This window comes from Paractinoplanes deccanensis (assembly GCF_016862115.1).
Taxonomy (GTDB): Bacteria; Actinomycetota; Actinomycetes; order Mycobacteriales; family Micromonosporaceae; genus Actinoplanes; species Actinoplanes deccanensis.
Genome location: NZ_BOMI01000176.1, coordinates 1 through 45,844 on the forward strand (window position 1 = coordinate 1; position 45,844 = coordinate 45,844).

Annotated in this window: 37 protein-coding genes; 20 read left to right on the forward strand and 17 right to left on the reverse strand. The window is 71.6% G+C overall.

All coding sequences use genetic code 11. From position 1 onward, the window contains the following. From Ade02nite_RS41790 to Ade02nite_RS41800, 3 genes are all read right to left on the reverse strand, one after another. Window positions 1-346, reverse strand: a 346-nt coding sequence (locus Ade02nite_RS41790) for a hypothetical protein (protein ID WP_203776188.1), incomplete at its 3' end; no start/stop codon positions are given. A 656-nt stretch (window positions 347-1,002) separates the two neighbouring features. Continuing rightward, the gene (locus tag Ade02nite_RS41795; RefSeq protein WP_203776190.1) at window positions 1,003-1,410 is read right to left on the reverse strand and encodes a RidA family protein; all 408 of its coding nucleotides are present in this window, start codon (window positions 1,408-1,410) and stop codon (window positions 1,003-1,005) included. After that, the gene (locus Ade02nite_RS41800; RefSeq protein WP_203776192.1) at window positions 1,407-2,954 is read right to left on the reverse strand and encodes an FAD-dependent monooxygenase; all 1,548 of its coding nucleotides are present in this window, start codon (window positions 2,952-2,954) and stop codon (window positions 1,407-1,409) included. The genes Ade02nite_RS41795 and Ade02nite_RS41800 overlap by 4 nt, the downstream gene beginning before the upstream one ends. Before the next feature lie 63 nt (window positions 2,955-3,017). Here Ade02nite_RS41800 and Ade02nite_RS41805 point away from each other — a divergent pair, with 63 nt between their 5' ends. Next, on the forward strand, window positions 3,018-3,671 hold the full coding sequence (locus tag Ade02nite_RS41805) for a TetR/AcrR family transcriptional regulator C-terminal domain-containing protein (RefSeq protein WP_239169434.1): 654 nt from the start codon (window positions 3,018-3,020) through the stop codon (window positions 3,669-3,671). A gap of 13 nt (window positions 3,672-3,684) precedes the next feature. Here Ade02nite_RS41805 and Ade02nite_RS41810 read toward each other — a convergent pair whose 3' ends face one another. The 5 genes from Ade02nite_RS41810 to Ade02nite_RS41830 are packed head-to-tail and all read right to left on the reverse strand — an operon-like array spanning window position 3,685 to window position 8,940. Then, entirely contained in the window at window positions 3,685-4,119 is a 435-nt protein-coding gene (locus Ade02nite_RS41810; RefSeq protein WP_203776194.1) for a VOC family protein, read from the reverse strand. A gap of 10 nt (window positions 4,120-4,129) precedes the next feature. Next, complete coding sequence (locus Ade02nite_RS41815) at window positions 4,130-5,191, reverse strand: aspartate aminotransferase family protein (RefSeq protein WP_203776196.1); 1,062 nt, start codon at window positions 5,189-5,191, stop codon at window positions 4,130-4,132. Further along, window positions 5,181-5,804: a sugar transferase gene (locus tag Ade02nite_RS41820; protein ID WP_203776258.1), complete on the reverse strand. Its 624-nt coding sequence runs from the start codon at window positions 5,802-5,804 to the stop codon at window positions 5,181-5,183. Before Ade02nite_RS41820 ends, Ade02nite_RS41815 begins: the two co-directional genes overlap by 11 nt. Beyond that, a complete protein-coding gene (locus Ade02nite_RS41825) occupies window positions 5,804-7,060 on the reverse strand; it encodes a nucleotide sugar dehydrogenase (protein ID WP_203776205.1) in 1,257 nt (418 codons plus the stop codon). Before Ade02nite_RS41825 ends, Ade02nite_RS41820 begins: the two co-directional genes overlap by 1 nt. Continuing rightward, complete coding sequence (locus tag Ade02nite_RS41830; RefSeq protein ID WP_203776207.1) at window positions 7,057-8,940, reverse strand: polysaccharide biosynthesis protein; 1,884 nt, start codon at window positions 8,938-8,940, stop codon at window positions 7,057-7,059. The genes Ade02nite_RS41825 and Ade02nite_RS41830 overlap by 4 nt, the downstream gene beginning before the upstream one ends. Window positions 8,941-9,238: 298 nt before the next feature. On the opposite strand from Ade02nite_RS41830, the gene Ade02nite_RS41835 reads away from it, so the two are divergent. Continuing rightward, the gene (locus tag Ade02nite_RS41835) at window positions 9,239-10,321 is read left to right on the forward strand and encodes a glycosyltransferase (protein ID WP_203776209.1); all 1,083 of its coding nucleotides are present in this window, start codon (window positions 9,239-9,241) and stop codon (window positions 10,319-10,321) included. Here the strand turns inward: Ade02nite_RS41835 and Ade02nite_RS41840 are convergent. Next, window positions 10,297-10,845: a VanZ family protein gene (locus tag Ade02nite_RS41840; RefSeq protein ID WP_239169435.1), complete on the reverse strand. Its 549-nt coding sequence runs from the start codon at window positions 10,843-10,845 to the stop codon at window positions 10,297-10,299. The two genes, Ade02nite_RS41835 and Ade02nite_RS41840, sit on opposite strands and share 25 nt — an antisense overlap. 22 nt (window positions 10,846-10,867) lie before the next feature. Continuing rightward, entirely contained in the window at window positions 10,868-11,473 is a 606-nt protein-coding gene (locus Ade02nite_RS41845) for a helix-turn-helix transcriptional regulator (RefSeq protein ID WP_203776213.1), read from the reverse strand. Window positions 11,474-11,763: 290 nt separating this feature from the next. Between Ade02nite_RS41845 and Ade02nite_RS41850 the strand changes: the two genes are divergently transcribed. Together Ade02nite_RS41850 and Ade02nite_RS41855 are read left to right on the forward strand one after the other, a co-directional pair. Next, window positions 11,764-12,405, forward strand: a complete 642-nt coding sequence (locus tag Ade02nite_RS41850) for a hypothetical protein (protein WP_239169436.1) — start codon at window positions 11,764-11,766, stop codon at window positions 12,403-12,405. Beyond that, window positions 12,402-13,916, forward strand: coding sequence for a glycosyltransferase family 2 protein (locus tag Ade02nite_RS41855; RefSeq protein ID WP_203776215.1), 1,515 nt, complete (start codon window positions 12,402-12,404; stop codon window positions 13,914-13,916). Before Ade02nite_RS41850 ends, Ade02nite_RS41855 begins: the two co-directional genes overlap by 4 nt. A gap of 68 nt (window positions 13,917-13,984) precedes the next feature. On the opposite strand, the gene Ade02nite_RS41860 is transcribed toward Ade02nite_RS41855, so the two are convergent. Further along, the gene (locus Ade02nite_RS41860; protein WP_203776217.1) at window positions 13,985-14,254 is read right to left on the reverse strand and encodes a hypothetical protein; all 270 of its coding nucleotides are present in this window, start codon (window positions 14,252-14,254) and stop codon (window positions 13,985-13,987) included. 330 nt (window positions 14,255-14,584) lie between these two features. After that, window positions 14,585-15,634 (reverse strand): LacI family DNA-binding transcriptional regulator, encoded by a 1,050-nt coding sequence (locus tag Ade02nite_RS41865; RefSeq protein WP_203776219.1) that lies wholly within the window; start codon window positions 15,632-15,634, stop codon window positions 14,585-14,587. 217 nt (window positions 15,635-15,851) lie between these two features. Here Ade02nite_RS41865 and Ade02nite_RS41870 point away from each other — a divergent pair, with 217 nt between their 5' ends. The 5 genes from Ade02nite_RS41870 to pulA all read left to right on the forward strand — a co-directional run bounded on the left by Ade02nite_RS41870 (window position 15,852) and on the right by pulA (window position 26,662). Next, window positions 15,852-17,087: a sugar ABC transporter substrate-binding protein gene (locus Ade02nite_RS41870; RefSeq protein ID WP_203776221.1), complete on the forward strand. Its 1,236-nt coding sequence runs from the start codon at window positions 15,852-15,854 to the stop codon at window positions 17,085-17,087. Beyond that, complete coding sequence (locus tag Ade02nite_RS41875; protein ID WP_203776223.1) at window positions 17,088-18,668, forward strand: ABC transporter permease subunit; 1,581 nt, start codon at window positions 17,088-17,090, stop codon at window positions 18,666-18,668. A 47-nt stretch (window positions 18,669-18,715) separates the two neighbouring features. Next, the gene (locus tag Ade02nite_RS41880; protein ID WP_203776262.1) at window positions 18,716-19,510 is read left to right on the forward strand and encodes a sugar ABC transporter permease; all 795 of its coding nucleotides are present in this window, start codon (window positions 18,716-18,718) and stop codon (window positions 19,508-19,510) included. Next, window positions 19,507-21,255 (forward strand): glycoside hydrolase family 13 protein, encoded by a 1,749-nt coding sequence (locus Ade02nite_RS41885; RefSeq protein WP_203776225.1) that lies wholly within the window; start codon window positions 19,507-19,509, stop codon window positions 21,253-21,255. The genes Ade02nite_RS41880 and Ade02nite_RS41885 overlap by 4 nt, the downstream gene beginning before the upstream one ends. A gap of 106 nt (window positions 21,256-21,361) precedes the next feature. Beyond that, window positions 21,362-26,662, forward strand: coding sequence for a pullulanase-type alpha-1,6-glucosidase (gene pulA, locus Ade02nite_RS41890; RefSeq protein ID WP_239169440.1), 5,301 nt, complete (start codon window positions 21,362-21,364; stop codon window positions 26,660-26,662). Between the two features lie 795 nt (window positions 26,663-27,457). Here pulA and Ade02nite_RS41895 read toward each other — a convergent pair. Continuing rightward, window positions 27,458-28,348: a sulfite exporter TauE/SafE family protein gene (locus tag Ade02nite_RS41895; RefSeq protein WP_203776230.1), complete on the reverse strand. Its 891-nt coding sequence runs from the start codon at window positions 28,346-28,348 to the stop codon at window positions 27,458-27,460. Window positions 28,349-28,672: 324 nt separating this feature from the next. Between Ade02nite_RS41895 and Ade02nite_RS41900 the strand changes: the two genes are divergently transcribed. From Ade02nite_RS41900 to Ade02nite_RS41925, 6 genes are all read left to right on the forward strand, one after another. Continuing rightward, window positions 28,673-29,389, forward strand: a complete 717-nt coding sequence (locus tag Ade02nite_RS41900) for a histidine phosphatase family protein (RefSeq protein WP_203776233.1) — start codon at window positions 28,673-28,675, stop codon at window positions 29,387-29,389. Next, window positions 29,373-30,194, forward strand: coding sequence for an NAD(P)H-hydrate dehydratase (locus Ade02nite_RS41905; RefSeq protein WP_203776235.1), 822 nt, complete (start codon window positions 29,373-29,375; stop codon window positions 30,192-30,194). The genes Ade02nite_RS41900 and Ade02nite_RS41905 overlap by 17 nt, the downstream gene beginning before the upstream one ends. 48 nt (window positions 30,195-30,242) lie before the next feature. Next, window positions 30,243-30,656, forward strand: a complete 414-nt coding sequence (locus Ade02nite_RS41910) for a CBS domain-containing protein (RefSeq protein ID WP_203776237.1) — start codon at window positions 30,243-30,245, stop codon at window positions 30,654-30,656. 242 nt (window positions 30,657-30,898) lie between these two features. Further along, window positions 30,899-31,366, forward strand: coding sequence for a PadR family transcriptional regulator (locus tag Ade02nite_RS51005; protein WP_203776239.1), 468 nt, complete (start codon window positions 30,899-30,901; stop codon window positions 31,364-31,366). 74 nt (window positions 31,367-31,440) lie between these two features. Further along, a complete protein-coding gene (locus tag Ade02nite_RS41920; protein ID WP_203776241.1) occupies window positions 31,441-32,421 on the forward strand; it encodes a permease prefix domain 1-containing protein in 981 nt (326 codons plus the stop codon). A 59-nt stretch (window positions 32,422-32,480) separates the two neighbouring features. After that, window positions 32,481-34,094: a RecQ family ATP-dependent DNA helicase gene (locus Ade02nite_RS41925; RefSeq protein WP_203776243.1), complete on the forward strand. Its 1,614-nt coding sequence runs from the start codon at window positions 32,481-32,483 to the stop codon at window positions 34,092-34,094. A gap of 320 nt (window positions 34,095-34,414) precedes the next feature. Here the strand turns inward: Ade02nite_RS41925 and Ade02nite_RS41930 are convergent, their stop codons facing one another. From Ade02nite_RS41930 to Ade02nite_RS41940, 3 genes are all read right to left on the reverse strand, one after another. Then, a complete protein-coding gene (locus tag Ade02nite_RS41930; RefSeq protein WP_203776245.1) occupies window positions 34,415-35,911 on the reverse strand; it encodes an MFS transporter in 1,497 nt (498 codons plus the stop codon). Window positions 35,912-36,026: 115 nt separating this feature from the next. Next, entirely contained in the window at window positions 36,027-36,620 is a 594-nt protein-coding gene (locus tag Ade02nite_RS41935) for a TetR/AcrR family transcriptional regulator (protein ID WP_239169437.1), read from the reverse strand. A 111-nt stretch (window positions 36,621-36,731) separates the two neighbouring features. Further along, window positions 36,732-38,135, reverse strand: coding sequence for an MFS transporter (locus Ade02nite_RS41940; protein WP_239169438.1), 1,404 nt, complete (start codon window positions 38,133-38,135; stop codon window positions 36,732-36,734). A 103-nt stretch (window positions 38,136-38,238) separates the two neighbouring features. On the opposite strand from Ade02nite_RS41940, the gene Ade02nite_RS41945 reads away from it, so the two are divergent. Next, on the forward strand, window positions 38,239-40,086 hold the full coding sequence (locus tag Ade02nite_RS41945; RefSeq protein ID WP_203776249.1) for a hybrid sensor histidine kinase/response regulator: 1,848 nt from the start codon (window positions 38,239-38,241) through the stop codon (window positions 40,084-40,086). Window positions 40,087-40,089: 3 nt separating this feature from the next. On the opposite strand, the gene Ade02nite_RS41950 is transcribed toward Ade02nite_RS41945, so the two are convergent. Next, window positions 40,090-41,565, reverse strand: a complete 1,476-nt coding sequence (locus Ade02nite_RS41950; protein WP_203776251.1) for a PucR family transcriptional regulator — start codon at window positions 41,563-41,565, stop codon at window positions 40,090-40,092. A 130-nt stretch (window positions 41,566-41,695) separates the two neighbouring features. Between Ade02nite_RS41950 and Ade02nite_RS41955 the strand changes: the two genes are divergently transcribed. The 4 genes from Ade02nite_RS41955 to Ade02nite_RS41970 are packed head-to-tail and all read left to right on the forward strand — an operon-like array spanning window position 41,696 to window position 45,575. Next, the gene (locus Ade02nite_RS41955) at window positions 41,696-42,736 is read left to right on the forward strand and encodes an ABC transporter ATP-binding protein (RefSeq protein ID WP_203776253.1); all 1,041 of its coding nucleotides are present in this window, start codon (window positions 41,696-41,698) and stop codon (window positions 42,734-42,736) included. After that, complete coding sequence (locus Ade02nite_RS41960; RefSeq protein ID WP_203776255.1) at window positions 42,720-43,922, forward strand: ABC transporter substrate-binding protein; 1,203 nt, start codon at window positions 42,720-42,722, stop codon at window positions 43,920-43,922. Before Ade02nite_RS41955 ends, Ade02nite_RS41960 begins: the two co-directional genes overlap by 17 nt. Before the next feature lies 1 nt (window position 43,923). After that, window positions 43,924-44,763, forward strand: a complete 840-nt coding sequence (locus Ade02nite_RS41965; RefSeq protein ID WP_239169439.1) for an ABC transporter permease — start codon at window positions 43,924-43,926, stop codon at window positions 44,761-44,763. Continuing rightward, entirely contained in the window at window positions 44,760-45,575 is an 816-nt protein-coding gene (locus Ade02nite_RS41970) for an ABC transporter permease (RefSeq protein ID WP_203776256.1), read from the forward strand. Before Ade02nite_RS41965 ends, Ade02nite_RS41970 begins: the two co-directional genes overlap by 4 nt. The last annotated feature ends 269 nt before the right edge of the window (window positions 45,576-45,844 follow it).

Genomic DNA, 45,844 nt, shown 5'->3' on the forward strand with positions numbered 1-45,844 from the left:
CCTGGCCGGTCGTCCCGCCCTGGCCGGTCGTCCCGCCTTGGTCGGTTCCGTTGTGCTGGTCGGTCAGATCACCCGGGTCGTGTAGGTCGCTCTGGTCGGTCAGGTCGCTCTGGTCGGTCAGGTCGTCCCGGTCAGTCGGGCCGCGCTGATCCGTCGGTCGCTTGCCGCCGTCGGGTGGGACGCGAGCGGCTGGTGTCTCGCGGCCTCGCGCCGGCGGTGTCGAGTGGGGCGACTGGCCGCGGTCGGCCGGCGCCGCGCTCGCGCCCGCCGAAGGCGCTGGGCGCTCGACGCGCGTGACGTCGTCGTCCCAGATCAGCGGCGGCACACGCTCGACCGGGTCGTGCAACCCCACCGCCCCGCACTGGCGCGAGCAACCCCGCGCCCGGCATAACTTCTCAGCGTGGCGCCGCGCGAGCCCCCACCGTCGCCGCCGCGCATGATCGCGCCGAAATGCCTCCCGATCCGCCGAATAACGACGCGACCTCGTGCGGTCACGCATAGCGGCAATCTGCAACCTGGAGAAAAACCCGAGCTGTGTCATAAACCATTATCTCGTGCCGCGGAGATCGCATGCCAAGCTTCGATCATGCCAATCTTGAAAACGACAATTGCGGCGCGGTGTGAATATGTTGTGGATAAGTGAGAAGGAGCCGAATCAGGCTGGGACGACACGGTGGAGCGCCGGCCGCGGCGGCACGACGATCACGGTGCGGCAGCTGCTCGGGCACACGAGCGCGATGCCCGACGACGCCCTCCTCCGATGCGGCCAGATGGCACGCCGGCCGCCACGGTCATCATCGCGAGTTCCCTCGGCTTTGGGCAGGACTCGACCGCTCAGGCGAAGACCCCGCCCGCCCTGATCAACCACGCCGGCGGCGATGAAGGCGGCCGGCGCCGGCAAGAAGCGGCAAGCGGCGGATGAAGGCGACCAGCGCAGGCAAGACGCGGCAAGCGGCGATGGAGGCGACCAGCGCAGGCAAGACGCGGCAAGCGGCGGATGGATCAGAGGGCCGCCGAGTCCACGGCCGCGACGATGTCGACCTCGACGAGGAACTCCGGCGCGAAGAGCGCCGCCACACCGACGAACGTGCCGGCCGGCGGCGGCTGGGCGCCGTCGCGGAGCGCGCCGAGGATCGGTTGCAGCAGGTCCGGGGTGTAGCCCACCACGAAGACGGTCTCTTTGACGATGTTCGCGCGGGTGGCACCGACGGCAGCCAGAGCGGTGTCGATGTTGCGGGCGATCCGTGCGGCCTGTCCCGCGTGGTCGCCGGCCGCGACGGGCCTGCCGTGCTCGTCCCAGGCGACCTGACCCGAGAGGTGGATCAGGGTCCGGCCGGTGACGGTGACTACCTGGCTGATCAGCCCGGCGGCGGCGGGCAGGCCGGGCGGGTCGAGGCGGGTGATGCTCATGCGAGGGCTTCCTTGGCGTGGCGGAGGGTGTCGGCTTCGTCAGTGGCCCAGGCGATGTACCCGTCGGGCCGGATCAGGACAGCGGTGGCCGCGGCGAAGGATCCAGGCGCCGTGGCGAGAGATCGGGGCGCTGCGGTGGCCGCGGCGAGGGATGGGTGCGCCGTGGTGGCCGCGGCGAGGGATGGGGTCGCCGTGGCGAGGGATGGGGGCGCCGTGGTGGCCGCGGCGAAGGATGAGGGCGCCGCGATGTGGACGCGCAGGTGTGGCCCCGCCAGCGCGGACAGCTCGGCGGCGCGCCCGGCCAGCAGGTAGGAATCGGCGCGGGACAGCCTCAGCAGCTCCGGGTCACCGGCGCGCATCCCGATGAGCGGGTGGGTGTCGCCGCCGGGCGGCGGCGGGTAGGCCACGTCGAGGCCGCTGACCCGCTCGGCGAGGCGGTCGTTGAGGTCCGGCAGGGTGGCGATCAGCTCGCCGAGCAGGCCGCGCAGGCTCAGGCCCTCGGGGCTGAACGCGGTCATGAGGGCGACCTGGGCGCGGCTGGTCTCGGTGAGGCCGGCGCCGACCGGGTGGCGTTCGCCGTGGTACGTGTCGAGCAGGCCGTCGGTGGCCCAGCCGCGCAGCGTGGCGGCGAGCTTCCAGCCGAGGTTGGCCGCGTCCTGGATGCCGACGTTCATGCCGACGCCGCCGGCGGGGAAGTGCTGGTGGGCGGCGTCGCCGGCGAGCAGGACCCGGCCCTTGCGGTACGACGTGGCCAGCCGGGTGGCGTTGCCGTAGCGCGACAGCCAGACCGGGTCGCGCATGCCGAAGTCGTCGCCGGTCATCGCGGCCGTCTTCGCGCGCAGCTCGGCGAGCGTGAGATCGCCCGGCCACTCGGTGGTGACGTCGCCGGGGGTGATGCCGGCGAGGCGGTGGATGCCGCCGGGCATCGGCACCACCATGAGGGTGCCGTGCGGGCCGAAGTAGCTGTGGCCGGGCGCGGGCGGCCGGTCCAGCACGACGTCGCCGAGCCAGCCGAGCACCGTCGACGGGGTTCCCGGAAAGTCGATGCCCGCAGCGGTCCGCACGACGCTGCGGGCGCCGTCGCAGCCGACGACGTAGGCGGCCTCGATCTCGTACGGGCCGCCGGGTCCGTCGACCGCCACGGTCACGCAGGTGGGGTGCTCGGTGAGGCCGGTGACGCGGTGGCCGCGCAGGATCCGCGCGCCGGCGTTGACGGCGTGCGTTTCGAGCAGTTCCTCGGTGCGGGCCTGGGGCAGGGCGAGGGTGTACGGGTACGCGCCGGCGAGCCGCCGGAAGTCGAGCCGTGGGTCCAGGACGCCGAAGTGGCCCCCGGGCAGCGGCACGCCCTCGTCGAGGAACGGCTGCTGGATCTGGCGGGAGGCCAGCACCTCCAGGGTGCGCGGGTGCACGGTCAGGGCCCGGGAGCGCTCGTCGCGTTCGGTGCGCTGTTCGAGCACCGTGGCCCGCACCCCGGCGAGGTGCAGCTCGGCGGCGAGCCAGAGGCCGACCGGCCCGGCGCCGGCAATGACGACATGGTCGTTCATCGGATCGTCCTTCCGATTGCTATTGGTCAGTGACCAATGAGTGAGGACAAGTAGACTTGGTCAGTGACCAAAAGACAAGAGGGTGAGAGGCTCAGCACTCAGGCGGTCGTGCGCGCCGCTGTCGAGGTGCTCGACGAAGGTGGCCTGGAGGCCCTGTCCACCCGGGCCGTCGCCGACCGTCTGGGCGTGCGGATGAACACGGTGCTGTGGCACGTGAAGACCAAGGCCCGCATGGTCGAGCTGATGGCCGACGCCATCACGGGGGAGGTCTCGCTCGACCGGCTTCCGGACGAGCCCGCCGATCGCGTACGGGAGATCGGCCGTCGCCTGCGCGGCGCGCTCCTCGCCCACCGTGACGGCGCCGCGCTCGTGACCGGCACCTATCCGGCGGAGCCACACACCCTGCGCCTGGCCGAGACGCTGGTCGGCGCGTGCTCCGCCGCGGGCCTGCCGGACCGGGACGCGGCCTGGACGGCGTGGACGCTGATCTACTTCGTGCTAGGGCTCACCCAGGAGCAGCAGGCCGCCCCGAGCCCCGACGAGCATCGCCTGACCGCGGCCGTGGACGCCGTCACCTACCCCGCGCTGCACCGCGTCCTGCCGCACCTGGACGCCGAGGCGTTCACCGAGCGCTTCGAGTTCGGCCTCGACACCGTCCTGAGCCGCCTGCCGAGAGGCGAGGGAAGAAGGGGAAAGGGGGAGAGGGCGCCGCGATAAGGGGAGGGCGCGGTCAGTCGAGGCAGAACTCGTTGCCCTCGATGTCCTGCATGTTCTGGCAGGACTCGTTCTCCTCGTCGGCGAGCAGGAGCTGACCCCGCTTGGCGCCCAGGGCCTCCAACCGGGTGCACTCCGCCTCGAGGGCGGCCAGGCGCTCCTCGCCCACCAGGCCGGTGCCGACGCGGACGTCCAGGTGGACGCGGTTCTTGACCACCTTGCCCTCGGGGACGCGCTGGAAGTAGAGGCGCGGGCCCACGCCCGTGGGGTCGACGGCCACCGCGGCCGATCCCTGGTCCTCGGGCGGCAACGAGCCGTTGTAGTCGTCCCATGTGGCGAAGCCCTCGGGGGCCGGCGGCTCGACGTAGCCGAGGACCTCGCACCAGAAGCGGGCGACCCGCACGGGCTCCGCGCAGTCGAAGGTGACCTGGAACTGTTTGACCGACGCCATGAGCCCCACCCTAGAGACGGTCCCGCCCGGCAACCGCGGCGGGGACCGGCAGGGCGGCGGCGAGACGCCGGACGTCGGACGGGGTGCAGCGGTGGTCGGCCGGGAGGGTCAGCATGCGGGCGGCCAGGGCGGCGGCCTCCTCGTCGCCGCTCCAGAACGCGGTGCGGTCCTGCCGCCAGTGGACGGACGCGAAGATCCGCTGCCGGGCCAGCCGTTGCTGGAGGGCGTCCCGGATCTGTTCGGAACGGCACAGCAGTTGTACGCGAAAGAGCGCCGCGCCGTGCGCCAGCACCCGCCAGTCGGGGGTCTCGGCGGGCAGCAGGGCGGTCAGGTCGCGGGCGCGCCGGATGCTCCGTTCCCGCAGGCCCTCGGCGTCCATCAGCGTCAGGGCCGCCCCGGTCAGGGCGGACGGTGGGCCGGCGCCGCAGATGAGGGCCTGCTCGCCCCGCTGCTGCAGCGCGCGGAAGGTGTCGTGGGGCACCGGGTGGCCGTCGAGCCACGCCGCCTTGAGGAGCATGGCGGCCAGCTTGAGGTCGCTGCCGGGGCTGGGCGTGCCCTCGGGGTCGGGAAGCCGGCGGCCCAGGGGCGACCAGAGCAGGCCGCCGTCGGGCAGGGGCAGGGTCTTGCGCAGGGACGCCACCGCGTAGGCGGCGGTGCTGCGCCGCGCCCAGTCGCTGAACGGGTCGTGGGAGTGGTCCTCGACGACGATGACGCCGGGGTGAGCCTCGATCCAGGGGCGCCACGGCTCGCCGGTCTCACGGCCGAACAGGTTCTGGGCCAGCACGACGTCGCCGTTGCGCGCCCGCAGCGTGTCCAGGCGCGGGCCCTCGCCGTCGGGGAGGTGCCGGTACCAGCCGATGGGGACGTCCTCGGCGAGGGCGGCGGCCACTCCGGTGCAGAAGTACGAGGGGAAGAAGAGCCTGCCGCGCGGGCGGAGCAGGCGCACCAGCGCGTGCATCGCCCCGCAGGCCGTGGCGAACAGGGCACGACGGGGCGGCAGCCAGGACGGCAGCCCGGCGCCGTGCAGGGCGGCGGGGTCCCAGTGGAACTCGGAGCCGATCTCAGGCCGCACGGTCGATCCGCGCCCGTTCGATGTTGAGCTCGTCGACGTGCACCGGCGGTTCGCCGCGCCGCAGCGACGTGAAGGTGCGCCAGATGATGCGCAGGTCGAGCAGCGGCGACCGGTTGTCGACGTACCAGCGGTCGAGGACGAAGCGTTGCGGCCAGTCGATGTCGTCGCGGCCGTTGACCTGGGCCCAGCCGGTGATGCCGGGCTTGACCTCGAGGCGGCGGGCGTCCAGCGGCGAGTAGTGGGCCACCTGCGGGAGCACGTCGGGGCGCGGGCCGACCAGCAGCATGTCGCCGCGGACGACGTTCCACAGCTGGGGCAGCTCGTCGAGGCTGGTGCGGCGCAGGAAGCGGCCGCAGCGGGTGATCCGGGGGTCGTTCTCCAGCAGACCGAACGGGTCGGCCATGCCCAGCTTCGCCGAGAGCGCCACCGAGTCGTGCACCATCGAGCGGAACTTCAGCATGCGGAACGGGACGCCGCCGCGGCCCGCTCGCTCCTGGACGAACAGGACGCCCTTGCCGTCGGCCACGCGGATCCACACCGTCACGACGATGATCACCGGCAGCAGCAGGATCAGGGCCAGCGCGGCCACGACGCGGTTGAGCAGGTCCCACATCACAGTGCCTCCACGGTCGGTCCGGTCAGGCAGTGCCGGGTGTCGAGCACGTACGCGGCGTGCGCGGCCACCAGGCTCAGGTCGAAGTCGGAGTGGTCGGCGAGCACGACGACCGCGTCCGCCGCGGCGATCTGCTCGGCGGTCGCCGTCACCCGCACCACCCGGCGGTCGATGTGCGCGTCCTCGACCACGTGCGGGTCGGCGGCGCGCACGTCGGCGCCCATCTCGAGCAGCAGCGAGGCGACGCGGCGGGCCGGCGACTCGCGGGCGTCGCCGCTGTCGCGCTTGTAGGCGAGGCCGAGCAGCAGCACGCGGGAGCCGTTGACCGGCTTGCGCCGCTCGTTGAGGGCCGCGACGAGCCGCCGGACGACGTAGTCGGGCATGTGGTTGTTGATGTCGTTGGCGAGCTCGACGAAGCGGAAGCTCTGCCCGAGCGTGCGCTGCACCCGCCAGGAGAGGTACGAGGGGTCGATCGGCAGGCAGTGCCCGCCGACGCCGGGCCCGGGGGTGAAGCGCATGAAACCGAACGGCTTGGACGACGCGGCGTCGATCGCCTCCCACACGTCGATGCCGAGCTCGTGGGCGAAGACCGCCAGCTCGTTGACGAGCGCGATGTTGACGTGCCGGAACGTGTTCTCCAGCAGCTTCGCCAGCTCGGCCGCCTTGCAGTCGGAGACCGGCACGGTGTGCTCGACGATCGAGCCGTAGAAGGCCTGGATCCGTTCCAGCGACGCCGGATTGATCCCGGAGACCACCTTCGGCGTGACGGCCAGGTGCCATTCCCGGTTGCCCGGGTCGATCCGCTCGGGGCTGTAGCCGAGGTAGAAGTCGGTGCCGGCGATCAGGCCGGAGCCCTCCTCGAGGATCGGCGCGACCAGGTCGGAGGTGGTGCCGGGATAGGTGGTCGACTCCAGCGAGACGGTCGCGCCGGGCCGCAGGTAGCGGGCGAGGGTGCGGGCGCTCTCCTCGATGTACTTGAGGTCGGGCGTGCCCTCGCGCAGCGGCGTCGGCACGGCGATGACGGCGACGTCGAAACCTGCGCAGGCCCGGGGATCGCCGGACGGGCGCAGCGATCCGGCGTCGAGCAGCTCGCGCAGCTCGCCCGAGGAGACGTCGTCGACGTACGACTCGCCGGCCGCCAGCCGTTTCACGCGTTCCTCGTCGACGTCGTAGCCGACGACGGTGTGCCCGGCCCGCGCGGCGCGCACGGCGAGCGGCAGGCCGACGTATCCCTGACCGGCGATGACGACTCTCATCGGGTGTGCTCCTTCACCGAGACGCGGGCCGAGGACAGGGCCGGGCTCGCCGCGAGCCAGCGCAGCATCGCCACCAGGTCGTGCCGCGGCGCCGACGCGTCGAGCAGCGACAGCACCGAGCCGTCCAGCGGCGGGACCGGCACCTGCGAGATGAGCGGGTGATGCGGGCGGTTGTCGGGCTCGCCCGGCCCGAAGAGGCTCTCCTCGAGCTTCTCGCCGGGGCGCAGTCCGGTGTAGACGATCGGGATGTGCCGGTCGGCGCTGTCGGCGAGGCGCTTCGCCACGTCGGCGATGCGCACCGGCTCGCCCATGTCCAGCACGAGCACCTCGCCGTCGCTCTCCAGCGCCCCGGCCTGGATGACCAGGCGTACGGCCTCCTGGACGGTCATGAAGTAGCGGGTCACGTCCGGGTCGGTGACCGTGATCGGGCCGCCCGCCTCGATCTGGGCGGTGAACGCGGTGAGCACCGAGCCGCGGCTGCCGAGCACGTTGCCGAAGCGCACCGAGCAGAATCCGCCGCAGGCGGCCGCGGTGAGGCGCTCGGTGATGCGCTTGGAGTAGCCCAGCACGCTCACCGGGTCGGCGGCCTTGTCGGTGGAGATGTTGACGAGCCGTTCGACGCCGTGCCGCACCGCGGTCCGGAGCAGCTGGTAGGTGCCGACGATGTTGGTCTTGAGGGCCTCGGAGGGGTGCATCTCGAGCAGTGGCAGGTGTTTGAGGGCGGCCGCGTGGAAGACCACGTGCGGGCGGTGCTCGGCGAAGACCTCGTCGAGCCGCTGCTGGTCGCGGATGTCGGCGACGACGAGGTTGCGGTCGTCGAGCAGGCCACGGCCGTCGAGCGAGAGTTGCACGTCGTGCAGGCCCGACTCGTCGCGGTCGAGCATCACGAGCCGTTCCGGGTGGAAGCGCGCGACCTGCCGGCACAGCTCGGAGCCGATCGAGCCGCCCGCGCCGGTGACCAGCACCCGGCGGCCCTCGAGATAGCCGGCGACGGCGGCCAGGTCGATGCCGATCTCGCGGCGGCCGAGCAGGTCGGCGTGGCCGACCGGGCGGATGTCGTCGACGCTGACCGCGCGGCCGAACAGCTCCACGACCTGCGGGACGACCTTGACGTCCACGTTCATCGGGCCGGCGGCCTCGGTGAGCTCGCGGATCAGCTCGGCGCCGGCGCTCGGAATGGCGATGAGCACCGCGTGCGCGCCGTAGCGGCGGACCACGTCGGCCATCGCGCGCCGGGTGCCGGCCACCGGCACGCCCATGATCTGCAGGGTGCGCTTGGCCGGGTCGTCGTCGAGCAGGGCGACCGGCACGTACGGGCTGGACGGGCTGCGCAGCATCGCGCGCACGGCCTGGGCGCCGCCCTCGCCCGCGCCCATCACGACGACGCGGACGCCGTGCTCCGGCGAGGGGCGCAACCGCTGATCCCGCAGCAGGCGCACGGAGTAGCGCACGCCCGCCGCGAGCACCAGCGCGATCAGACCGCCCCCGATGATGGCCGAGCGCGGCACGAGCCGGCCCAGCAGCGTGTCGAGGACGAACAGGACCGGCGTGGTGACGGCGAGGGTCTTGGCGAGCGCGGCGATCTCCTCGAAGCAGCCGTACTGCCAGCGTCCGGTGTAGAGGCCCCACCACGCGCCGGTGATCGTCTGCACGAGCGCGGCGACCGCGGTCAGCGTGACCAGGCCGGCCAGGTCGACCTCGGCGAGGTCGCCGTCGTGCCGCAGCAGGGTGGCGATCAGCAGGGCCAGGGCGAGGGCGAGCGCGTCGGCGCCGGCCCGGGCGGCGCGGGCCGGGAGGACGGCGGGAAGCCATCGGGTCTGCGGCCCGGCGCGGCGGCTGGGGTCGTCGGTGACCTCGCGCGCCGCACTGCGTACCACCATGGATTCCTCCCTGAAAACCCACGCCGGACAGGGAAAGATAAGCGCTGGAAACGGTTATGCGACAGCGCTTTCAAAGACTCCCAGTCGTCGCCGGAGAGAACACAGTGGCAATTGTCATGAGCGATGTGAAGATTTCTCATGTCGTCTATGACATGGTCCTGAGCTGCTGTTACGGCTCTTAAGGAACGTGAAAGCCGCTCTTGTTCGGCATGACATTTGCAACTTTAATTGTGTCGCCCGCTCTGCGAGCGTCCATGGAGTCGAAGGGCCGGCAGCAATGGCGTCGGGGGATGGCATCATGCGGGTGCTGCACGTGATCGGGGCCCGGCCCGGCAGCGGTGCCGAGCATCAGCTCCGGCTGCTGCTGCGCCGGTTGCCGCAGGACGGCGAGGTGGTCACGCTCGGGCCGCCGGCGCCGGTGCTGCGGGCGATCGGCGCGCCCCTGCGCGAGCTGCCGACCGCCGGCGACCGCGATTTCGGCGCGATCGGGCGCCTGCGGCGGGTGATCCGGGACGGGCGCTTCGACGTGGTGCACACGCATCTCTTCCGGGCCTGCGTGCAGGGGCGCGCCGCCGCCCGGCTGGCCGGGATGCCGCGGCTGGTCGCCACCGAGTACCACGCGGACGAGGGGAGCCGGACGGCGGTCGGGGTGCGGGCGCTCTATCTGGCCGGCGAGCGCTACGGCGGCGTCACCATCGCGGCGTCGGCCCCGGTCGCCGACCGGCTCCGCCGCTGGGGCGTGCCCGGCGACCGGGTCGTGCTGATCCCCAAGGCGCTCGACCCGGCCGAGTTCGCCTACGACCCGCGGCTGCGCGCCGCCGCCCGGCAGCGCCTGCGGATCCCGCCCGGCACGCCGGTCATCGGCGCGGTGGGCCGGCTCGAGCCGCGGCGGCGCTTCGACAGCCTGATCCGCGCGGTGGCCGAGGTGCCGGGCGCGATCCTGCTGCTGGTCGGCGACGGGCCGGCGCAGGTGGCGCTCCAGCGGCTCGCCGCCATCGAGGGCGTCAGCGACCGGGTGCTCTTCGCCGGGCGGGTCGAGCACGCCCGCGAGATGCTCTGCGCGATGGACGTCTTCGCGTCGCCCGGCCGGGAGACGTCCGGGCTCGCGGTGCTGGAGGCGCTGGCCGCGGGGCTGCCGGCGCTCTACGCGGCCTGCCCGCCGCTGGAGGAGATGGCGGCGGCCCGCACGCCGGTGCGCGACGCGCGGCGGCTCACCCCGCACGACCCGGAGTCGCTGCCGCGGGCGCTGCGCACCGAGGTGCTCTGCCACGACGAGCGGCACGGCGCGCGGCTGCCGGCCCGGACGCTGCCCGAACGCTACCGCGCGAACCGCATGGCGGCGGACGTCGGCGAGCTCTACGAACGGGTGGCCGCCAGCTGAGGCCGCTCGATCGCACAGCGCCGTGCGGTCCTGCGTACAAGATCGAGACGGAGCAAGCGCTGGAGGGCGACGAAGCCCAGCCAGGCACCCAGCGTGTTGGAGAGCAGGTCGTTGACGTCGGTCCAGCGGGTGCCGTGCAGGGTCACCAGCAGCGTGAACTGGGTGAGCTCGATGGTCAGGCTGATCAGGAAGCCGGTCAGCACCACGCGCCGTTCGCCGGCCACCCCGAAGACCGTGCGCAGGAACCAGGCCAGCGGCACCATCATCGCGGTGTTCAGCACGAAGTCGCCGGGGCGCATCTCCAGGACCGGCACCACGATGATCCGGTACCAGTCGGGGGAGCCCGGTCCCCAGCCGATGTGCAGCGGCAGCATGGTGGCACCGAGGACGGCCACCGCGTACCACCCGGCGAGCCACGCGTTGACCAGCTGAGCCCGGTCGCGCAGCCGGGCCGCCGCGACGGCCATCAGGGCGATCCCGGCGACGAGCATGACGGGAATCGCGGGTATCACCAATCGCTGCACCCTCACAACGGTACGTGACCCGTCAGCGCAGCCAGCCGTCCTTGCGGGCGATGCGGATCGCGTCGAGCCGGTTGCGGGCCCCGGTCTTCGCGATGATCGCGGAGAGGTAGTTGCGGACCGTGCCGCCGGACAGGTAGAGCCGGCCGGCGATCTCCTTGACCGAGTCGCCCTCGGCGGCCAGCCCGAGCACCTCCAGCTCGCGGGTGGTGAGGTCGCGCTCGGTGTTGAGCGACGCCGCCTGCAACATCGGGGAGACGACCCGTTCGCCAAGCGCGAGGCGGCGCACGGAATCGGCCAGAAGCGTGGCGCTCGCGTTCTTGAGCAGGAAGTTGAGCGCTCCGGTGCGGTGCCGCGGCGGCAGCATGCCGCGCTTGGCCGGATCGCAGAGCAGCAGCATCGCGCAGGTGGGCGACGCGGAGTGCACCTCGGTGGCGACCGGGAGCACCTGGCTCACCATCCGATCGGTGTCGATCACTATGACGCGCGGCCACGTCTCGGCCGCGAGCCTGGGCAGCTCGTTGCCGAACGGCAGCGTGGCCACGAACTGCATGTCGGGATTCGTCTCGAGGAGCGCGCGCACGGGAACGCCGAAATAGCCCTCTTCCCTGGCAACCGCGACACGGATCACCACATCACCTTCCCCCGATGAGCACACCAACAGGGAGCCTGGGCCGGTTGATGATCTGGTGACGTGGCGTTGTGATGCCACACGTTGGCCGCCGCCCCGGCGCCTTCTCACCGTAACGTGCCTGTCACGTAACGGGTACCGTCGATGGCCGATCAACCGATGCCAATACACCGGTTCTCCTGAGTGGACGATCCGTACTTTTGTGGCGGTCGTCACGTTGCTTCAGGTATTGCTCCGCCCTGCCGACGTGGACGACTACCCCCGGTCACATCGAACAGCAGGACGGGCCGTTGACTCGTACACCTCTGCGTATCCCCCGAAGCGCGGCAGCCGGCATCGTGGCCGTCCTGCTCGGCGGCAGCCTCACCGGTTGCAGCAGCCTCACCGAGCTCACCAGCAGCAGTAAGCCGCTGCTCGGAGGAGCCTCCACACCCTCGCCGGCCGTCTCGGCCTCGCCGTCGCCGTCGGCCTCGGCGTCACCCGCCGTGACACGCGCCAGCGGGCCGCTCGACACCGGCACGGTCACGCACCGCATCGATCAGGGCAACTTCTCGGTCCAGCTGACGTATTGGACGTCCGACAACGCGAAGCTCTACACCGCCTCGTCGGTCAAGACGATCAACGTCGCGGCGCACGTCGAGGACGCCGACAGCACCCACCGCGTCACGGTCACCACGTTTCAGGTGACCCAGGACGACGGCACCAAGCGCGGCGTGGTGAGCACCGACAGCGGCAAGTTCGACGTCACGCCGCCCTACCCCTACAACACCGTGGTGACGCTTCCGGCGGCGACCGCGGGAGCACCGAAGCTCACGCTGACCATCCGGCTCGACCTTCTCGTGGAGACCGCGCCGAAGTCGAACAGCTACTACCGCTCCACCGCGCTCGACACCCTGACCCTGCCGCTGCTCACGAACGGTGCCGCCCGATGACCGAGTCCAGTCCCGGCCTGCGCCGGGCGACCGACCGCCAGATCCTGCTGCCGCGCAGCGCCAAGGCGGGGCCGCTGGCGCTGCCGCCGGCCGTGCCGCAGCTGTCCGACCTGGAGAACGTCGAGGTGGTCTCCGGCGAGATCGCCGTGGCCGCCACGGCCACCCCGCGCAACGCCACGATCAGCTGCATCATCCCCTGCTACAACGAGCAGGAGACGATCGCCGACGTCCTGAAGAGCCTGCTCTCCCAGACCCGGCTGCCCGACGTCATCCACGTCATCATCAACAACACCGACGACGACACCCCCGAGATCGCCCGCGGCTTCGAGGGCCGGCACACCCGCACGGTCAAGGGCGAGGAGTTCGTCACCCACGTCCACGTGCACGACATGGGCGCCAATCCGGACAAGAAGGTCGGCGCGCTCAACTACGGCTACTTCCTGTCCCGCGGCTTCGACTACATCCTCGGCGTCGACGGCGACACCACGCTGGCCCGCGACGCGGTGGAGCGCCTCGAGCTGGAGATGACCGACGACCCGCGCATCGGCGGCCTCAGCGCCATCTACAGCATCGACAAGAGCCGGTACAAGGGCCTGATGGCGCGCTTCCTCATCGCCGGCCAGCGCGCCCAGTTCGCCGCGTTCAACATGGACAACCTGCTCCGCGGCCGCAACATGGCGGTGCTGGGCGGCCAGTGCAGCCTGTTCAGCATCCGCGCGCTTGAGACGGTGATGGTCCGCCACCACCAGCAGGCCCCCTGGGTGCGCGACAGCGAGGTCGAGGACAGCAAGCTCTCGCTCCAGATCAAGGACGCCGGCTACAGCACCAAGATCAGCGCCACCGCCCGCGCGTACGTCGGCCCGATGACCAACCTGCGCGCCCTGCACGGCCAGCAGGTCAAATGGAACTTCGGCGCGATCGACCTCTTCTGGCCCGGCACCCGCGGCGACAACCAGGGCCAGCCGCTGCACCCCAACCTGCGGCTGCGCTGGTACGAGAACATCTCCATGCTGTTCAACATCGCCTCACGGCTCGGCTTCCTGCTGCTGCTCGTGGCGGCGCTGTCCATCCACGCCTTCGTCTTCAACCCGATCTGGCTGATCCCCCCGGCCGTCGCGGCGCTGCTCAACCTGCGCCTGGCCCTGGCCATGAAGGACAAGAGCGCCTCGGACATCCTGTACGCGGCGCTGGTGCTGCCCGCGGAGCTCTACATGTGGATCCGCATGGGCCACTTCGTCTCGGCGTGGACCCAGTTCCTCGCCAAGACCGACAAGGACAACTGGGCCGCCCAGGCCAACGCGGAGAAGGGCAAGGGCTCCGCGTACGTGATGCCGCTGGTGGTCCTGCTGGCCATCCTGGGTGGCGCCATCTACGCCTGGAGCCAGCAGAGCGTCGGCGTGCAGTCGGCGATCCTGTCGCTGGGCTGGCCGATCCTCTACATCGCCACGATCGCCCAGACGGTCTTCATGCTCCGCAAGCTGTTCCGGCGGCACCGCGCCTTCACCGTCTGAGCCCTGCCGTCGTCTCCGCCCGGCCGATCCCACCGGATCGGCCGGGCGTTTCGTGTCCGCGGGCCCGGTCAGGCAGGCGGTTGCGGCGGGGCGCCGATGGCGCGGACGCTGCGCGCGTCGAGCTTGCGCAGCACGAAGAGGCTGGCCAGCGCGATGACGCCCGGCCCCGACAGCGAGGCGGCGAGCCACACGTGGCCCTGCACGCCGACCACGACCGCTGCGGCGAGCATGCCGAGGACGACGACGAGCCCGGCGCCGAGGCCCCAGGCCAGCAACTGGTGCGATCGGGCGTCGGCAGCCTCGCGGGAACTGGCCGACGGCCCGGCGGAGACGGGCATCGGGCCGGAGCCGCAAGAGGTCCGCCAGATCCTCGAGTTCCACGAAAACGGTGGCGGAGAGGAGCTTCCTCGTACGCCCGAAGGGCCGGTCGCGGCGGCGCCTGACGGCGACGGCGGCGATCAGGGCCTCCGCGGCGATGACGAGGGCGCCCAGGGCCACCGCCCAGCCGGCCCCGATCCGGGGCAGCAGCCACGCGCCCACCGCCGCGAGCGCCGCGCCAGTGGCGAGCGCGCTCGTGACCCGAAGGAACCGGAACCGTCCAGGTCTCACCAGACCATCATGGACGCCGATGTAAAGCGTGCGTCAGTCCGCAGAGTGTGCAAGAACTTTCAGGCTGCGGGCGTGTCGGCCGGGACGGTGCGGCGGGCCGGGGCGATCGCGGTGGAGTCGCGGACCACGAGCTCGGGGCGGAACAGGTATTCGGAGTGGGGCGCGCCGTGGCCGTTGATCTCGTCCATCAGGGAGCGGACGGCGGCCACCGCCATCGCCGGGACCGGCTGGCGGAGGGTGGTCAGGGGCGGGTCGGTGAAGGCGATCAGCGGGGAGTCGTCGAAGCCGATCACCGAGACGTCGCCGGGCACCGAGAGGCCGCGGCGGCGGGCGGCGCGGATCGCGCCCAGCGCCATCAGGTCGGAGCCGCAGACCAGGCCGGTCACGCCCATCGCGAGCAGGCGGTCGGCCGCCACCTCGCCGCCCTCGACGCCGAACAGGGTGAGCGAGACGAAGTCGTCCACGGCGGAGTCGGCGACCTTCAGCTCGCGCTGCATGGCCTGGCGGTAGCCGGCCAGCTTGCGCTGGGTCGCGATGAAGCGGTGCGGGCCCGAGATCATGCCGATCCGGCGGTGGCCGAGCGCGACCAGGTGGGTCACCGCCAGGTCGCCGGCGAGCCGCTCGTCGCACGAGACGAACGGGGCCTCGATGCCCTCGGCGTAGCCGTTGACCAGCACGATCGGCAGCGGGCGGTCGAGCAGGCGCTGGTAGCGGGCGTGGTCGGCGGTGGTGTCGGCGGACAGGCCCGAGACGAAGACGATGCCGGAGACCTGGCGGTCGAGCAGCATCTCGACGTATTCGTCCTCGGTGACGCCGCCCGGTGACTGGGTGCAGAGGACCGGGGTGTAGCCCTGCTGGGCGAGCGTCGACTCGATCACCTGGGCGAAGGCCGGGAAGATCGGGTTGTCCAGCTCGGGGACGACCAGGCCGACCAGGCCGGCGCTGCGCTTGCGCAGCCTTTCGGGCCGCTCGTAGCCGAGGACGTCGAGAGCGGTGAGCACCGCCTGGCGGGTCTCGTGGGAGACGCCGGGGCGGTCGTTGATGACACGCGAGACCGTCGCCTCACTGACCTGGGCCTGACGGGCGATGTCGGCCATCCGTGCACGCATGGCGACAACTCTAGTGCCGCCGTGTTGCCGGCGAGTTCCTGCAAGCTCTTCCATTCGCTGCAACAGCTTGCTAACGTCCCCGCAACGCCAGCGACACCGGCCGATATCCGGCCCGACGTGGCTGAGCTGTGCTTATTCGTAGCTAACGATGAACCGCGCCTGCAAGCCCTTTCAGCGTGGGCTTGCAGTTGACGCAAGATCCTTCAAAGGAGACCACATGCGCATCCGTACCGCGGGTGTAGCTGCCGCCCTCACCTGCGCCTTCCTGGTCGCGGGCTGCGGCGGCGGGGACAAGGACGCGACGACCGCGGCGAAGGCGTCGGAAGCGGCGCCGTCGGGCGAGCTCGTCATCTGGGCCGACGACAAGCGCTCCGCGGCCCTCAAGCCGTTCGCCGACAAGTTCGGCGCCGAGAACGGCGTGACCGTCAAGGTCCAGGCGATCTCGAAGGACCAGCAGACCACCTTCGTCACCGCCTCCCAGCAGGGCAGCGGCCCGGACGTGATGGTCGGTGCGCACGACTGGATCGGCAACCTCGTGCAGAACGGCGCGATCGACCCCGTGCAGCTCTCCGCCGAGCAGAGCGGCGGCCTGGCGCCCAACGCGCTCAAGGCGGTCACCTTCAACGGGCAGACGTACGGAGTCCCGTACGCCTTGGAGAATCTTGCCCTGATCCGCAACACCGCCCTGGCGCCGAAGGCGCCGGCGACCATCGAGGAGCTCGTCGCGGCGAAGACCAAGGCGAGCGAGAAGCTGTGCGTGCAGGTCGGGCAGAACGGCGACGCCTACCACCTCTACCCGCTGTACTCGAGCGCCGGCGGCTACCTGTTCGGCACGACGGTGAGCGGCGACTACGACCCGAAGGACCTGGGCGTCGGCAAGCCGGAGTCGGTAGCCGCGTTCAAGAAGATCGCCACGCTCGGTGAGAAGGGCAGCGGGGCGCTGAAGCGCTCCATCACACCGGAGAACTCGATCGCGACGTTCACCGCCAAGAAGTGCGCCTACCTGATCTCCGGCCCGTGGGCGATCACCGACGTCAAGAAGGCCGGCATCGCGCACGACATCAGCGCCGTCCCCGGGTTCGCCGGCGGCAAGCCCGCGCAGCCGTTCCTCGGCGTGCAGACGTTCTACGTCGCGTCGAAGGGCAAGAACAAGGCGCTCGCCCAGGAGTTCGTCACCAACTACGTGACCACGCCGGAGCTCGCCGTCGCGCTCTACCAGGCCGAGCCCCGGCCGCCGGCGCTGACCGCCGCGTTCGACCAGGTCAAGGGCGGCGACCCGGACCTGCAGAAGTTCATCGACGCGGGCAAGAACGGCATCCCGCTGCCGGCGATCCCCGAGATGGCCGCGATCTGGGACCCGTTCGGCAAGGCCGAGGCCGCGGTCATCGGCGGCGCCGACCCGGCCAGGACCATCGAGAGTGCCGGCAAGACGATCTCGGCAGCGATCAAGTAGATGGTCATGCAGCTCGACGGGCCTGTCACCGCCAGGCAGGCCCGTCCCGCCGAGGACGCGAGACGGCCGAATCCGTTCATCAAGATCGTCCTGCTCGGCCTCACGGTGGCGCTGGCGATCTGGGCGGCCTTCCCGCTGATCGAGAACGAGGCGTGGATCGGCCTGGCGATCCTCGCCGCCACCACGGCCGGCCTGCTCCACCTCTATCTGACCCCGCGCCACGTCCCCGCGAAATACCTGGTGCCCGGCACGATCCTGCTGATCGCGTTCCAGGTCTTCCCGGTCCTCTACACCGCGAGCACGGCCTTCACCAACTTCGGCGACGGCCACCGCGGGTCCAAGGCCGAGGCCGTCGTGGCCATCCAGACCGCGTCGGTCACGCAGGTGCCGGGCTCCACGCAGTACGCCCTGACGGTCGCCACCACCGGCGATCCCGCCACCGGCCCGCTCGTCTTCCTGATCACCGACCCGGCCACGCGCCAGGTCCGGGCCGGTGACGCCGCCGGGCTGAGGGACATCAGCGCCACCGTGAACAGCGCCGGGCGGGTCACCGCCGCGGACGGCTACACGGTGCTCACCACGGGCCAGGCGAGCCTGCGCAGCAAGGAGATCACGGCCCTCGCCGTGCCCACCGGCGGCGGCGCCATCCGGTCGTCCGGCCTTTCCCGGGCGTACGAGGGGAAGGCGGGCCGCCTCTACGACGAGTCCTGCGACTGCGTGCGGGACACGACGACCGGCCGGACCTGGACGGCCGACGAGGGCCTCGGCTCCTTCGTGGCCGAGGACGGCGATCGGCTCGCCCAGGGCTGGAAGGTGACCGTCGGCCTGAGCAACTTCACCCGGGTGCTGACCGAGCCGGCGATCTCCGGCCCGTTCCTGCGCACCCTGGTCTGGAACCTCGCCTTCGCGCTCGCCTCGACCGGCGGCACCTTCGTGCTGGGCCTGCTCTGCGCGATCGCGCTGCACTCGCCGCGGGTGCGGGGCCGCATCCTCTACCGGGTGCTGCTGATCCTGCCGTACGCGATGCCGTCGTTCGCGATGCTGCTCGTCTGGCGCGACATGTTCAACACCGACTTCGGCCTGATCAACAACCTGTTCGGCACGGACGTCGACTGGTTCGGCGGCGCCACCTCGGCCCGGTTCGCGGTGATCCTCGTGCAGCTGTGGCTCGGCTATCCGTACATGTTCCTGGTGGCCACCGGCGCTCTCCAGGCCATACCGGGCGAGCTGAGCGAGGCGTCCCGGATCGACGGCGCCGGCGCGTGGGCCGCGTTCCGCAAGATCACGTTGCCGTTGCTGATGGTCGCGCTCACCCCGCTGCTGATCTCGTCGTTCGCGTTCAACTTCAACAACTTCAACGCGATCTACCTGACCACCGAGGGCGCGCCCTTCCCGGCGGACAACCCGGCGAACGGCGCCACCGACCTGCTCATCACGTACACCTATCGGCTGGCGTTCGGCGGCGCGGGCGCCCAGTATGGCTTTGCGGCCGCTATATCGATCTTCATCTTCGTGATCGTCGCCGTGGTGTCGGCGATCAGCTTCCGGCGCACCCGCCGCCAGGAGGAGGTCTACTCGTGACCCGCTGGATCAGGCAGGTCGGCTGGCGTCATCTGGTCGCCGTCGTCATGCTCGTCTTCGCGATGGTGCCGATCGTCTTCGTCTTCTCGGCGGCGCTCAACCCGCTCGGCACGCTCTCGTCGTCGACGCTGGTGCCGACCGGCGCCTCGCTCGGCAACTTCGGCAACCTGCTCGGCGGCACCGCGTTCGGCGACTGGTTCCTCAACTCGGTGGTGATCGCGGCGACCGCGTCGGCCGCCTCGGTGTTCCTGAGCGCGCTCGCCGCGTACGCGTTCAGCCGCCGCCGCTTCCGGGGCCGCCGCGTGGGCCTGCTGTCGCTGCTGCTGATCCAGATGTTCCCGCAGTTCCTGGCCATCGTGGCGATCTTCCTGATGTTCTCGGTGATCACCGACTACTGGCCGCCGCTGGGCTTCAACACGTGGTGGGGCCTGATCCTGCTCTACCTCGGCGGGGCGCTCGGCGTGAACACGTGGCTGATGAAGGGCTTCTTCGACACCGTGCCGCGCGAGCTCGACGAGTCGGCCACCATCGACGGGGCCGGGCACGCGCAGGTGTTCTTCCGCATCCTGCTGCCGCTGGTCGCGCCGATCCTCGCGGTGACCGGGCTGCTCGCCTTCATCGGCACCATCAACGAGTTCCTCATCGCGAACGTGTTCCTCACCGACACCGGCGCCAAGACGCTCTCGGTCGGGCTGTGGGGCCTGGTGGCCGGCGAGCGCGACGCCAACTTCGGCATGTTCTGCGCCGGCACGCTGCTCACGGCGATCCCGACCGTGCTCGTCTTCCAGTTGCTCCAGCGCTACATCACCGACGGGCTGACAGCGGGAGCGGTCAAGGGATGAGGCCGCACCACGACGGAAGCGAGCTCTACGTCAGCGATCCGGCGCCCGCGCTCGGCGACACGGTCGCCGTCTTCGTGCGGGTGCCGCGGGGCACGGGCGTGTCCCGCGTCCACATGCGCTGGGTCCGCGACGGCGAGCCGGTCTTCACGTCGGCGGCCGTCGACCGGCGCGGGCCGGGCGGCGACACGTGGTGGCGGGCCGAGCTGCCGGTGCACAACCCGGTCACGTCGTACCGCTTCCTGCTCGGGACGACCCGGGGCGTGCGCTGGCTGACCGGCATGGGGCTGACCACGCACGACGTGCCGGACGCCACCGACTTCCGCCTCGTCGCCCATCCGCCGCCGCCGTCGTGGGCGCGCGACGCCGTGGTCTATCAGATATTCCCCGATCGGTACGCCCGCTCGGCCGCCCGCGAGCTTCCCGCCTGGGCCGTCGGCGCGGACTGGGACGACCCCGTGGTGCGCGGGCCGGACACGCTGCGCACCCTCTACGGCGGCGACCTGGACGGGATAGCCCGCCACCTCGACCACGTCACCGGGCTCGGCGCGGACACCGTCTATCTGACGCCGTTCTTCCCGGCCCGGTCCAACCACCGCTACGACGCGACCACCTTCGACCACGTGGATCCGCTGCTCGGCGGCGACGGCGCGCTCGAGCGGCTGTCCGCCGCGGCCCGGGACCGCGGCCTCCGCCTGCTCGGCGACCTGACCACCAACCACACGGGCGCGTCGCACGACTGGTTCCCCGACGACGACCTCTACTACCGGCGCGACGACGGCGGCTACGAGTCCTGGCTGGGCGTCGCGGACCTGCCGAAGCTCAACTGGGGCAGCGCCGAGCTCCGCCGCCGGTTCCGGGCGGTCGTCCAGCACTGGCTGGCCGAGCCGTACGCCCTGAGCGGCTGGCGCGTCGACGTCGCGAACATGACGGCCCGGCACGGCGCCGACGACCGGACCCACGAGGTCGCCGCGATGCTGCGCCGCGCGGTGCTCGACGTGCGGCCGGACGGCCTGCTGATCGCCGAGCACGCGCACGACGCGGGCGGCGACCTGGACCGCGACGGCTGGCACGGCACGATGAACTACTCCGGCTTCACCCGTCCGGTGTGGAGCTGGCTGCGCGCCGACGACCTGCCGTTCGACGGGTTCCTCGGCGTGCCCGAGCGGATGCCGCGGGCCGGAGCGGAGGCGGTGGCCGCGACGATGACGGCCTTCGCGGCGCAGATGTCGTGGCGCTCGTGGACGACGTCCTGGCAGCTGCTCGGGTCGCACGACACGGCCCGCATCCGTACGGTGGTCGGCTCGCGCGAGCGGCACGAGGTCGCGGCGGGCCTGCTGTTCACGCTGCCCGGCACGCCGATGGTGTTCGCCGGTGACGAGCTCGGCCTGACCGGCGCCAACAACGAGGAGGCGCGCGTGCCGATGCGCTGGGACGCCCCGGTGCTCGGCTGCTATCCGGAGCTGATCGCGCTGCGGCGGTCGTCGCCGGCGCTGAGCCGGGGCGGCCTGCGCTGGGTGCACGCCGACGGCGACAGCCTCGTCTTCCTGCGCGAGAGCGCGGCGCAGAGCGTGCTGGTGCTGGCCCGGCGCTCGCCCGGCCGCCCACTGGCCCTCGCCGGCCTGGCTCCCGGCGCGAGCTGGGAGAACCTTTACGGCGGCGCGAAGCCGCTGCACACCGAACCCGATGGTTCCACCGCCATCGATGGCTACGGCCCGGCCGTGCAGGTCTGGGCTCTGAACGGCTGAGCTTTCCCGCAGCGGAAACAGAATGAAAACCGTGGATGAAGGGGACACAGTGGTCTCGAGAAGACGGTGGCTCAGTGCCGCCGCCGTACTGTCGCTCGTCGCCGGCATGCTCGTCTCGTCACCGGCACGGGCCGCGGCGCCGAGCGACGCCGTCGTCGCGCAGTGGGGCTCCGACCTGGTCAACCCGGGGGAGCAGTACTACTTCGTGCTGCCCGACCGGTTCGCGAACGGGTCGCCCGCCAACGACAAGGGCGGCCTCACCGGCGACCGCCTCAAGACCGGGCTCGACGTCACCGACAAGGGCTTCTACCACGGCGGCGACCTGGCCGGCGTGATCAGCAAGCTCGACTACATCCAGGGCCTCGGCACCACGGCGATCTGGCTCGCGCCGATCTTCAAGAACCGGCCCGTGCAGGGCAGCGGCGACGACATCTCGGCCGGCTACCACGGCTACTGGATCACCGACTTCACCCAGGTCGATCCGCACTTCGGCAGCAACGAGGAGCTGCGCAAGCTGGTCCGGCTCGCCCACCAGCGCGGCATGAGGGTCTACCTCGACATCATCGCCAACCACACCGCGGATGTGATCCAGTACGCCGAGAACAAATACGACTACATCGACAAGGCCACGAGCCCGTACGAGGACGCGCAGGGCCGCCCGTTCGAGGACCGCAACGCCGGCTTCCCGCGCGTGTCGACGGCGTCGTTCCCGTACACCCCGGTGTTTCCCTCCGCCGCCGACAAGACGGTGAAGGTCCCGGCCTGGCTGAACGACCCGACGATGTACCACAACCGCGGCAACTCCACGTTCGCCGGCGAGAACAGCGAGTACGGCGACTTCTCCGGGCTCGACGACCTGTGGACCGAGCGGCCCGAGGTGGTGCGCGGGCTCACCGACATCTACGCGCACTGGATCGGCTACGCCGGCATCGACGGCTACCGGCTCGACACCGTGAAGCACGTCGACATGGACTTCTGGCCGCAGTTCAGCGCCGGCATCGACCGGGCCGCCGGCCGCGCCGGCAAGAAGGACTTCTTCATGTTCGGCGAGGTCTACAGCGCCGACCAGGAGATCGAGTCGTCGTACGTGCGGCAGGGCGGCCTGCCGGCCACGCTGGACTTCTCGTTCCAGGCGGCGGCGCAGGGCTTCGTCGCCGGATCAGGCTCCGCCAAGGCGCTGGCCGAGCTGTACGCGAAGGACGACCTCTACACGGCGCGCGACACCTCGGCGGCGAGCCTGCCCACCTTCCTCGGCAACCACGACATGGGCCGCATCGGGTCGTTCATCGCCGCGACCGGCGCCGACGACGCGGGCAAGCTGCGCCGCGACCAGCTCGCCCACGAGCTGATGTTCCTGACCCGCGGCCAGCCGGTGGTCTACTCGGGCGACGAGCAGGGCTTCACCGGGCCGGGCGGCGACAAGGACGCGCGGCAGGACCTCTTCGCGTCGAAGACGGCCGACTACCTCGACGACGACCTGATCGGCACGGACCGCACGCACGCGGTGGACAACTACAACACCGCGCACCCGCTCTACCGGACCATCGCCGCGCTCGGCGCCCTGCGCAAGGCCCATCCGGCGCTGCGTGACGGCGTTCAGGTGACGCGGTACGCGGCGGACGGGCCGGGCGTCTTCGCGGCGTCCCGCGTGGACCCGGCCGAGCGCAACGAGTACGTGATCGCGGCGAACAGCGCGACCACACCGCAGACGGTCACCGTCGACACCTGGTCGGCGGGGAAGACCTTCCGCGGCGTCTACGGCACGCACGCGGTCACGGCCGCCGCCGCAGGCGGCAAGCTGACGATCACCGTGCCCGCGCTGTCGGCCGTGACGCTGCGCGCGGACACCCCCGTCGCGGTTCCGGCGGCCGGGCCGGCCGTCACGATCGGCGCGCCCGCCGCCGGGGCGCTCGTTCCCACCCGTACGGCCGTGACCGCCTCTGTCTCGGGAGATCCGCTGGCGTCGGTGACCTTCGCGGCGCAGGTGGGGGACGGGCCGTGGAAGGTTGTCGGCACGGCGGCCCGGGCGCCGTACACGGTGCATCACGACCTCACCGGACTGGCCGGGGGAACGCCGGTGCGCTACAAGGCAGTGGTGCGCGACGGCAAGGGACGGCTCGCGTCCACGAGCACCAGCATCAAGGTCGGCACGCCGGTGGTGGCGGTCAGCCCGGACTACGCGGTGGTGCACTACCAGCGGCCGGCGGGCGGGTACGACGACCATGGGCTCTACGTCTTCGGCGACGTCGACCCGTCGATGACGACCACGTGGCCGCAGGGACAGCCGTTCGTGGGCGAGGACTCGTACGGGCGCTTCGCGTACGTGAGACTGGCCCCGAACGCCAAGAACCTGGGCTTCATCGTGGTGAGCAAGGACGGGGTGAAGGACGTCGACGCGGACCGCTTCCTCGACCCGTCGGCGACACCGGAAGTGTGGCTGAAGCAGGGCGACGCGACGGTCTATCCGTCCCGGCAGGCGGCGACCGGTGAGCCGGACCCGCCGCAGGACCAGGACACGGCGATCCTCCACTACCGCCGCGCGGACGGGGACTACGACGGCTGGGGCCTGCACGTCTGGGACGGCGCGGCGAACCCGACCGACTGGGCGTCGCCGCTGCGACCGGCGGGCACCGACGCGTTCGGCGTGTTCTTCCGGGTGCCGCTGGCGGCCGGCGCCACCGCGCTGAGCTACATCCTCCACAAGGGAGACGCCAAGGACCTGCCGGACGACCAGAAGCTCACGTTCGCCGACGGCGGCCGCGAGATCTGGCTGCTGGGCGGGGAGTCGCCACGGCTCGCGCCGGTCGTGAAGCGGACCGGGGCGGGTGGCGTCGTCGACCTGACGAAGTCGTCGGCCGTGTGGATCGACCGGACCACGATCGCCTGGCGGCCGGGCGGCGACACCGACGGCAAGGTGTACGACCTGGTGTACGCCCCGAACGGCGTCGACCTCGCGTCGTCGCCTTCGGTGCGGCTGAGCGCGCTGCGGGGCGGGCTGACCGAGGCGCAGCGGGCGAAGTTCCCGCACCTGTGGCAGTACGACGCGTTCCGCCTGCCGCCCGGGGTCGCGATCAAGGACATCCTGCGCGGCCAGGTCGCCGTCACCGAACGGGACGCGAGCGGCGAGCTGCTCGCGGCGACCGGGGTGCAGACGGCCGGGGTGCTCGACGACGTCTACGCGGCGGCCGCCTCGGCCTCGCTGGGGCCGGTGGGCACGACGCTGTCGGTGTGGGCGCCCACCGCGCAGAAGGTCTCGCTTCAGCTGTACGACACCGCGACCGCCGCGCCGTCGACGGTGCCGATGGCGCGCGACGACCGTACCGGGGTGTGGTCGGTTCGCGGTCCTGCGTCGTGGAAGGGGAAGTACTACAAGTACTCGGTGACGGCGTGGCAGCCGGCGGCGCAGAAGGTGGTCACGGCGGCCGTCACCGACCCGTACAGCCTGGGGCTCTCGACCGACTCTCAGCTGAGCCGCATCGTGGATCTGGGTGATCCGGCGCTGGCGCCCTCGGGCTGGTCGACGCTGCGCAAGCCGGCCGCCGTTCCTGCCGCCAAGATCCAGATTGCGGAGTTGTCGGTTCGGGACTTCTCGATGGCCGACTCGTCGGTGCCCGCTGCCGCTCGGGGGACATATCGAGCGTTTGCCGTTTCTTCCGATGGTATGCGGCAGCTCGCGTCGCTTTCCGCCGCGGGGACCACGCACCTGCACCTGCTGCCGGTGTTCGACTTCTCGACAATTCCGGAAAACCGGGCCGCTCAGGCGCAGCCCCCGTGTGATCTCGCGGCGCTGCCGCCGGACTCCGCGCGGCAGCAGGAGTGCGTGGCGGCCGTGGCGGCGACGGACGGCTACAACTGGGGGTACGACCCGCTGCACTACACGGTGCCCGAGGGCGGCTACGCGGTCGATCCGTCCCAGCGCACCCGCGAGTTCCGCGAGATGGTGGCCGGCGTCAACAAGGCCGGGCTGCGCGTCGTGATGGACGTGGTCTACAACCACACCTCGGCGGCCGGCACGGACGCCACATCGGTGCTCGACCAGATCGTTCCGGGCTACTACCAGCGGCTGCTCGCCGACGGAACCGTGGCCAACTCGACGTGCTGCGCCAACACGGCACCCGAGAACACCATGATGGGCAAGCTCGTCGTCGACTCGATCGTGACGTGGGCGAGGGCCTACAAGATCGACGGCTTCCGCTTCGACCTGATGGGCCACCACCCGAAGGCCAACATCCTGGCCGTGCGGGCGGCGCTCGACAGGCTGACGCTCGCCCGGGACGGGGTCGACGGCAAGAGCATCTACGTGTACGGCGAGGGCTGGGACTTCGGCGAGGTGGCCGGGGGCGCGCGCTTCGAGCAGGCGACCCAGGCCACCATGGCGGGCACGGGCATCGGCACGTTCAACGACCGGCTGCGCGACGCCGTCCGCGGTGGCGGGCCCTTCGACGCGAACCCGCGGGTGCAGGGCTTCGCCTCGGGCCTGCTGTCGGCCCCGAACGGCGACCCGGTGAACGCGGACGCGGCCACCCGGCTGCCGCACTACCAAGACCTGATCAAGGTGGGGCTCAGCGGCAACCTGGCGTCGTACCGCTTCGTGTCGTCGACCGGCGCTCCGGTCACCGGGGCCCAGATCGACTACAACGGGTCGCCGGCCGGCTATACGGCGGCGCCCGGCGAGGCGATCACCTATGTCGACGCGCATGACAACGAGGTGCTGTACGACGCGCTCGCCTACAAATTGCCACAGGCGACCTCGGCCGTCGACCGCGCCCGGTTGCAGTCGGTCGCGCTGTCCACCACCGCGCTCGGGCAGGGTGCCGGCTTCTTCGCCCTGGGCTCCGAGCGCTTGCGATCCAAGTCCCTCGACCGCAACTCGTACAATTCGGGCGACTGGTTCAACCAGATCATCTGGGACTGCTCCGCGGGCAACGGCTTCGGCCGCGGCCTGCCTCCCGCCGCCGACAACGCGGACAAATGGCCTTATGCCCGGCCGCTGCTCACCGACCGCGCGCTCGTGCCTTCGTGCGAGGCCGTTTCCCTGGCCGATGCCCGGTACAAGGAGTTGCTCGCCATCCGCGGCTCCTCCCCGGTCTTCGGCCTCCTGACCGCCGCCGAGGTGCAGAAGCGGCTGGCGTTCCCGCTTTCCGGCCCGGACGAGACCCCGGGGGTCATCACCATGACCCTGGACGGACGGGGCCTCGACCCACGCTGGAAGTCGGTAACCGTCATCTTCAACAGCACCTCGGCGGCCGCCACCCAAACCCTCCCGTCAGCGGCGGGCCAGAAGGTGGCGCTCCACCCGGCGCAGCGCGCTTCGCACGACCCACTGGTGCGCACGGCTTCCTTCGCGGCGGCCACGGGAACCTTCACCGTGCCGGCCCGCACCACGGCGGTCTTCGTGCAGAGCTGACGCCGTCGAGCGGTGCCGGTGCGCGCGGCCACAATCCCGCGCACCGGCACCGCGGCGTGATCGGCCTTGCGGCTGTCATCGGCCCTGCGGCTGTCATCGGCCCTGCGGCTCCCACCGGCACGCGATCCTCTCGGCGCCGCGACCCAAGGGGTACCCGCCTCCCCAGCCCGCGTTGCGGCCCTCTCGGCACCGTTTCCCCTCCGCGCTGCCGTTCCCCGTAATCGCCGCTCCGCGGCAGTTCGGCTCCGCGGCACCGCCGCCCCCACCAGCACCGCCGCCCGGGCCGGTACTGCGGCCCCGACCGGCACTGCGGCTGCTGCCGCGGGCTCAACGCAAGAACGAACGTTCTGTCTTGCCGGCCGGCGCTGCCCCACAAGACAGAACGTTCTGTCGTGGGCGTCGCCGTGGCCGTGCCGGTGGCGGTGGCGGTGGCGGTGTCCCACGAGACCGAACGTTCTTTCTTGCTGGCCCGACCATCAGCGCCGAGGGTTCTGTCGGGGCGGGGGTCCTTGCGCGAGACCGAACGTTCTATCTCGTGGGGTGTTGGCCGAGGTTCGAACGTTGTGTCCGTGATGGCGGCGACCGGGGGTGCCGAGGGTTTGTCGTGGCGGTGGGGTGCTTGCGCGAGACCGAACGTTCTATCTCGTTGGGTGTCGGCCGAGGGCCGAACGTTGTGTCCGCGATCGCGGCGCCCGGCGAGGCTGACCGTTCTCTCTCGTTGGCGCTCAGCAAGACCGCACGTTTTCCGCAACCCGCGTCGTTGAGGGGGCGGCTTGTGCCGCTGATCGACTCGGGTCAGGGGACGCTGACGGGCTCGCGTTCCGGCTCGGGCTCGATGCGGCGGCGAGGGACGAACTTCATGGCGACCGCGATCAGGACCGCGGCGGCTGTGGCGGCGCCTACCAGGGCCGTCGGCAGGTCGAAGAGCTTGAGCGCGCTGGCCAGCAGCACGATCACGAGCGCGGTGCGCACCAGGCCGGCGGGTGCGCGAGAGGAGATCCGCGAGCCGATCAGCACGCCGGGGATCGAGCCGAGCAGGACCGCGCCGGCCAGGTCAAGCTGGAGGTCGCCGAAGAGGGCGTGGCCCAGGGCCGCCGACGTGACCAGGGGGATGGCCTGCACCAAGTCGGTGCCGACCAGGTCGTTGGCGCGCAGCTTCGGATAGAGGGCCAGCAGCGCCACGATGATCAGCGAGCCGGACCCGACGGACGTGAGGCCGACGACCAGGCCGCCCGCGGCGCCCAGCAGCGCGGTCGGCAGCGGCTTGACCGTGATGGGCTCGGGCGGTCCGGTGTCGCCTCCGCGCCGGCGGGCGGCCCACGACTTGAGCACGAGCCCGGCTGCCGCCAGCACAAGAGCCACGCCGAGCGCGATCCGGATGGACTGCTGCACCGTTTCGTCGTCGCCCAGCAGGCGCAGCAGGAGCACTCCCGCGAACGCCGCCGGCACGCTGCCGACGCACAGCCATCTGACGAGCGCCCAGTTGACCGTGCCCCGGCGCGCGTGCACGGCTCCGCCGAACGGCTTCATGACCGCGCTCGCCGCCAGGTCGCTCGAAACCGCCGCGACCGGGGGCACCCCGAACACGAGCACCAGAATCGGCGTCATCAGCGCGCCGCCGCCCATGCCGGTGAGCCCGACGACGATGCCGACGCCGAGCCCCGCGAGCGCCAGGGTGAGATCCATCGGACGAGTCTGCGAAACGATCCCCCACCTTGTCCACTAATTCGGTGGAGATTGACGAGTTTCCTACCTGCCGGGATGACACGCGCTGACCCTGTCACCGGTTCCGTCGTTGTCCCTCGTCCACAGCCAGGAGGGCAACGTCTCCCTCCACGGCACGTTTTTCGTCCGTGTCCCGTCTACGGCCCGTTTTGCCGGTCTCCCTCCACAGCCCGTTTCGCCGGTCTCCCTCCACAGCCCGTTTCGCCCGGTTCCCTCCACAGCCCGATATGTCCCGGTCTGGGCGGGTGGGGATTGCGCGGCGCGCTCGCGGGTATGGGCGCTGGCATGGAAGAGCTCCAGTGGCTTGCCGTGATCCGGCATGGGCAGAGCACCGGGAACGTGACCGCGCAGGCCGCCGAGGCGGGCGGCGCCGAGGTGATCGAGATTCCGGAGCGGGACGCCGACGTACCCCTCTCCGATCTCGGGCGTGAGCAGGCGCGCGCGGTCGGCGAGCACCTGGCCGAGCGGCCGCCCGACGTGGCGATCGTGTCGCCGTACCTGAGGACGCGGCAGACGGCGGAGCTGGCTCTGGGCGACAAGGGCGTGCCGCTCGTGGTGGACGAGCGCTTGCGCGACCGGGAGCTGGGGATCCTCGACCTGCTCACCGGCCGCGGGGTGCAGGCGCGGCTGCCCGACGAGGCGCGGCGGCGCAGCCGGCTGGGGAAGTTCTACTACCGGCCGCCGGGCGGGGAGTCGTGGGCGGACGTGCTGCTCAGGCTGCGGGCGCTGCTGCGGGAGGTGCGCGAGGACCATCCGGGCGGCCGGGTCGTGTTCTTCGCGCACGAGGCGACCGTGATGCTGGTGCGCTACCTCGCGGAACGGCTGGACGAGCAGGCACTGATGGCGATCGCCCACCGTACGACGATCGCGAACTGCTCCATCAGCAGCTGGCGGCGCGAGGGTGACCTGCTGGTGCCGGAGGCGTTCAACGCCGTGGAGCACCTGCACCGCGAGGGCGCGCCGCCGACCAAGCAGGAGGACGTCAATGCCGAGCCCGTCTGAGCGGGTCATCACCCCGAAGGTGCTGCGCGAGTGGCCGCTGCCCGACCCGAGCGGCGGCAAGGAGTCGCGCGGCACCGTCCTCGTCGTCGGTGGCTCGAAGTTCACGCCCGGCGCCGTGCTGCTGGCGGGCGAGGCGGCGTTGCGGGCAGGGGCGGGCCGGCTCCAGCTCGCGGTGGCGGAGGAGACGACGATCGCGCTGAGCATCGCGGTGCCCGAGGCCAAGGTGGTCGGCCTGCCCGGCACCGAGCTGGCCGAGGGCGCTGACGTCATCGCGCTCGGGCCGGGTCTGGACGACATCGGCCGTACGACGGAGCTGATGCGCGACGTGCTCGGCGCGGCGGGGCCGGACACGGCGGTGGTGCTGGACGCGTACGCCCTCGGCGCTCTGAGCAAGGACGCGAGCCTCCTGCCGCGGCCGGGGCGGGCGGTGCTGACGCCGAACCTGGTGGAGGCGGAGCATCTGCTCGGGCGCGCGCCGGGCGACGACCCGGGCCCGGCGGCGGCCGAGCTGGCGGAGAGGTACGGCGCGGTGGTGTCCCTCTACGGCCACATCGCGAGCCCGGACGGACGGCGCTGGGTCGAGGAGAGCGGCGACGTCGGCCTGGGTACGTCGGGCAGCGGCGACGCGCGTGCCGGGATCGTGGCGGGCCTGCTCGCTCGGGGTGCCGCTCCGGCGCAGGCGGCTTGCTGGGGCGCGTACGTGCACGCGGTCAGCGGGCAGCGGCTGGCCCTGCGGCACGGCCGCACCGGGTTCCTGGCCAGGGAGCTCGTCGAGGAAGTGGCCCACACGATTGCGACGGTCTGAGCGGGGTATCGCCTTTGGTAAGCAACTCATCACGAAAGGGAGGTACCGATGACCACCGCTCGCGAGATCATGACTCCCGACGTCACGTGCGTGGGTGAGAAGGAGACGCTCGCGGACGCCGCCAAGAAGATGGCCGACCTGGGCGTCGGCTCGCTGCCGATCTGCGGCGAGGACAACCGCCTGAAGGGCATGGTCACCGACCGGGACATCGTCGTGAAGGCCCTGGCCAAGGGCCGCAACCCCGGCGACATCACGGCCGGTGAGCTGGGCGAGGGCAAGCCCGTCACGATCGGCGCCGACGACGACACGACCGAGATTCTTCGGACGATGTCCCAGTACAAGGTGCGCCGCCTGCCCGTCATCGACGGCCACCAGCTGGTCGGCATCGTCGCGGTAGCCGACGTGGCCCGCGCCCTGCCGGACCGCCCGGTGGGCGACCTGATCGACGCCATCAGCGAGTAGGCGCCACCGCCACCTGGCACTCACGAACGCAACCTCGTAACGCCCCGCCCGGCCAGACCGGGCGGGGCGTTTGCATGCCTCGTCGCCCCACCTCGTTGTGCGCCGCCGATTAAACGCGCGCGCACGGCCTCGTCATCCCACCTCGTTGTGCGCCGCCGATCAAGCGCATGGACACCTCATCGTGCTCGGCACTTTGGTGTGCGGCATTGCCATAGTGTGTGTCGCACAGTATGGTGTTACTCATGACAACGGAAGCGACGCTCGCCGGCCACCTCCAAGAGCTCCGCCGGGGCACGGTCGTCGTCGCCAGCCTCTTGGTTCTCCGCACTCCGGGTTATGGCTACTCGTTGCTGGAGACGCTCAGTGAGGCCGGCTTCGAGGTCGAGGCCAACACGCTCTACCCGCTGCTGCGCCGGCTCGAGGCTCAGGGCCTGCTGGCCAGCGAGTGGAACACCGACGAGGCCCGGCCGCGCAAGTTCTACCGGACCACCCCGCACGGCGACGCCCTCGCCATCAACCTGCGCGTCGAGTGGGACCGCCTCGACCGCGCCATCAACGACCTGGAGGGCGGCCGCTCACCCGCCCCCGACCTCGGCGCCCCGCCGACCCCCGACGATCTCGGCGCCCCGCCGACCCCCGACGATCTCGGCGCCCCGCCGACCGCCGGAGCAAGAGCCGGAGCCAACGCCGAGCCCAAGAGCCGATCGTGACCCAGGTCGGTGCGCCAGCCCCGCACAGCCAGCCCCATGAACAGCGATTCCGTCACCAGCCGTGGGAGTCACAGATGACCAGCCTCGTCGACCGCTACGTCTACACCGCCCTCCGCCGCATCCCCGAGCAGCAGCGCGCCGACATCGACCGGGAGCTGCGCGCCTCCATCGACGACGCTGTCGACGCCCGTGTCGAGGCCGGTGAGCCCCGGGACGCCGCCGTCGAGCGGGCGCTGCTCGAGCTCGGCGACCCCGACAAGCTCGCCGACAGCTACGCCGACAGACCCAACTTCCTGATCGGCCCCGAGCTGTACGGGGTGTGGCGGCGCTTCATGATGATGCTCTTCACCACCGTGCTGCCCATCGTCGTCGTGGTCACCACCGTCGTGGCTCTCTTCGGCGACGACCCGAAGGCCGGCGACATCATCGGCGGCGCCATCGGCTCCCTGCTCACCGTCGGCGCGCACCTCGCGTTCTGGACCACCCTCACCTTCGCCGTCATCGAGCGCACCGGGCTCGGCAAGGCGGAGCTTCGCGGCGGCGCGTGGAGCCTCGACGACCTGCCGCGGTACGAGCCGCGGGCGATCACCGTCGGCCAGCTCGTGACGTACGTCGCCTGGCCCGTGATCGTGATCGCCGCGATCGTGCTGCAGCAGTTCACCTTCACCGAGGAGCCCGTGCTCGACCCCGACGGCTGGTCGTTCTGGTGGCCGCTGCTGATCGTGCTCGTCGCCCTCAAGGCCCTCTGGGCCGTCTGGCTCTACCGCCAGGGTGCCTGGACCCGCGCCGTCACCGTCGTCAACGCCGTCCTGGCGACCGCCGCCGGCGCCCTCATGGTCTGGCTGCTCGCCTCCGACCGCTTCTTCAACCCGGCGTTCGACTGGATCACCGACAGCGGCGACAACCTGCTCGACTGGATCACCCCGGCCGCCATCGTGGTGACCGTCGCCGGCGCCCTCTGGGACATCGCCGAGGTCGCCGTCCGCGGCGAGCGCGCCCGCCGGGGCATCCCCACCAAGGTTGCCGGTACGGGCAACACCTACAAGTTCGGCTGAACACAGAGCGCCCCTCGCACACCGGGGGGCGCTCTTTCGTGCGGGTAGCATCCGCCGGGATGGACAAGCTTGATCAGATAGCCGCTGACGTGCTCGGGATCAGCCTGCGGCCGGCCCAGCGACGGGCGCTCGAGGCGCTCACCGAGCACGGCGACACGCTGGCCGTGCTGCCCACCGGCAGCGGCAAGAGCGCGATCTACCAGGTCGGCGGGCTCGCGCTCGGCGGGCTCACCGTGGTGGTGTCGCCGCTCATCGCCCTTCAGCGCGACCAGCTCCGGTCGATGACCGCCCGGCAGGCCGTACGGGCGGTGATGCTCAACTCCGCGCAGCATCGCCCCGACCGGGCGCACGCGCTCGCCGAGCTCGGCGCCGGGCGGGCCGACTTCGTGATGCTCGGCCCGGAGCAGCTCGCCAACGCCGAGACCCTGGCCGCCGTCGCCGGCAGCCTCCGGCCCGTCACGCTCGTCGCGGTCGACGAGGCGCACCTGGTCAGCGAGTGGGGCCACGACTTCCGCCCCGAATACCTGCGGCTCGCCGATGTGGTCGAGGCCGCCGGCCGCCCGCCCGTGCTGGCGCTCACCGCGACCGCCGCGCCGCCGGTGCAGGCCGACATCACCCGTCAGCTGCGGATGCGCGACCCGCGGGTGATCGTGGCCGACTTCGACCGGCCGAACATCTCGCTCTCGGTGCGCCGCGCGCGGCACGACCTGCCCGAGGATCAGGCGATCGACGACCGTACGGTCGAGGTGGTCCTCGCCCACGACGGGCCCACCCTGGTGTACGCGCTGAGCCACGCCCGCTGCGAGAGCCTGGCCGAGCGGCTGCGCCTCGACGCGTACCGTGCCGAGCCCTACCACGCGGGTCTGCCGGCCGCCCGCCGCGCCGAGATCCAGGACGCGTTCTTCGCCGGGCGGCTCGACGTGGTCGTGGCGACCAGCGCGTTCGGCATGGGCATCGACAAGCCCGACGTCCGTACGGTGGTGCACGCCGGCGTTCCGGGCAGCCTCGACGAGTACTACCAGGAGATCGGCCGCGCGGGCCGCGACGGGCAGCCGGCGAGCGCCGTGCTCGTCTACGACCCGCGGACCGTACGGATCCCGCGCCTGCTCGCCGCCCGTTCCCGGATGGGCGGCGCGTCGGTGCACGCGGTGGTCGACGCGATCGAGGCGGCGACCGGGCGGGTGACCGTCAGGGAGCTCGCCGAGGCCGCGAAGGTGGGCCGGGCCGCCGCCGAGCGGGTGGTCGACGAGTTGCTGGAGCTGGGTCTCGTACGCCCCGACGGCAACGACGCGGTCCTCGCCGCGCCGATGGGTGACGCGTTCCGCCAGGTCACCGCCGCCGGCAATCGGCGGCAGGCCATCCTGCGCTCGCGGATCGAGGCCGCCCGGGGCTACGCCGAGACGACGCACTGCCGGCGGGCCGAGCTGCTCGGCTACTTCGGCGAGCAGTACGACCCGCCGTGCGGGACCTGCGACAACGACAAGCACGATCAAAAGCACGACCATGCTGTACGGGGTGAGCACGCCGGCGGGCAGCGCGTCCGGCACCGCCTGTGGGGGCCGGGCACGCTGCTCAGCCGCGACGATCACGAACTGGTGGTCGCCTTCGACTCGGTCGGCTACCGCCACCTGACCGCGGCGGCCCTGACCAACGGCCTGCTCACCCTGGAGTGAGCCCGTGCCCGCAGTGAGCCCGTGCCCGCAGTGAGCCCGTGCCCGCAGTGAGCCCGTGCCCGCAGTGAGCCCGAGCCCGGAGTGAGCCCGCGGGCCGAGTGAGCCCACGGCAGGCCCAGGGCGAGCGCCGGGCCTGCGCCGGGGTGAGCCCATGCCTGCGCCCGGAGCGAGGCCCGCGCCGGCCCCCGGGGGCGAGGCCCGCGATCGGGCACGAATTGCACCCCGGCCGATCCTCAGGCGCCGGTTCCGGAGTGGACCATGTGGACGGCGTTACCGGCGCCGGAGCGGGCCCCGCGACCAGCTCCGGCGCGAGTAGCGGGTCACGCCATGGCGGGGGCGTTGGGGTTGGCGGCCACCTCGTCGCGGCCGGCGCGCACCAGGACCAGGGCGAGCACTGCCGCCAGGCCGATCAGCGCGGCGCTCCACCAGAAGGCCACCGTGTAGCTGTGCACCGTGGCCGCGGCGGTCAGCGACGCCGGGTCGCTCGCCGACGCCTGGTGGTCGGCGATGTAGCCGGCCACCGCCGAGGTGAAGATGGTGTTCAGCAGGGCCGTGCCCAGCGAGCCGCCGATCTGCTGGGTGGTGTTGATCAGCGCGCTGGCCACGCCGGCGTCGTGGTCGGCGACGCCCACGAGGGCCGTGTTCGACATCGGGCCGAAGGTGACGCCCATGCCGAAGCTGATCACCAGCTCGGCCGGGAAGACGTGGGTCCAGAAGCCGGTGTCGACGCCGATGCGGGTCAGCATCACCATGCCCACCGTGGACAGCAGCAGGCCGCCGAACATCAGCAGGCGCGGGCCGACCCGGGTCTGCAGCTGCGCCGAGAAGCCGGCGCCCAGGATGATGCCGAGCGTGAACGGCAGGAACGCCACGCCGGTCATCAGGGCCGAGTAGCCCAGCGTGATCTGCAGGTAGAACGTCAGGAACAGGAACACCCCGAACAGGCCGGAGCCGATCAGCAGGGCCGCGAGGAACGAACCGCCGCGGTTGCGGTCGAGGATCACGCGCATCGGCAGCAGCGGGTGCGACGAGCGCAGCTCGATGACCACGAAGGCGACCAGCAGCACCGCGGCGGCGACCAGGAACCCGATCGTGGTGGCCGAGTCCCAGCCGTCCTCGGAGGCCTTGGTGAAGCCGTAGACGAGGGCGACCAGGCCGGCGGTGGAGGTGAGCGCACCGGGCAGGTCGTAGCGGGTGTTGCCCTCGGCGCGGCTCTCGCCGACGAAGCGGGCGGCGGCCAGCGCGGCGAGGATGGCGATCGGGGTGCTGACCAGCAGGGTCCAGCGCCACGAGGCGTACTCGGTGAGCAGGCCGCCCAGCAGCAGGCCGACCGCGCCGCCGCCACCGGCGATGGCGCCGTAGACGCCGAAGGCGCGGGCCCGTTCCTTGGGCTCGGTGAAGGTGACGGTCAGCAGCGACAGCGCGGCGGGTGCCATGAGCGCGCCGAACGCGCCCTGCAGCGCCCGCGCGGCGAACAGCAGCCCGGCGTTGGTGGCGAGGCCGCCGAGCGCGGAGGCCGCGGCGAAGCCGAGCAGGCCGATGATGAACGCCCGCTTGCGGCCGGTGAAGTCCGCGATCCGGCCGCCGAGGAGCAGCAGACCGCCGAAGGCCAGGGTGTACGCGGTGATCATCCACTGCCGGTCGGCGTCGCTGATGTGCAGCGCCTGCTGCGCCGTCGGCAGCGCGATGTTGACGATCGTGGCATCGAGCACGATGAGCAGCTGGGACACCGCGATGACCGCCAGCGCCAGCCATCGAGATCGCGACTTAGGCGATATATCCGGCGAGCGACGAGCGTCGGAGGTGGTGATGGACACGAGGAGACCCCTTTCAGGGCACGCGGAGATCCGCCCTTGCGAGGGAAGCGAGGGCGCTGAAGGCGAAAAATCGGATTTGGTCGAGCCGGGCCGCGGTGCGGCGCTGGGTGAGGGGCTAGGGGCGCGGCTCCCGGGTGAGCAGCGGCAGGACGATGTCGTCGACGAGGTGGTCGATGAAGGCCTGGTCCAGCGGCTCGCCCAGGGCGAACCGCCGCATGAAGACCATGGCGGGCACGATCTCCTCGATCAGGTGGGCGTCGTAACCGGGGCGCAGCTCGCCGCGGGCCACGGCGCGCTCGCAGATGGCTTGTGCGAGCGGCAGCTTGGACTCGCGCATGTCGCGCAGCTGCGTCGCGAGCTCCGGCTCGGTGTGCAGAGCCATGAACAGGCCGGCGAGGATCGGTCCCTCCTCGCTGCTGATCATGGTGGCCATGTTGCAGAACCAGGCCGCCAGGTCGCCGCGCAGCGTTCCCGTGTCAGGCAGCGGCGCGTCGTCGGCCTTGCAGCACCGGACCGCGTCGGTCACCAGCTCGGCCTTGGTGGGCCAGTGGCGGTAGAGCGTGGCCTTGCTCGCCTGGGCCCGGGCGGCGACCGCGTCCACCCGGAGTCCCTGGTAGCCCGTCTCGCCGAGCAGATCGTAGGTCGCGCGCAGGATCGCCTGCTCCCGCTCCCGGTCGAGCTTGCGGGTGCGCCCAGCCTGGTCAGCCACTGACGCCACCCCCTCTGCGAAACGAAACTGTTTCGTACACTACGCCTCCCGCGCGCATGAAGCGATCTCCGGAAGCGATTGTGACGCAGGAGACGCCCGGTCCAGCAGGGCCTACGCCTTCGTCGCCTCGTCGGCCGCGCGGGGGATCAGCGCCGCCAGGGCGACCATCACGATCGCCACCAGGACCATGCCGATGAAGATGCGGTGGACGGCGACGGTGAGCTTCGCCGGATCGACGGTGTCGCCGTTGCCGATCACCGCGTTCGCGATCGCGCCGAAGACCGCGGCGCCCAGGGCGCTGCCCAGCGAGCGCAGGAAGATGTTGTTCGCCGTGACCACGCCGCGCTCGGCCCAGCCGACCGAGGACTGCGCCGCGATCAGCGTGGGCGCGGCGGTCAGGCCCATGCCGAGGCCGATGATCAGGCAGTACGCGCCGACCGCCCAGATCGAGGCGTTCTCGTCCAGCAGCAACAGCAGCGCCGAGCCGATCAGCACCAGCACCGTGCCGATCAGGGCGCAGGCCCGGAAGCCGAGGCGCAGGTAGACCTTGCCGGCCTGGCTCGCCGAGATCGGCCACCCGAGCGTCAGGGCGGCCAGCGCGAAGCCGGCGACCAGCGGCCCGGTGCCGAGCACGTCCTGGGCGTACGTCGGCACGTACGAGCTCAGCCCCAGCAGGATCGCCCCCACGCCGACCGCGAGCTGGCCGCTGGTGACGAGCAGCCGGCGCTGGAAGACCCACAGCGGCAGCACCGGCGCGGCGGCCGTGCGCTCGGCGAACGCGAACAGGGCCAGCAGCACCAGGCCGAGCCCGAGCACCGCGAGGCTGATCGGCGAGTCCCACGCCCACGCCTGGCCGCCCTCGAGCACGCCGAGGATCAGCAGGGTCAGGCCCGCGGTGAGCAGGCCCGCGCCGCGGTAGTCGATCACCGGGTGGCCGCGCTCGACCCGCTCGTGGAAGCGGCGGAGGATCATCGTGCCGGCCGCGAGGCAGAGCGGGATGTTGACCCAGAAGATCCAGCGCCAGTCCAGCCATTCGCTGAAGACGCCGCCGAGCGTGGGGCCGACCACCGAGGCGATGCCCCAGACGCTCGCCACGTACCCCTGGACCTGGGCCCGCTCCTGCACGGAGTAGAGGTCACCGACGATCGTGATCGTGGTCGGCGCGATGGCGCCCGCGCCCAGGCCCTGCACCACGCGGAAGACGATCAGCGGCCACATGCCCCAGGCCAGCCCGCAGAGGATCGAGCCGAGCAGGAACAGCCCGATGCCCCAGAGGATCACCGGCTTGCGGCCGAAGAGGTCGTTGAGCTTGCCGTAGACCGGCACCGAGACGGCCTGGGCGAGCAGGTAGACCGAGAAGAGCCAGGGGAACTCGGTGAAGCCGCCGATGTCGTCGACGATCGAGGGGACCGCGGTCGCGAGGATCGTGGAGTCGATCGCGATCAGCGCGGTGGAGAGCATGACGGCGGCGAGGACGGGCCCGCGCTCGGACCGCAGTCCAACGTTGTTAACCACCCTGATCGTCTACCCCTCGCCGTGGCGCGGCGCACACCCGGGCGGGGGAGAAGAGGGCAGTATCACCCCGTACCGGTGCCTGCCGTGCCTAGCGTGATCCCTCGTGGCGCTTGTTGTCGTGGCCGAGGACAATCTCGATCATCAGCGGGTCATCGCGCAGGTGATCCGGCGGCTCGGGCACGAGGTGGTGGTGGCCGGGGACGGGCGGACCGGGCTGGCCGCCGTCGACCAGCACCGGCCCGCGCTGCTGGTCGCCGACGTCGACATGCCCGAGATGGACGGGCTGGAACTGTGCCGGGCGCTGCGCCGCGACCCGGACCTCGCCGCGACCCCGGTCGTGCTGATCACCGCGTACCTGCTGCCGGGCGACATGCGGCTCGCGGACGCCGGCGCCCTCGACGTCATCGGCAAGCCGTTCAGCGTGCCCGAGCTGACCGAGCGGCTGGGCGGCACGCTGGAGCGGCTGGAGCGCTCGGGCAACGAGACGCTCGACGCGCTGCTCGACACGCTGCGCACCGGCGTGGTGGTCTGCGACGCCCAGGGCCGGATCACGGCCACCAACACGTCGCTGCCCGAGGGCTACGAGGAGGTGCTGTCGCGGGCGCTGGCCGGCGAGCGGATCCGCGACGCCGAGATCATTTCCAGGGACCACTGGTACGCCGTCAACGCAGCGCCCGTCCGCCGCCACGACGGCACGATCACCGGGGCCGCGGCCGCCTTCCACGACCGCACCTTCGAGCACCACTCCCGGCAGTACCAGCAGTGCGAGACCGAGGTGCTGCGGGTCCTCGCCGACCACACCCACGCCGCCGACGCCACCGACCGCATCCTGCACGCGATCGGCTCGACGCTCGGCTGGCCGTACGTGCGGCTGTGGCTCGTCGACGAGGTCACCGACGTGCTGCGGCCGGCCGGCAACTACACCGCGCCGAACGAGCGCCCGCTGCCCACCCCCGCCAGCATGTCGCGCGGCTCCGGGATGGCCGGCTCGTGCTGGGCCAAGGCCGAGTCGATCTGGGTGCCCGACATCCACGCCGAGGACTCCCCGGTGCTGCCCTACATCGCCGCCGGGAGCCCGTTCCGGGCCGGTGGCGCGGTGCCCGTGCGCAGCGGCGACCGCGTGATCGGGGTGCTGTCCTTCTTCACGTACGCCGGCCGCGAGCCCGACCCCGCGCTGACCGTGCTGCTGACCGGCGTGGCCGGGCTGATCGGGGCCTTCCTGGAGCAGCGGCGCGCCGAGGTGCTGGCGCTGCACCTGGCCGCCGCCACCGACGAGTACATCGCGCTGGTCGGCCACGAGCTGCGCACCCCGCTGACCTCGATCGGCGCCTACGTCGACCTGATCGCCGAGTCGTCGGACGAGACCCCGATGGGCGAGGTGCGCGAGATGATCGACGTCGTGCAGCGCAACAACGTGCGCCTGCGCGACCTGGTGGAGAAGCTGCTCGACCTCGCCGCGCTGGAGTCCGGGCACGCCCAGCTCACGATCGTCGCGGTGGACCTCACCGAGGTGGTGACCGAGGCGATCGCGGCCATCGCGCCGAGCGCCGGCGAGCGCCGCATCGTCGTCGAGTCCGTGCTGACTCCCGAGCTGACCGTCCCCGGCGACCGCGAGCGCCTGCGCCAGGTGGTCGACGCCCTGCTCGGCAACGCGGTGAAGTTCAGCGGCACCGACAGCACGGTCACCGTCTCGCTGACCGACGAGCACGGCGAGGCGGCCGTGCTCACCATCGCCGACCAGGGCGTGGGCGTCGCCCCGAGCGAGCAGGCGCGGCTGTTCCGCCGCCTCTACCGCGGCGGCAACGCCCGGCACACCGGCATCCCGGGCGCGGGCCTCGGCCTGGCCCTCTGCCGGGTCGTCGTGGAACGCCACCACGGCTCGATCACCCTCGCCTCCCAGGAGGCCGCCGGCACCAGGGTCACCGTGCGCCTGCCGAGCCAGCGGGACTGATCCTCACGGCGTGTCCGCCGGTCCGCCGAGGCTGGAGGCGGCGAGCGCCAGCCAGAGCTGCACCCGGTCGGCCGTGTGGGTCAGGCAGCGGCCGGTCAGCCGTTCGATCTGGCCGATGCGGTAGCGCACCGTGTTGCGGTGGACGATCAGCCGGTCGGCGACCGCGGCCACCGACCCGTCGGCGTCCAGATAGGCGCGCAGGGTGGCCACCAGCGAGCCGGCGTGGGCGGCGTCGAACTCGCGCAGCGGCCGCAGCACGTCGCGGGCCAGGTCGCGCAGCGGCACGTCCTCGCTGGCCAGCAGAAGGCCGGAGAGGCTCATCTGCTGGCGCTCGTTGATGCCGGGCCCGCGGGTCATCGCCTCGTGCGCCTCGTAGTAGCTCCAGCGCAGGCCGGTCATGCCCGCGTACCAGCCGCCGATGCCGACGCGCACCTCGTCGCCGTGCCGTGACAGGTGGGCGCTGAGCAGCAGCGCGGCCTCGCGGGCGGACTGGCCGGGCTCGAGCACGGCGATCAGGCAGTCGGCGAGGATCGCGGTGGTGGCGCCGGCCAGCGGCGGGCTGCTGACGAGCTTGCGCAGCAGGTCGCCGCCGTAGTCCACGGTGGCCACGAGCAGCGCGTGCTCGTCGCTCGCCCGGATGCCGAAGGGCGAGAGCCGCCGCTCGGCCTCGGGCGCGCCGATCGTGCCACGCACCAGGTCTTCGAGGACCTGCCCCGCGAGCCGTCGCTTGCCGGCCAGCTCGGCCTGGCGCCGGGCCAGTTCCAGACCCACCAGCGAGACCGCGTACGGGAGGACGTCCGCCGAGCGGCGAGGGCGCCGGCAGCAGAGGTACGCCACGACGGTGTCCTCCACGCTCACCGGCACCGCCTGGGGCAGGTCGCCGCCGCCCGGACGGCGCGCCAGGATCTGCTCGACCGGCCACGACGCGCTCGCCGGCGCCGTGGCGAGCACCCGCCCGTACAGGTCGAGGACCATCGCCGGGGCGCCCAGGATCTGGTGCAGCGCGTCGATCAGCGCGCCGAGCCCGCGCCCGGACAGCAGCGCCCGGGCCAGCGTGTCGTGCTCGTCGAGCAGGTCGGCGAAGCGGCCGTACTGCTCCTCGAGGATCCGGTCGGCGACGAACCGGTCGACGGCGATGAACGGCGTCTCGTACGGGATCTCCAGCACCGGCAGCCGGCGCTCCCGGGCCTCCGCGAGCGTCGCGGGCGGGACGCTCGCGTGGGTCAGCCCGACGCCGAAGCCGAGCCCGGCCGCCCGGCCCTCCGCGACCCGGCCGACGAACTGCCGCTGCGCGGCCTCGTCGAGCTGGCTGAGCCCGGTGGTCAGCACCAGCTCGCCCCCGCTGAGGAACGGCCGCGGGTCGGCGAGCTCGGTCACCGCGCACCACCGCACCGGCTGGTTGAGCGCCACCGGGTCGCCGTCGGCGAGGCGCAGGCGCAGCTCCGGATCGGCGAGCACGTCGGCCAGGCGCAGCGTCATGACGGGACTGTACGGGCGCACAACACCGTCGCGTAAGGACTGTGCGGCCGTCCATTTACCGACATGAGCGCCGACCAATACGGTGTGCTGCACAACGCCGGAGAGGGGACGCCGCGGCGATGGTGAGCGCATGAGTGAGGCCGCGATCCGGCTGACCGGCCTGAAGAAGTCCTTCGGCCCGGTGCGGGCCGTGGCGGGCATCGACCTGGAGATCGCGGACGGCGAGTTCTTCTCGTTGCTGGGGCCGTCCGGTTCGGGCAAGACCACCGTGCTGCGGATGATCGCCGGCTTCGAGCTGCCCACCGCCGGCACCGTCGCGCTCAGCGGGCGCGACGTCACCCGGCTCGCGCCGTTCGAGCGCGACGTGAACACCGTCTTCCAGGACTACGCGCTGTTCCCGCACCTCAGCGTGATCCAGAACGTCGAGTACGGCCTCAAGGTCCGCAAGGTCCCGCGCGCGGAACGCCGGCGGCGGGCCGAGGAGGCGCTCGCCTCGGTGCGGCTCGAGGGCTTCGGCGATCGCCGGCCCGGCGCGATGTCCGGCGGGCAGCGGCAGCGGGTGGCGCTCGCCCGGGCGCTGGTCAACCGTCCCAAGGTGCTGCTGCTCGACGAGCCGCTCGGCGCGCTCGACCTCAAGCTGCGCGAGCAGATGCAGGTGGAGCTCAAGCAGATCCAGCGCGACGTCGGGATCACCTTCGTCTTCGTCACGCACGACCAGGACGAGGCGCTGACCATGAGCGACCGGGTCGCGGTCTTCGACAACGGCCGCATCGCGCAGGTCGGCACCCCCGAGGAGGTGTACGAGCGTCCGGCCAGCCCGTTCGTCGCGGGCTTCGTCGGCACGTCCAACCTGCTCACCGGCGACGTGGCGCGAGCCGTGCTCGGCCGGGACGGTGCTTACTCCGTACGGCCGGAGAAGGTGATTTTGACTGTCGACGGCGACACGGGAGCCGCCGGAACCGTCGCCGAGGTGATCTATGCGGGGCCGGTGACCAGGTTCGTGGTCGATCTGGACGCCGGCGCGCGGGTCGTGGTGGTGGAGCAGAACAGGCGCACCGGCACCGCGGCGCTGAACGAGATGCGGGGGAAGAGAGTTCGGCTGACCTGGCACGAGGAGCACGTCATCGAGATTCCCTCTTCGAAGGAGACGGCTGATGCGGCACAGAGGTAAGGCGCTGGTCTCGGTCCTGGCGGTGGGTGTGCTGGCGCTCGCCGGCTGCGGGGGAGGGGACGACGGCGGCTCGGGATCGGGCCCGGGCGGCATGAGCGTCCCGAAGGTCGACAAGATGGCGCAGCTCGGCGCGGGCGAGGGCACGGTCAACGTCATCGCCTGGGCCGGGTACGTCGAGGACGGCTCCACCGACCCCAAGGTGGACTGGGTGACCGGCTTCGAGAAGGAGACCGGCTGCCAGGTCAACACCAAGGTCGCGGGCACCTCCGACGAGATGGTCGCGCTCATGAAGACCGGCGAGTACGACGTGGTCTCCGCCTCGGGCGACGCCTCGCTGCGGCTGATCTACGGCGGTGACGTGGCACCGGTCAACACCGACCTGATCGGCAACTACAAGGACGTCTTCGAGGGCCTGAAGAACAAGACGTGGAACTCGGTGGACGGCCAGCCCTACGGCGTCCCGCACGGCCGCGGCGCCAACCTGCTCATGTACCGCACCGACACGGTGAAGCCGGCGCCGACCTCGTGGAGCGCGGTCTTCGACCCCAGCTCTCCCTACAAGGGCAAGATCACCGCGTACGACTCGCCGATCTACATCGCCGACGCGGCGCTCTACCTGATGAAGACCAAGCCGGAGCTGGGCATCAAGAACCCGTACGCGCTGGACGACGCCCAGTTCAAGGCCGCCACCGACCTGCTCACCCAGCAGAACGACCTGATCGGCGAATACTGGTCCGACTACACCAAGGAAGTGCAGGCCTTCAAGAGCGGCGACTCGGTGCTCGGCACGACATGGCAGGTCATCGCCAACCTGGCCAAGGCCGACAAGGCCCCGGTCGAGGCGATCCTGCCCACCGAGGGCGCGACCGGCTGGTCCGACACCTGGATGATCTCGTCGAAGGCGAAGCACCCGAACTGCGGCTACCTCTGGATGAACCACATCATCTCGCCGAAGGCGAACGCCGGCGTCGCGGAGTGGTTCGGCGAGGCGCCGGCCAACAAGCTCTCCTGCGCCGAGACCGCCGACAAGAACCACTGCGCGACGTTCCACGCCGAGGACGAGAAGTACTTCGAGCAGGTCTGGTACTGGACCACGCCGCTCGCGCAGTGCGTGGACGGCCGCACGGACGTCACCTGCAAGGACTACGCGGCCTGGACCCAGGCCTGGACGACGATCAAGGGATAGCGTGGCGTTCTTTCACCGGCACCCGCGCCTGCGCCTGGCCGGGTTGCTCTCGGCGCCCCTGATGTGGCTGGCCGTCGCCTACCTCGGCGCCCTCGCGGTGCTGCTGGTGTCGGCGTTCTGGACCGTCAACGGGTTCACCGGCGAGGTGGTCCGGGAGTTCACGCTCGCGAACTTCCGGACCCTCGTCACCGAGGAGGTCTACCGCAACGTCACGCTGCGCAGCATCGGGGTGGCCGTCGCGGTCACCGCGATCTGCGTGGTGCTGGCCGTGCCGATGGCCTTCTACATGGCCAAGGTGGCCGCGCCACGGTCGCGGCACTGGCTGGTCATCCTGATCCTCACGCCGCTGTGGGCGTCCTATCTGGTCAAGGCGTACGCCTGGCGCGTGCTGCTCGCCAACGACGGCCCGGTGGACTGGCTCTTCTTCGGACACGGCCCCGGATACGGGCTCCTCGCTACCGTTGTCGTGCTCACGTACCTGTGGCTGCCATACATGATCCTGCCCTTGTACGCCGGCCTGGAACGCATGCCGTCGTCCCTGCTGGAGGCGTCCGGCGACCTGGGCGCTCGGCCGTTGCGGACCTTCCGGGCGGTGGTGCTGCCGTTGCTGGTGCCATCGATCATCGCGGGTTCGATCTTCACGTTCTCGCTGTCGCTCGGCGACTACATCACGGTGCAGATCGTCGGCGGCAAGACCCAGCTGCTGGGCAACCTGGTCTACGCCAACATCGGCGCCGCGAACAACCTGCCCTTCGCCGCGGCGATCGCCACCGTCCCCGTCCTCATCATGGTCATCTACCTGGTGGCGGTCCGCCGCTCCGGCGCCCTGGAGGAGCTGTGACGCTGTCCGCCTGGTCCCGCTGGGCGCTGCGCGCCTTCATGGCCGTGGGCCTGACGTTCATCTACGTCCCGCTGCTGCTGGTGCTGGTCAACTCGTTCAACGGCGACCGCACCTTCGCCTGGCCCCCGCACGACTGGACGACCCGCTGGTGGTCGGCGGCCTGGCAGAACGCCGGCGCCCGCGAAGCCCTGGCCACGTCGGTGAAGGCCGGCCTCGGCGCCACGGCCATCGCCCTGGTGCTGGGCACGATGGTCGCGTTCGCCGTGCACCGCTTCACGTTCTTCGGCAGGGACGCGGTGTCCCTGCTGATCGTGCTGCCGATCGCCCTGCCCGGCATCGTCACGGGCATCGCCCTGGACAGCGCGTGGCGCTCGGTCATCGCCCCGCTGGGCCTGGGCAAGGGCCTGTTCTCGGTGATCGTCGGCCACGCCACCTTCTGCGTGGTCATCGTCTACAACAACGTCCTGGCCCGCCTGCGCCGCAGCGGCGTCTCCTTCGAAGAAGCCTCGTCGGACCTGGGCGCGTCGCCGTTCCAGACCTTCCGCCACATCACGTTCCCGCTGATGCGCTCGGCCCTGCTGGCGGGCGGGTTGCTGGCCTTCGCCCTCTCCTTCGACGAAATCATCGTCACGACCTTCACGGCCGGTCCGGGCATCCAGACCCTGCCGATCTGGATTTTCAACAACCTGTTCCGCCCCAACCAGGCCCCTGTGGTGAACCTGGTGGCGGCCGCCCTGATCGTCCTCTCGGTCCTGCCGGTGTGGTTGGCCCAGCGGCTGGCCGGCCCCGAAGCGGGCGCGAGCCGCACGTAGTCGCGCTTCCGCCCGGCCGGGTGCTGCGTTTCCGGTTGGCCGCAGCGTTTCCGTCCGGCCGTCCGCGGTGGTTCCGCCTGGCCGCGTGCTGTGTTCCGTCTGGCCGCGTGCCGCTGCGTTTCCGCTCGGCTCGGCGCTGTGCGTCCGCCTGGCTGTTGCGTTCCGCCCGGCTGCGTGCTGCGGTTCCGCTCGGCCACTGCGTTTCCGTCCGCCTGGCCCGCTGTGTTCCGTCCGGCTGCGTGCTGCGGTTCTGCTCGGCCGCTGCGTTT

Bases quoted from the DNA above. Each gene is read 5' to 3' on its own strand.
- Ade02nite_RS41795 (WP_203776190.1), bottom strand. From the start codon at position 1,410: ATGAGCATCACCCGCCTCGACCCGCCCGGCCTGCCCGCCGCCGCCGGG.
- Ade02nite_RS41800 (WP_203776192.1), bottom strand. From the start codon at position 2,954: ATGAACGACCATGTCGTCATTGCCGGCGCCGGGCCGGTCGGCCTCTGG.
- Ade02nite_RS41810 (WP_203776194.1), bottom strand. From the start codon at position 4,119: ATGGCGTCGGTCAAACAGTTCCAGGTCACCTTCGACTGCGCGGAGCCC.
- Ade02nite_RS41820 (WP_203776258.1), bottom strand. From the start codon at position 5,804: ATGTGGGACCTGCTCAACCGCGTCGTGGCCGCGCTGGCCCTGATCCTG.
- Ade02nite_RS41825 (WP_203776205.1), bottom strand. From the start codon at position 7,060: ATGAGAGTCGTCATCGCCGGTCAGGGATACGTCGGCCTGCCGCTCGCC.
- Ade02nite_RS41830 (WP_203776207.1), bottom strand. From the start codon at position 8,940: ATGGTGGTACGCAGTGCGGCGCGCGAGGTCACCGACGACCCCAGCCGC.
- Ade02nite_RS41835 (WP_203776209.1), top strand. From the start codon at position 9,239: ATGCGGGTGCTGCACGTGATCGGGGCCCGGCCCGGCAGCGGTGCCGAG.
- Ade02nite_RS41855 (WP_203776215.1), top strand. From the start codon at position 12,402: ATGACCGAGTCCAGTCCCGGCCTGCGCCGGGCGACCGACCGCCAGATC.
- Ade02nite_RS41860 (WP_203776217.1), bottom strand. From the start codon at position 14,254: ATGCCCGTCTCCGCCGGGCCGTCGGCCAGTTCCCGCGAGGCTGCCGAC.
- Ade02nite_RS41865 (WP_203776219.1), bottom strand. From the start codon at position 15,634: ATGCGTGCACGGATGGCCGACATCGCCCGTCAGGCCCAGGTCAGTGAG.
- Ade02nite_RS41870 (WP_203776221.1), top strand. From the start codon at position 15,852: ATGCGCATCCGTACCGCGGGTGTAGCTGCCGCCCTCACCTGCGCCTTC.
- Ade02nite_RS41875 (WP_203776223.1), top strand. From the start codon at position 17,088: ATGGTCATGCAGCTCGACGGGCCTGTCACCGCCAGGCAGGCCCGTCCC.
- Ade02nite_RS41880 (WP_203776262.1), top strand. From the start codon at position 18,716: ATGCTCGTCTTCGCGATGGTGCCGATCGTCTTCGTCTTCTCGGCGGCG.
- Ade02nite_RS41885 (WP_203776225.1), top strand. From the start codon at position 19,507: ATGAGGCCGCACCACGACGGAAGCGAGCTCTACGTCAGCGATCCGGCG.
- pulA (WP_239169440.1), top strand. From the start codon at position 21,362: ATGCTCGTCTCGTCACCGGCACGGGCCGCGGCGCCGAGCGACGCCGTC.
- Ade02nite_RS41895 (WP_203776230.1), bottom strand. From the start codon at position 28,348: ATGGATCTCACCCTGGCGCTCGCGGGGCTCGGCGTCGGCATCGTCGTC.
- Ade02nite_RS41900 (WP_203776233.1), top strand. From the start codon at position 28,673: ATGGAAGAGCTCCAGTGGCTTGCCGTGATCCGGCATGGGCAGAGCACC.
- Ade02nite_RS41905 (WP_203776235.1), top strand. From the start codon at position 29,373: ATGCCGAGCCCGTCTGAGCGGGTCATCACCCCGAAGGTGCTGCGCGAG.
- Ade02nite_RS41910 (WP_203776237.1), top strand. From the start codon at position 30,243: ATGACCACCGCTCGCGAGATCATGACTCCCGACGTCACGTGCGTGGGT.
- Ade02nite_RS51005 (WP_203776239.1), top strand. From the start codon at position 30,899: ATGACAACGGAAGCGACGCTCGCCGGCCACCTCCAAGAGCTCCGCCGG.
- Ade02nite_RS41920 (WP_203776241.1), top strand. From the start codon at position 31,441: ATGACCAGCCTCGTCGACCGCTACGTCTACACCGCCCTCCGCCGCATC.
- Ade02nite_RS41925 (WP_203776243.1), top strand. From the start codon at position 32,481: ATGGACAAGCTTGATCAGATAGCCGCTGACGTGCTCGGGATCAGCCTG.
- Ade02nite_RS41950 (WP_203776251.1), bottom strand. From the start codon at position 41,565: ATGACGCTGCGCCTGGCCGACGTGCTCGCCGATCCGGAGCTGCGCCTG.
- Ade02nite_RS41955 (WP_203776253.1), top strand. From the start codon at position 41,696: ATGAGTGAGGCCGCGATCCGGCTGACCGGCCTGAAGAAGTCCTTCGGC.
- Ade02nite_RS41960 (WP_203776255.1), top strand. From the start codon at position 42,720: ATGCGGCACAGAGGTAAGGCGCTGGTCTCGGTCCTGGCGGTGGGTGTG.